At 74.3% G+C, this 54,542-nt stretch carries 58 protein-coding genes (2 of these 58 running past the window's edge); 19 read left to right on the forward strand and 39 right to left on the reverse strand.

Annotation, left to right across the window (positions count from 1 at the left end; all coding sequences use genetic code 11):
• Nucleotides 1-87 carry the start of a TetR/AcrR family transcriptional regulator gene (locus ACIBK9_RS25065; protein ID WP_352326247.1) on the reverse strand. It extends 462 nt beyond the left edge of the window, so only the first 87 of its 549 coding nucleotides appear in the window; it begins with the start codon at nt 85-87; the stop codon falls past the left edge of the window.
• 97 nt (nt 88-184) lie between these two features.
• Here ACIBK9_RS25065 and ACIBK9_RS25070 point away from each other — a divergent pair, with 97 nt between their 5' ends.
• Nucleotides 185-976, forward strand: coding sequence for a maleylpyruvate isomerase N-terminal domain-containing protein (locus ACIBK9_RS25070; protein WP_397161463.1), 792 nt, complete (start codon nt 185-187; stop codon nt 974-976).
• A 13-nt stretch (nt 977-989) separates the two neighbouring features.
• Here ACIBK9_RS25070 and ACIBK9_RS25075 read toward each other — a convergent pair whose 3' ends face one another.
• Nucleotides 990-1,445 (reverse strand): pyridoxamine 5'-phosphate oxidase family protein, encoded by a 456-nt coding sequence (locus ACIBK9_RS25075; RefSeq protein ID WP_397161465.1) that lies wholly within the window; start codon nt 1,443-1,445, stop codon nt 990-992.
• Nucleotides 1,446-1,449: 4 nt separating this feature from the next.
• Entirely contained in the window at nt 1,450-1,833 is a 384-nt protein-coding gene (locus ACIBK9_RS25080) for a MerR family transcriptional regulator (RefSeq protein ID WP_397161467.1), read from the reverse strand.
• Nucleotides 1,834-1,922: 89 nt separating this feature from the next.
• Here ACIBK9_RS25080 and ACIBK9_RS25085 point away from each other — a divergent pair, with 89 nt between their 5' ends.
• Nucleotides 1,923-2,564, forward strand: coding sequence for an SDR family NAD(P)-dependent oxidoreductase (locus ACIBK9_RS25085; protein WP_397161469.1), 642 nt, complete (start codon nt 1,923-1,925; stop codon nt 2,562-2,564).
• Between the two features lie 4 nt (nt 2,565-2,568).
• Here the strand turns inward: ACIBK9_RS25085 and ACIBK9_RS25090 are convergent, their stop codons facing one another.
• The 18 genes from ACIBK9_RS25090 to ACIBK9_RS25175 form a co-directional block, all read right to left on the reverse strand.
• On the reverse strand, nt 2,569-3,738 hold the full coding sequence (locus ACIBK9_RS25090; protein WP_397161471.1) for a hypothetical protein: 1,170 nt from the start codon (nt 3,736-3,738) through the stop codon (nt 2,569-2,571).
• Nucleotides 3,739-3,763: 25 nt separating this feature from the next.
• Nucleotides 3,764-4,192, reverse strand: coding sequence for a carboxymuconolactone decarboxylase family protein (locus tag ACIBK9_RS25095; protein WP_397161473.1), 429 nt, complete (start codon nt 4,190-4,192; stop codon nt 3,764-3,766).
• Nucleotides 4,192-4,989 carry a class I SAM-dependent methyltransferase gene (locus ACIBK9_RS25100; RefSeq protein ID WP_397161475.1) on the reverse strand — a complete coding sequence of 266 codons (798 nt, stop codon included), beginning with the start codon at nt 4,987-4,989 and terminating at the stop codon, nt 4,192-4,194. Before ACIBK9_RS25100 ends, ACIBK9_RS25095 begins: the two co-directional genes overlap by 1 nt.
• Nucleotides 4,986-6,647 carry a class I adenylate-forming enzyme family protein gene (locus ACIBK9_RS25105; protein ID WP_397161477.1) on the reverse strand — a complete coding sequence of 554 codons (1,662 nt, stop codon included), beginning with the start codon at nt 6,645-6,647 and terminating at the stop codon, nt 4,986-4,988. The genes ACIBK9_RS25100 and ACIBK9_RS25105 overlap by 4 nt, the downstream gene beginning before the upstream one ends.
• Nucleotides 6,648-8,402 (reverse strand): CoA transferase, encoded by a 1,755-nt coding sequence (locus ACIBK9_RS25110; protein WP_397161479.1) that lies wholly within the window; start codon nt 8,400-8,402, stop codon nt 6,648-6,650.
• On the reverse strand, nt 8,393-10,000 hold the full coding sequence (locus ACIBK9_RS25115) for a class I adenylate-forming enzyme family protein (protein WP_397161481.1): 1,608 nt from the start codon (nt 9,998-10,000) through the stop codon (nt 8,393-8,395). Before ACIBK9_RS25115 ends, ACIBK9_RS25110 begins: the two co-directional genes overlap by 10 nt.
• Before the next feature lie 42 nt (nt 10,001-10,042).
• Nucleotides 10,043-11,320 (reverse strand): protoporphyrinogen/coproporphyrinogen oxidase, encoded by a 1,278-nt coding sequence (locus ACIBK9_RS25120; RefSeq protein WP_397161483.1) that lies wholly within the window; start codon nt 11,318-11,320, stop codon nt 10,043-10,045.
• Nucleotides 11,317-12,243 carry a UbiA family prenyltransferase gene (locus ACIBK9_RS25125; protein WP_397161485.1) on the reverse strand — a complete coding sequence of 309 codons (927 nt, stop codon included), beginning with the start codon at nt 12,241-12,243 and terminating at the stop codon, nt 11,317-11,319. Before ACIBK9_RS25125 ends, ACIBK9_RS25120 begins: the two co-directional genes overlap by 4 nt.
• Nucleotides 12,240-13,379 carry a DegT/DnrJ/EryC1/StrS family aminotransferase gene (locus ACIBK9_RS25130; RefSeq protein WP_397161487.1) on the reverse strand — a complete coding sequence of 380 codons (1,140 nt, stop codon included), beginning with the start codon at nt 13,377-13,379 and terminating at the stop codon, nt 12,240-12,242. Before ACIBK9_RS25130 ends, ACIBK9_RS25125 begins: the two co-directional genes overlap by 4 nt.
• Nucleotides 13,376-14,581: a DegT/DnrJ/EryC1/StrS family aminotransferase gene (locus ACIBK9_RS25135; protein WP_397161489.1), complete on the reverse strand. Its 1,206-nt coding sequence runs from the start codon at nt 14,579-14,581 to the stop codon at nt 13,376-13,378. Before ACIBK9_RS25135 ends, ACIBK9_RS25130 begins: the two co-directional genes overlap by 4 nt.
• 169 nt (nt 14,582-14,750) lie before the next feature.
• Nucleotides 14,751-15,278: an EF-hand domain-containing protein gene (locus tag ACIBK9_RS25140; protein WP_397161491.1), complete on the reverse strand. Its 528-nt coding sequence runs from the start codon at nt 15,276-15,278 to the stop codon at nt 14,751-14,753.
• Between the two features lie 182 nt (nt 15,279-15,460).
• Entirely contained in the window at nt 15,461-15,919 is a 459-nt protein-coding gene (locus ACIBK9_RS25145; RefSeq protein ID WP_387676792.1) for a DUF6917 domain-containing protein, read from the reverse strand.
• Nucleotides 15,916-16,836 carry a Gfo/Idh/MocA family protein gene (locus tag ACIBK9_RS25150; RefSeq protein ID WP_397161493.1) on the reverse strand — a complete coding sequence of 307 codons (921 nt, stop codon included), beginning with the start codon at nt 16,834-16,836 and terminating at the stop codon, nt 15,916-15,918. Before ACIBK9_RS25150 ends, ACIBK9_RS25145 begins: the two co-directional genes overlap by 4 nt.
• Entirely contained in the window at nt 16,833-18,008 is a 1,176-nt protein-coding gene (locus tag ACIBK9_RS25155; protein WP_397161495.1) for an Ldh family oxidoreductase, read from the reverse strand. Before ACIBK9_RS25155 ends, ACIBK9_RS25150 begins: the two co-directional genes overlap by 4 nt.
• Nucleotides 18,005-19,291, reverse strand: a complete 1,287-nt coding sequence (locus ACIBK9_RS25160; protein ID WP_397161497.1) for a M20/M25/M40 family metallo-hydrolase — start codon at nt 19,289-19,291, stop codon at nt 18,005-18,007. Before ACIBK9_RS25160 ends, ACIBK9_RS25155 begins: the two co-directional genes overlap by 4 nt.
• A complete protein-coding gene (locus ACIBK9_RS25165) occupies nt 19,281-20,129 on the reverse strand; it encodes a sugar phosphate isomerase/epimerase family protein (protein ID WP_397161499.1) in 849 nt (282 codons plus the stop codon). Before ACIBK9_RS25165 ends, ACIBK9_RS25160 begins: the two co-directional genes overlap by 11 nt.
• Nucleotides 20,110-21,132 (reverse strand): oxidoreductase, encoded by a 1,023-nt coding sequence (locus ACIBK9_RS25170; protein WP_397161501.1) that lies wholly within the window; start codon nt 21,130-21,132, stop codon nt 20,110-20,112. The genes ACIBK9_RS25165 and ACIBK9_RS25170 overlap by 20 nt, the downstream gene beginning before the upstream one ends.
• 156 nt (nt 21,133-21,288) lie before the next feature.
• Nucleotides 21,289-22,164, reverse strand: coding sequence for an alpha/beta fold hydrolase (locus tag ACIBK9_RS25175; protein WP_397161503.1), 876 nt, complete (start codon nt 22,162-22,164; stop codon nt 21,289-21,291).
• A 79-nt stretch (nt 22,165-22,243) separates the two neighbouring features.
• Here ACIBK9_RS25175 and ACIBK9_RS25180 point away from each other — a divergent pair, with 79 nt between their 5' ends.
• Nucleotides 22,244-24,187: a BTAD domain-containing putative transcriptional regulator gene (locus ACIBK9_RS25180; RefSeq protein ID WP_397161505.1), complete on the forward strand. Its 1,944-nt coding sequence runs from the start codon at nt 22,244-22,246 to the stop codon at nt 24,185-24,187.
• 57 nt (nt 24,188-24,244) lie between these two features.
• Complete coding sequence (locus ACIBK9_RS25185) at nt 24,245-24,688, forward strand: PaaI family thioesterase (RefSeq protein ID WP_387676771.1); 444 nt, start codon at nt 24,245-24,247, stop codon at nt 24,686-24,688.
• Between the two features lie 58 nt (nt 24,689-24,746).
• Here the strand turns inward: ACIBK9_RS25185 and ACIBK9_RS25190 are convergent, their stop codons facing one another.
• The 7 genes from ACIBK9_RS25190 to ACIBK9_RS25220 all read right to left on the reverse strand — a co-directional run bounded on the left by ACIBK9_RS25190 (nt 24,747) and on the right by ACIBK9_RS25220 (nt 29,847).
• A complete protein-coding gene (locus ACIBK9_RS25190) occupies nt 24,747-24,878 on the reverse strand; it encodes a bacteriocin (RefSeq protein WP_352353089.1) in 132 nt (43 codons plus the stop codon).
• A gap of 111 nt (nt 24,879-24,989) precedes the next feature.
• Entirely contained in the window at nt 24,990-25,484 is a 495-nt protein-coding gene (locus tag ACIBK9_RS25195) for a hypothetical protein (RefSeq protein ID WP_397161508.1), read from the reverse strand.
• 52 nt (nt 25,485-25,536) lie between these two features.
• Nucleotides 25,537-26,742 (reverse strand): SMI1/KNR4 family protein, encoded by a 1,206-nt coding sequence (locus ACIBK9_RS25200; RefSeq protein ID WP_397161510.1) that lies wholly within the window; start codon nt 26,740-26,742, stop codon nt 25,537-25,539.
• Nucleotides 26,743-26,830: 88 nt separating this feature from the next.
• Nucleotides 26,831-27,799, reverse strand: a complete 969-nt coding sequence (locus ACIBK9_RS25205) for a TIGR04500 family putative peptide maturation system protein (RefSeq protein ID WP_397161512.1) — start codon at nt 27,797-27,799, stop codon at nt 26,831-26,833.
• A complete protein-coding gene (locus tag ACIBK9_RS25210; protein ID WP_397161513.1) occupies nt 27,796-28,773 on the reverse strand; it encodes an MvdC/MvdD family ATP grasp protein in 978 nt (325 codons plus the stop codon). The genes ACIBK9_RS25205 and ACIBK9_RS25210 overlap by 4 nt, the downstream gene beginning before the upstream one ends.
• A gap of 64 nt (nt 28,774-28,837) precedes the next feature.
• Nucleotides 28,838-28,990 carry a hypothetical protein gene (locus tag ACIBK9_RS25215; protein WP_358300966.1) on the reverse strand — a complete coding sequence of 51 codons (153 nt, stop codon included), beginning with the start codon at nt 28,988-28,990 and terminating at the stop codon, nt 28,838-28,840.
• A gap of 146 nt (nt 28,991-29,136) precedes the next feature.
• The gene (locus ACIBK9_RS25220) at nt 29,137-29,847 is read right to left on the reverse strand and encodes an aspartate/glutamate racemase family protein (protein WP_397161514.1); all 711 of its coding nucleotides are present in this window, start codon (nt 29,845-29,847) and stop codon (nt 29,137-29,139) included.
• 111 nt (nt 29,848-29,958) lie between these two features.
• Between ACIBK9_RS25220 and ACIBK9_RS25225 the strand changes: the two genes are divergently transcribed.
• Nucleotides 29,959-30,999 (forward strand): Lrp/AsnC family transcriptional regulator, encoded by a 1,041-nt coding sequence (locus ACIBK9_RS25225; RefSeq protein ID WP_397161515.1) that lies wholly within the window; start codon nt 29,959-29,961, stop codon nt 30,997-30,999.
• Between the two features lie 18 nt (nt 31,000-31,017).
• Here the strand turns inward: ACIBK9_RS25225 and ACIBK9_RS25230 are convergent, their stop codons facing one another.
• Nucleotides 31,018-32,193: an amidase gene (locus tag ACIBK9_RS25230; protein ID WP_397161516.1), complete on the reverse strand. Its 1,176-nt coding sequence runs from the start codon at nt 32,191-32,193 to the stop codon at nt 31,018-31,020.
• A 112-nt stretch (nt 32,194-32,305) separates the two neighbouring features.
• Nucleotides 32,306-33,181 carry a LysR family transcriptional regulator gene (locus ACIBK9_RS25235; RefSeq protein ID WP_352322122.1) on the reverse strand — a complete coding sequence of 292 codons (876 nt, stop codon included), beginning with the start codon at nt 33,179-33,181 and terminating at the stop codon, nt 32,306-32,308.
• Between the two features lie 117 nt (nt 33,182-33,298).
• On the opposite strand from ACIBK9_RS25235, the gene ACIBK9_RS25240 reads away from it, so the two are divergent.
• Genes ACIBK9_RS25240 through ACIBK9_RS25255 form a run of 4 tightly spaced genes read left to right on the forward strand, consistent with a single transcriptional unit; the run spans nt 33,299 to nt 37,522 of the window.
• Nucleotides 33,299-34,861: an amidohydrolase gene (locus ACIBK9_RS25240; protein ID WP_397161517.1), complete on the forward strand. Its 1,563-nt coding sequence runs from the start codon at nt 33,299-33,301 to the stop codon at nt 34,859-34,861.
• A gap of 14 nt (nt 34,862-34,875) precedes the next feature.
• Nucleotides 34,876-35,838: an ABC transporter substrate-binding protein gene (locus tag ACIBK9_RS25245; RefSeq protein ID WP_397161518.1), complete on the forward strand. Its 963-nt coding sequence runs from the start codon at nt 34,876-34,878 to the stop codon at nt 35,836-35,838.
• Nucleotides 35,839-35,840: 2 nt separating this feature from the next.
• A complete protein-coding gene (locus tag ACIBK9_RS25250) occupies nt 35,841-36,749 on the forward strand; it encodes an amino acid ABC transporter permease (RefSeq protein ID WP_352322116.1) in 909 nt (302 codons plus the stop codon).
• A gap of 29 nt (nt 36,750-36,778) precedes the next feature.
• Nucleotides 36,779-37,522 carry an amino acid ABC transporter ATP-binding protein gene (locus tag ACIBK9_RS25255; protein ID WP_358301108.1) on the forward strand — a complete coding sequence of 248 codons (744 nt, stop codon included), beginning with the start codon at nt 36,779-36,781 and terminating at the stop codon, nt 37,520-37,522.
• Between the two features lie 60 nt (nt 37,523-37,582).
• On the opposite strand, the gene ACIBK9_RS25260 is transcribed toward ACIBK9_RS25255, so the two are convergent.
• The 3 genes from ACIBK9_RS25260 to ACIBK9_RS25270 all read right to left on the reverse strand — a co-directional run bounded on the left by ACIBK9_RS25260 (nt 37,583) and on the right by ACIBK9_RS25270 (nt 40,368).
• The gene (locus tag ACIBK9_RS25260; RefSeq protein ID WP_397161519.1) at nt 37,583-38,854 is read right to left on the reverse strand and encodes a hypothetical protein; all 1,272 of its coding nucleotides are present in this window, start codon (nt 38,852-38,854) and stop codon (nt 37,583-37,585) included.
• Between the two features lie 79 nt (nt 38,855-38,933).
• Nucleotides 38,934-39,557 carry a hypothetical protein gene (locus ACIBK9_RS25265; RefSeq protein ID WP_397161520.1) on the reverse strand — a complete coding sequence of 208 codons (624 nt, stop codon included), beginning with the start codon at nt 39,555-39,557 and terminating at the stop codon, nt 38,934-38,936.
• A gap of 25 nt (nt 39,558-39,582) precedes the next feature.
• On the reverse strand, nt 39,583-40,368 hold the full coding sequence (locus ACIBK9_RS25270) for a hypothetical protein (protein WP_397161521.1): 786 nt from the start codon (nt 40,366-40,368) through the stop codon (nt 39,583-39,585).
• 296 nt (nt 40,369-40,664) lie between these two features.
• Here ACIBK9_RS25270 and ACIBK9_RS25275 point away from each other — a divergent pair, with 296 nt between their 5' ends.
• Genes ACIBK9_RS25275 through ACIBK9_RS25285 form a run of 3 tightly spaced genes read left to right on the forward strand, consistent with a single transcriptional unit; the run spans nt 40,665 to nt 43,740 of the window.
• The gene (locus tag ACIBK9_RS25275) at nt 40,665-42,275 is read left to right on the forward strand and encodes a PP2C family protein-serine/threonine phosphatase (protein WP_397161522.1); all 1,611 of its coding nucleotides are present in this window, start codon (nt 40,665-40,667) and stop codon (nt 42,273-42,275) included.
• Nucleotides 42,272-43,375, forward strand: a complete 1,104-nt coding sequence (locus tag ACIBK9_RS25280) for a B12-binding domain-containing protein (protein WP_397161523.1) — start codon at nt 42,272-42,274, stop codon at nt 43,373-43,375. Before ACIBK9_RS25275 ends, ACIBK9_RS25280 begins: the two co-directional genes overlap by 4 nt.
• Nucleotides 43,372-43,740 (forward strand): STAS domain-containing protein, encoded by a 369-nt coding sequence (locus ACIBK9_RS25285; RefSeq protein ID WP_387652140.1) that lies wholly within the window; start codon nt 43,372-43,374, stop codon nt 43,738-43,740. Before ACIBK9_RS25280 ends, ACIBK9_RS25285 begins: the two co-directional genes overlap by 4 nt.
• A 38-nt stretch (nt 43,741-43,778) precedes the next feature.
• Here the strand turns inward: ACIBK9_RS25285 and ACIBK9_RS25290 are convergent, their stop codons facing one another.
• Complete coding sequence (locus ACIBK9_RS25290) at nt 43,779-44,249, reverse strand: STAS domain-containing protein (protein WP_397161524.1); 471 nt, start codon at nt 44,247-44,249, stop codon at nt 43,779-43,781.
• A gap of 152 nt (nt 44,250-44,401) precedes the next feature.
• Between ACIBK9_RS25290 and ACIBK9_RS25295 the strand changes: the two genes are divergently transcribed.
• On the forward strand, nt 44,402-45,403 hold the full coding sequence (locus ACIBK9_RS25295) for a lytic murein transglycosylase (protein ID WP_397161525.1): 1,002 nt from the start codon (nt 44,402-44,404) through the stop codon (nt 45,401-45,403).
• 21 nt (nt 45,404-45,424) lie between these two features.
• On the opposite strand, the gene ACIBK9_RS25300 is transcribed toward ACIBK9_RS25295, so the two are convergent.
• On the reverse strand, nt 45,425-46,594 hold the full coding sequence (locus ACIBK9_RS25300; protein ID WP_397161526.1) for an FAD-dependent monooxygenase: 1,170 nt from the start codon (nt 46,592-46,594) through the stop codon (nt 45,425-45,427).
• A 67-nt stretch (nt 46,595-46,661) separates the two neighbouring features.
• Between ACIBK9_RS25300 and ACIBK9_RS25305 the strand changes: the two genes are divergently transcribed.
• Nucleotides 46,662-47,231 carry a TetR/AcrR family transcriptional regulator gene (locus ACIBK9_RS25305; protein ID WP_397161527.1) on the forward strand — a complete coding sequence of 190 codons (570 nt, stop codon included), beginning with the start codon at nt 46,662-46,664 and terminating at the stop codon, nt 47,229-47,231.
• Nucleotides 47,232-47,255: 24 nt separating this feature from the next.
• Here the strand turns inward: ACIBK9_RS25305 and ACIBK9_RS25310 are convergent, their stop codons facing one another.
• Nucleotides 47,256-47,678, reverse strand: a complete 423-nt coding sequence (locus ACIBK9_RS25310; RefSeq protein ID WP_397161528.1) for a hypothetical protein — start codon at nt 47,676-47,678, stop codon at nt 47,256-47,258.
• Nucleotides 47,679-47,921: 243 nt separating this feature from the next.
• On the opposite strand from ACIBK9_RS25310, the gene ACIBK9_RS25315 reads away from it, so the two are divergent.
• The 3 genes from ACIBK9_RS25315 (at nt 47,922) to ACIBK9_RS25325 (ending at nt 50,702) form a co-directional block, all read left to right on the forward strand.
• Nucleotides 47,922-48,494, forward strand: coding sequence for an RICIN domain-containing protein (locus ACIBK9_RS25315; protein WP_397161529.1), 573 nt, complete (start codon nt 47,922-47,924; stop codon nt 48,492-48,494).
• 111 nt (nt 48,495-48,605) lie between these two features.
• Nucleotides 48,606-49,478, forward strand: coding sequence for an RNA polymerase sigma factor SigJ (gene sigJ, locus ACIBK9_RS25320; protein WP_397161530.1), 873 nt, complete (start codon nt 48,606-48,608; stop codon nt 49,476-49,478).
• 66 nt (nt 49,479-49,544) lie between these two features.
• A complete protein-coding gene (locus ACIBK9_RS25325; RefSeq protein ID WP_397161531.1) occupies nt 49,545-50,702 on the forward strand; it encodes an NAD(P)/FAD-dependent oxidoreductase in 1,158 nt (385 codons plus the stop codon).
• Between the two features lie 51 nt (nt 50,703-50,753).
• On the opposite strand, the gene ACIBK9_RS25330 is transcribed toward ACIBK9_RS25325, so the two are convergent.
• Complete coding sequence (locus ACIBK9_RS25330; protein ID WP_397161532.1) at nt 50,754-51,452, reverse strand: TetR/AcrR family transcriptional regulator; 699 nt, start codon at nt 51,450-51,452, stop codon at nt 50,754-50,756.
• Between the two features lie 59 nt (nt 51,453-51,511).
• Here ACIBK9_RS25330 and ACIBK9_RS25335 point away from each other — a divergent pair, with 59 nt between their 5' ends.
• Entirely contained in the window at nt 51,512-52,480 is a 969-nt protein-coding gene (locus tag ACIBK9_RS25335) for an NAD(P)-dependent alcohol dehydrogenase (RefSeq protein WP_397161533.1), read from the forward strand.
• Here the strand turns inward: ACIBK9_RS25335 and ACIBK9_RS25340 are convergent.
• Nucleotides 52,473-52,994, reverse strand: coding sequence for an NUDIX hydrolase (locus tag ACIBK9_RS25340; RefSeq protein ID WP_397161534.1), 522 nt, complete (start codon nt 52,992-52,994; stop codon nt 52,473-52,475). The genes ACIBK9_RS25335 and ACIBK9_RS25340 overlap by 8 nt on opposite strands.
• 195 nt (nt 52,995-53,189) lie before the next feature.
• Here ACIBK9_RS25340 and ACIBK9_RS25345 point away from each other — a divergent pair, with 195 nt between their 5' ends.
• Nucleotides 53,190-53,954 (forward strand): SDR family oxidoreductase, encoded by a 765-nt coding sequence (locus ACIBK9_RS25345; protein ID WP_397161535.1) that lies wholly within the window; start codon nt 53,190-53,192, stop codon nt 53,952-53,954.
• 41 nt (nt 53,955-53,995) lie between these two features.
• On the opposite strand, the gene ACIBK9_RS25350 is transcribed toward ACIBK9_RS25345, so the two are convergent.
• Nucleotides 53,996-54,542 carry the final stretch of an MFS transporter gene (locus ACIBK9_RS25350; protein ID WP_397161536.1) on the reverse strand. The gene runs 617 nt beyond the window's last position, so the window shows 547 of its 1,164 coding nt (coding positions 618-1,164); its start codon lies off the right edge, out of view; its stop codon occupies nt 53,996-53,998.

Here is a 54,542-nt window from a genome sequence, read left to right on the forward strand (position 1 = left end):
CTCCAGCGTCAGCGACTCCGCGCCTTCCGTCAGCAGCACGTCGGCGGCGGCGTCGAGCAGCCGGTCCTTGGAACTGGGTCGTGGCATGGCCATTACTGTACCGGCTGACCGGTATAGTTTCGAGCCGTTCCGTCCCGCGCATAACGTCATCCGACATCCGCACCCCTCTGATCGGAGCGAGCCCATGGATCATGTCGCGCACTTCCACCGCGAGGTGCGGGCGTTCGAGGCGGCCGCGCGGCGGGCGACCGCGGCGGGCGACGCGCCCCTCGTGCCGTCCTGCCCCGGATGGTCGGTCGCCGACCTGGTCATCCACCTCGGCGCGGTGCACCGGCACGTGCACGCCGTCATCGACGAGCGCCTTCCCGGGCTGCCCGACCCCGCCGACGTCGCCGTCCTCGGCCTGCCGGCGGACTTCGGCGACTGGCCCCATCCCGACCGCGCGCCCAACACCGGGCCGGTGCCCCCGGCCGTCCTCGACTGGTTCGCCGAGGGCGCCGCGCGGCTCGGAGCGCGCTTCTCCGCCGCCTCCCCCGACGACCCCGTCTGGACGTGGTCCGCCGAGCAGACCGTCGGCTTCTGGCAGCGCATGCAGGCCATCGAGGCGGCCGTCCACCGCTGGGACGCCGAGAACGCGCTCGGCACGGCCGCCCCGATCGACGCCGCGTTCGCCGCCGACGCCGTCACCCAGGTCTTCGAGGTGATGGCCCCGGCCCGCAGGTCCTGGACGCAGGCCCCGCCCGGCGCGGGCGAGCGCTACCTGTTCCGCCAGAGCGACGGGCCGGGGGTGTGGGCGGTGTGCTTCGACGGCGACGACGTCCGGCTCACCGGCGACTCGAAGGGCGCGGTAGAGCTTGCCGGAACGGCCTCCGACCTGCTGCTGCACCTGTGGCACCGGCTGCCCGCCGACCGGCTCGACGTCCGCGGCGACCGGGCCCTGCTCGACCGCTACTTCACGCTCGTCCCGCCGGTGTGAGCCTGCCGCGACCTCACGCCTCCCCGTCGAGGCGCTCGACCACCACCCCGCCCGGATGCAGCGGCAGGCGACGCCCCGACACGCGGTGCAACGGCAGCCGGACGAGCACCGGATCGGCCAGCTCCGGCCAGGGCGCGCCGGTCAGCCGCTCCAGCCGCTCGGCCTCCTCCTGATCCCGGACGACCTCCGCGACGCCGGTCACCAGCACGCTCCACCCGGTGCGCATGGCCGGCTCCATGTCGTCGATCTCGAACGCCATCGGCACACGGTGCTCGATCGCCTCCAGGATGCGGCCGGGCGGGATCCGGAACACGACGGTGTCGGCGTCGAGCGTGAAGTTCACCGGCAGCACGATGATCGTGCCGCCCGGCCGCGCCCACGCCACCCGGCCCACGGGAACCGTGGACAGCAGCGTCAGGCACTCCTCGCGACTCATCGTCCGGATGGCCCCCAGATCCATGCCGTTCATCCTCTCACCTGGGCGGACGCTTCCCTTCGGCAGGCTCGCGGGCGGTGGCGAGCATGGAGTCGAGCGCCTTCCGCGAGGCCGCCAGGCGGCTGATCTCGCCGCTGATGCGGGCGCGCTCGCGGTTGAGGTTGTCCATCATCTCGGGGCAGGAGGAGGGCACCATGTCGGCGCCGTCGTCGTGGACGCAGTGCAGCACCCTGGTGATGACCGACGTGGGCAGCCCGGCTTCGAGCAGCGCGCGGATGTGGCGCACCTCCGCGACGTCGGTCTCGGCGTACTCGCGGTAGCCGTTCGGCCGGCGCAGCGGTTTGAGCAGGCCCTGGTCCTCGTAGTAGCGCAGCAGCCTGCGGCTCACTCCGGTCTGCCGGGCGAGATCGCCGATTCGCATGGAACCTCCGGGTTGACCTTCACATGGATGTGACCCTTTATCGTCCCCATTGTCGCCACTACAGATGGGAGATGAAGGTGTCCGGAGCAGTGATCATCGCAGCGGGACCGGGGATCGGGCAGGCGGTGGCGCGCCGGTTCGCCGCCGAGGGACTGCCGGTCGGCCTGATCGCGCGCAGCGCGCGGACGGTGGAGTCGGCCGCGGCGTCCCTGTCCTCCTACGGGGTGCCGGTCGCCACGGCGGTCGCCGACAGCACCGACGAGGACGCGTTGCGCGCCGCGCTCGACAAGACGGCCGCCGAGCTGGGCCCGCCCGACGTCGTGGTGTACAACGCCGCGATCGTCCAGGCCGACCGGCCCGGGGAGCTGCCGGCGCGGGCCCAGCTCGACGCGTACGCGGTCAACGTCGTCGGGGCGCTCACCGCCGCCACCCACGTGGCGCCGGGGATGGCCGGGCGCGGCGGCGGCACGTTCATCGTCACCGGCGGCATGCCGCATCCCAAGCCGGACTACGTGAGCCTGTCACTGGGCAAGGCCGGCGTACGGACCCTGGTGACCCTGCTCGACCAGGAGTACGGCGCGGACGGCGTGCACGTGGCCAGCGTCACGGTGGCCGGCGTGGTCGCCCCCGGCACCGCCTTCGACCCCGACGACATCGCCGAGCACTACTGGCGCCTGCACACCCAGCCCCGCGACCAGTGGGAACACGAGGCCCAGCACCTCGGCACCTGACCCCTCACCAGGCGGCGACCGGCGACTCGCCCTCGCCCGAGCGCTCGCCCGCGTCGATCGGGACCGACGTGGCGGACCCGTCGGCGAGGTCGACCCGGTGCGCCCGCCATCCGTCCGTGTACAGCAGTTGCCTGCCGGTCCCGTCGATGCTGAAGCGAAGGCCCAGCGAGGCTCCCCGCGGCAGGGTCAGCCGCGCCACCACCTGGGGCCGGCCGCCCCCGATCGGCACCCGCTCGACGTCGTGACCGGCGGAGTAGAGCAGGGCGCCCCCGTCGGGTGTGAAGGCCACCGACTGGGGGATCCACACCGCCCTGTCCGGCCTGACCGGCCGCGACGCGGCGATCAGATCGGTGCCCGCGTTCCCCAGGTCGAGCACGCTGAGGCCCCCTCGGCCCAGCACCGTGGCCACCCGCCGCCCGTCGGGGGCCCAGGCCAGGCCCATGACGGCGGTGCTCTCCCGGGTGACCCAGTCCCGCCGCCGCCCGGTGGCCAGATCGAGGACCGCCACCTTGGTCCCGCCGCCGATGAGCGTGACGGTGTAGGCGAGCCTGGTGCCGTCCTGGCTGAGCGCCATCGCGGTCACCTGGTCTGGCTCGGGTTCCAGGTCGGGCACGAGCTCCGGCTCGCCGGGCCGTCCCTTCTCGTCGAGACGGATGCGGAAGAGCCGGAGGGGCGTGTCCAGCCCCGTCCATCCGGCCAGCACGAACGTGCGGTTGTCGGGGGCGGCGGCGACGAGCTGCCAGGACGAGCGCACCCCGGGCGGCAGCGGCACGGCCGCCACGAAGGCGCCCGTCACGGCGTCGTTCACGGCGGGCGGCACCGGCGTGGCGGTTGCCGTCTTGGACGAGTCCGCGAAGGAGAAGATCGGCGTCCGGGCGGTGACGAAGAAGCGCGGCGGCCCGGACGCCGTCAGGGGCTTGCCCGTCGCCATGGGCTCGGCCAGGGAGGTCGCCGGAACCAACGGCGGCGGCCGGAAGTACGACGGCGACGGAGTCCCGCCCGGCATCGCCGGGGAGTCCGTGGCGACGCGCGGCATGGCCGGCGCCAGGCTGGACGACGGCGGCGCGGACGGGTCGTTCATCAGGGACACCCGCTGGGTCGCCGGGTCGGCGCAACCGTCGGTCAGCGTGAGCACGATCAGGCCCGCTAAGGCCACCTCCGTACGGGATCGCATGCCTCGATCGTGCCACAGCCGCCGCCTATCCGGCGGGCGGGCCGGCGGCGATCGCCACCCGGTTCCAGACGTTGATGGCGGCGATCGTCCACAGCAGGTGGGCCAGCGCGGTCTCGTCGAAGTGCTCGCGGGCCGCGTCGAACACCTCCTCCGGCACCCCGGCCTCGGCGATCCTGGTCATCGACTCGGTGAGCGCCAGCGCCGCGCGTTCGGGCCCGGTGAACAGGGTGCTGTCGCGCCAGAGGGCGAGGCTGTGCAGGCGTTCGGCGTCCTCGCCCGCCTCCAGGGCGGCGCGGGTGTGCATGCCGAGGCAGACCGCGCAGCCGTTGAGCTGCGAGGCCCGCACCCGGACCAGCTCGGCGAGCGCGGGATCGAGCTCCCGGCTCGCGGCGGCGTCGAAGCGAGCCATCGCGGAGTGCACGCCGGGCGCGGCGCCGTGCAGGTCGATGCGCATCACGCCACCTCCAGGGGACGGCGGCCCTGCACGGAGTAGGTCACGCACGAGGTGGCGCGGAAGTCCGGATGGGCCAGCAGCGCGCGCACGTCGGCGAGCTGCCGGTCGGTCAGGCCCTCCTCGGCGAACCGGTCGCGCAGGTGCCTGGTGTGGTGGGCGACCAGCCGCGCCCCGGGCGAGCGCGCGTCCCACAACTCCACCCAGGGCCTGGGGTCGACGCCGGTCAGCCCGGCCCGCCGCATCGCCGCCGCCGCGTGACGTCCCCAGGCCACGTCCACCCCGGCGCGCGTCATCACGCGGATCTTGGCCTGCATGAACGTCTCGTAGAGCTCGGCCGAGGCCGGGTCGGGCATCAGCAGCCCGGGGCCGTAGGTGATGTCGAACTCGTCGAGCTGCAGCACGCCACCCGGCTTGAGCGCCCGGACGAGCCGGTCCAGCACGGCCAGCCGCTCCGGCAGGAGCAGCAGCACCAGCCGGGCGTGCACCACGTCGAACGCGGCCTCCGGCAGCGGGTCGCGGATGATGTCGTGCCTGACCACCTCCAGCCGGGGGGCCACGGGCTCGAAGGCGGGCTCGATGTCGGTGGCCAGCACGCTCCCGGCCGATCCGACGCGGCGGGCCAGCCACTCCGCCACGCTGCCGCCGCCCGCGCCCACCTCCAGGCACCGCATGCCGGGCCCGACGCCCGCCTCGGCCAGGCGTTCGATGGTCATCGGGTCGTAGGCCAGCTCCAGGCAGCGGTGCTGCTCGGCGACGTGGTCGCGGCGCTCGCCGAACACGTAGGCGGTCCGGCTCATCGGCCGCTCCTCATCGGGCTGCGCGGGACGGGCACCGCCGACTGCGCGGCCAGGCGGGTGAGGGTGGCGGCGCAGACCTTGCCGGTCGGGCCGAGCGGCAGTTCGGGCAGCCAGAGGAACCGTTCGGGAAGTTTGCGCCGGTCCAGGCCGCGTTCCTCGCGCAGGTAGACGATCAGCTCGGCCGGGGACGGCGGTCTCGCGCCGGGCCGCGGCGACACGCAGGCGCACATGCGCTCCCCCAGGTCGTCGTCCGGCACCGGGACGCAGAAGGCGTCGGCGACGTCGGGATGGGCGCTGAGCTCGCGCTCGACCTCGGCCGGGGAGATGCTGAGGCCGCCGCGCATCACGACGCGCTTGATCCGGTCGAGGACCCACAGCGTGCCGTCGGGGTCGAGGCGGCCCAGGTCGCCGGTGCGGACCCAGCCGCCGGGGGCGCGGTAGCGGTCGTCCAGGTCGGGGGCGGCGACGTAGCACAGGGGGGTCATCGGGCCGAGGGCCCAGATCTCGCCCGGCTCGCCCGGCGGCACCGGCTCGCCCTCGGCGTCCCGGATCGTGATCTCGGCGACGGCGGGGTCCGGGGTTCCGGCCAGGCCGGGGGCCCACCGGTCCGGGGCGCGGCCGGTGTGGCAGTTGACGCCGTCGGTGGAGCCGTACACGTTGACGAGCGGCACGCCGAAGCGGCGGGCGCACGCCTGCCTGGCCTCGCCGTGCAGGGGCTGGGCGCTGCTGACGACGCGGCGCAGCGACGACAGGTCGGCCTCGGCCGCCGAGTCGGCCATGCGGCGCAACATCGTCGGGACGCCGTACAGGTGGGTGGGACGGTGCCGCTCGACGGCGCGCAACGCGTCGGCGGCGTCGAATCGGGCGCGCAGGATCAGCGTGCCGCCGTGCCGGGCCAGCAGGACGGAGGTGCCGCAGGAGCCGTACGAGGAGGCCAGCGAGACCAGCAGCAGGTTGCGCGTGGGCCCGTCCTCGCCCAGCACGGCCCGCAGGTAGGCGCCCCGGCCGCCGGCCATGGCGTTGTGGGAGTAGGCGACCATCTTCGGCTCGGACTCGGTGCCGGAGGAGAGCAGGATCCGGGCGGGCCGCTCGGCGTCCGGGCACGCGGGCCGCCACGCGCGGACGTCCGGCTCGGCCACCTCGTCGAGCGATCGGGCGCCGGGCGTGGGCGGGCCGAACGTCCACGTCTGCTCCAGGTACGGCAGCCCGGCCCGCAGCCCCAGGGCCAGCTCGGGCACGGTGATCAGCGCGGCCGCCCGGGACCGGTTCAGCAGGCCCGCGATGTCGCGCCGTCCCCGCGTGTGCGGGATGGGCAGGGCCACCGCGCCGACGGCGGCCACCGCCAGCTCGGCCACCACCGCGTCGCGCCCGTTGGGCAGCAGGACGGCGATGATGTCGGCCGTTCCCCGCCCGGCGGCGGCCAGTGCGGCCGCGGCCCGGCGCACGCGGGCGTCCAGCGCGGCGAAGTCGAGCGAGCCGGTCTCGTCGGCGACCGCCTCACGCTCCGGCGTGCGGCGCACGTGCCGGCTGAACAGGCTGTACAGGTCCAGGCCGGGGCACAGGCCGCGGGCGGTCCACGCCGCGCGCACGTCCGCGGGCACGCGGTCGGCCAGGACGATCCCGTTGGCCGACGTCCAGGGCAGGGGGTCGGTACGCATTCAGAGGGCCTCCTCGTGGTGGGGGGCTGGCACGAACGTCCAAGGGGCACGGCTGTAGGCGGCTTGCGGGGTACGGTCGAGCACCCGGTGGAACGCCGGGTCGTCGGCCATGGCGGCCAGATCCGTCACGGGCGCGGCCTCCCGGCTCCCCGGCGGCGTCCCGGGCGGCGTGGCGCGCAGCAGGCGGGCCGCGTCGATGAGCGCCGTCCCGGCACGGACGCCGACGCCGGTGCGGGCGCGCGCCACCAGCGCCGCGACGACGGCTTCCGCGCTGATCAGCGCGCCCAGCACGTCGGTCAGCGTCATCAGGGACGGCGCGGGCTGCTCGCCGGGCCCGGCCAGCCGCGCCGCCACCCCGCTGTAGGCCTGCACCAGGTAGTCGGTGCCCATGGGCTGCGGCGGGGGCAGCGCCTCGGCCCACCCCCCGGCCTGCGCGTACACCAGGGACGGCCGGACGGGCGCGAGATCGTCGTGGTCCAGCCCGTACGAGCAGGCCCGTCCGGGCGGCCAGTTGTGCAGGAACACGTGGGCGCAGGCGATCAGGCGCAGGGCGGCCCGGCGTCCGGCGGCGGACTTGAGGTCGGCTTCGAGGGCGCGTTTGCCGCGGTTGAGCGCGAGGAACCGGGCCGAGGTCGGCCCCGCCATCGGCGGCACGCCGCGCAGCGGGTCCCCGCCGGGCGGCTCAAGGCGCACGACGTCCGCGCCGAGCAGGCCGAGCACGTGTCCGGCCAGCGGCCCCTGCACCCGGTTGGTGGACTCCACGACGAGCAGCCCGGCCAGCGGGCCCCGGGCGTCCCGGGCGAGCGGCGGCAGGCCGGCCGGCTCCCCGGCGGCGGCCTCGGCGGCGTGCTCGGTCAGCGCCCGCAGCCGCCACGGCGAGGCGGGCGGGGGCGCCAGCGGCGCGTCCGCGTCCCGTACGGGCAGCACGCTGACGCCGGCGTCCGCGGCGGCCGCCACGACGTCCCGGTATCCGGCGGCGGCGGCCGTCCGGCCCAGCCCGGCCGGCAGCGTGCAGGTCGCCGTCGCGAACCGCTGCTGGAACGGCGGCCAGCCCGCCGCCGCGGCCCTCGGCTCGGCGCCGAGCAGGTCCCAGAACCGCCGCCAGCGCTCCGCGTCGAACGTCTCGATCTCGAACCGCACCCCGTCCGCCGACCGGAACGGCGGCACCCGCCCCGCTCCCGGGGACGGCACGCGTCCGGCGGAGAGGGGCGGGTCGAAGCGTTCACAGGTGGCGACGGCGATGTACTGGGTGAGCGCGAGCAGCGCCGCCTGCGCCACGGACGTGCGCGCCGCCAGCGCGGGCCCGCCCCGCAGCAGGGCGAGCAGGACCGCCGTGAGCGCCTGGGCGGTGAGCACCCCCGCGCACACCGACGCGTAGTCCAGGCGCAGCGCCCTCGGCCCGCCGGCGGCCCGCCCGTGCACGTGGGCGATCCCGCAGGCCGCCTGCACGTCGCGCTCGCCCTCCATCGGCACCCCGACCGGCCCCGACCAGCCGATCCCGCACTCCGGCAGCGCCTCCCCCGGCCTGCCGAACGGCGCGGAGGCGACCCCCAGCCACCCGGCGGGCGACCCGTCCGGCGGCGGCGCGCCGTCGAACCGGACCTCGCAGCCCAGCGCGCACAACCGCTGGACGGCCACCCGCAACGCCACCGACTCGCCGCGCGCCCGCACGACCACGCCCGCCAGCGGCCAGGCGACCGCCTCCCGCTCGGCGACGGACCGGCCGGCGGCCCGCGTCCCCGGCGTCACGTCCACCGCCCGGTGCCGTACGTGTCGGGGGTCTCGCCCAGCAGCTCGCGCAGCGCCGTTCTGCGGACCTTGCCCGTGCCGGTGCGGGGGACCTGGTCCCAGGTGATCACCACGGGGTCGGCCAGCTCGGGCAGGTCGGCGACGGCCCGCCGCCACGCGTCGCGGTCGAGGCCGCCGTCCTCGGTGACCACGACCGGCAGGGACGGCCGTCCGGGAACGCCCAGGATCACGCACTCCAGCACTTCGGGCAGCCGGTCGTCGATCACGTCCTCCAGCTCCACGCAGCTCGCGCCGGGGATCGTGTCGGTCTCCCGGTCCACGAACCGCACCCGGCCGGTACGGCTGAGCGACCCGACGTCCCCGGTGTGCCACCACCCTCCGAGCCGTTTGCCCTGCCACCGTTCCTGCTCGCCGACGTACCCGAGGCACAGGGCCTTGGTGCGGCAGACCACGAGCCCGCTCGCGCCGCGCGGCAGCGGACGCAACGTCTCGCGGTCCACCACCCGCAGCCGGGTCCGCGTGGGCACCGGACGTCCGAGGTCGCGCGTGGTGGGGTGGCGGCTGTCGCCGTCCGCCATGGACCGGCGGGTGAGCAGGCGGAAGGTCAGCGGCCCGGTCTCGCTCTGCCCCCAGCCCTGCATCCACACCGGCCGCCGGCGCCGGGTGGCGTTCAGGAAGGCGCGCACGGTGGGCGGGTGCACGGCGTCGAACGTGCTGATGTACAGGCGCACCCGCGTGAACGGGCCGGCCTCGCCGAGCGCGCGCCGCTGCCACCGCACGTACGTGGCCGGCAGCGCCTCCAGCGTCGTGGGCCGGTGCCGGGCCAGGAACGGGCCGGCCTCCTCCCAGCCGGGCGCGGAGACGGCCAGCACCTTGGCGGGGCCGAGCCACAACACGCTCGCGGTCCAGGCCAGGGCCCGCCCGTGGGCGAAGGAGATGGCGCTCGCCACGACGTCGTCGGGACGGCTGCCCAGCACCGGCCACCGGTGGGCCTCGAACCCGGCCAGGCGGCGCAGCAGCGTACGGGTGGAGTGCACGACGAGTTTGGGCACCCCGGTCGTCCCCGAGGTGTGCATGACGGCCAGCGGGTCGTCGAGGGCGGGCCGGTGCACCGGCGGCACGGCCCAGCCGCGGACGTCGTCCAGCGACAGCAGCCCCTTCGCCGTGCCGTCGAGGACCAGGGTGCGCGGCGCCTGGAAGGCCACGCCGGGCCGGGCGGCGAGGGCGGCGTCGGTGACGAGGAGCGCGGGCTCCAGCCGTTTGAGCAGGATCTCCAGCACGTCGGGCGGCAGGTCGGCGGACAGTGTGGCGGGCACCGCCCCGATGCGCGCGGCGGCGCAGGACAGCAGCACGTAGTCCCAGTGGTTGCGCTTGACGACGGCGACCCGGTCACCCCGGCGCGCGCCGGCGGCGGCCAGCCAGCCGGCCGCCTCCCTGACCAGCTCGGCCAGGTCCGGCAGGTCGAGGTCGGTGCCCAGGTGGGGGGCGATGTCCAGGGGACGGCTCACGTGCACGCCGGTCCCGCGTCCGCGATCGGCGAGGTCGTCGAAAAGGGTGCCCAACTCGATGGGCCGGGTGAAGAAGGCCATCTGATTTCTCTCCATGCGCGTACGTCGTTGAAAAACGGGCGGACGGCGGGCGGGCGGCTACGACAGGCGGGCGAGCACCCGCGCGGCGGCCTGTTCCCCCGCCGCGACCGCGCCCTCGCTGCACGGCCGCAGGGCGACCCAGTCGCCGGCGTAGTCGACCGCCGCCCCGGGACGTCCCTCGAATGCCGCCCGCAGCGCCAGCGCCCGCGGCGTCGCCTCCGGCAGCCCGTGCGGGAAGCGGTGCACGTGGAAGCGGGCCACCCGGCCGGCCAGGCCGGGCACGAACCGCTCGGCGCGCCCGACGAGCTGGTCGGCGACCTTCTCGTCGCTCTCCCCCATGAGCGCGGCCGTGCCCTGCGGCGAGGTGATGAGCGAGATGAGCCCGGTGCCGGCGGGGGCCCGGCCCGGGTGCTTGTGGTGGTCGACGGTGATCACGTTGAGCACGGGGTCCTCGGCCGCGGGCACGAGCGTGGCGAACCCGCGCCAGCCGGGCGCCGCCGGCCGGGACAGGACGAGGCTGAGCCGCAGCATGGGCGCGTACGTGCACGCCTCCAGGTACGCCCGCTCCTCCGGCGGGGCGCCGGGATGCAGCCGGGCCGCCACGGGCGCGGGAACGGCCAGGACCGCCGCCCGCGCGCTCACGCTCCCCCGCGGCGACTCCAGCCGCACCCCTCCCGGGCACGGGACCACCCCTGTCACTTCGTGCCCGGTGACCACGTCGAGCCCGGCGGCGAGCACCCTGGCCAGGGTGTCCATACCGTCTCGGTAGGTGTGCCAGGTGTTCGTGCTCCCGGTGCTCGTCAGGTGCTCGGCGAACACCGCGGCGGACGAACGCCCGGCGTCCCAGCCGAAGAACCCCGCGACCAGCGGCTCGACGAGAAACGCGCGCAGGTCGGGATGGTACTTCCCGACCAGGTCGGCGACGGTGGCCTCCGGGCCCGGACGGCCGCGGGCCAGGCGGAGGCGCAGGCGTACCAGGTCGAGGCGGGCGCGCGGCGGCAGGCCCGCGCCGGTGAGCAGCCCGAGCGGGCGGCCGACGTGCGGGTGGACGCGCCCGTCGCGCCACACGCCGACGGCGTCGCGCACCCTCGGCACGGCCGCCGGGTCGAGGCCGACCGCCCTGATCAGCCGCCAGGTGGCCGGATAGCCGTCCGCGGACGGCAACATCTCGGCGCCGGTGTCGATCAGGCAGCCCCGCGCCCGCAGCGTGCGCATCCGCCCGCCCACCGCCTCGGCCGCCTCCAGGACGCGGACCGCGAGCCCGGCCCGGTCCAGCGCGTACGCCGCCGCCAGGCCGGCCGGCCCGGCGCCCACCACCGCGACGTCCACGTTCATGCCAGGACCAGGTTGGCCAGGATCAGCACGCCGACGGTGACGCGGTGGGTGCGGATCGCCACCCGCCGGGCCCGCAGCACGTCTCCGCGGACGAACCCGATCACCAGCTGGGCGACGCGGAGGGAGACCAGCGGCACGAGCACGCCCAGGAACCACCAGGGCGCGACCCCGGCGGCCACGGCCCACCCGACGACCAGACTCTCGGCCGCGCTCACCGCGGTGACGAAGGCGGCGTTGACCCGCGGGGACGTCCGCGCAGCGACGGTGAACCGCCCGGCCTCCCGGTCACCGCGGGCGTCGTTGGTGTTGGAGTACAGGCCGAAGATCATCGGCCCGAGCCCGAAGAGCACCGCCTGCACCGCCACGAACCCGCTCGCCTGCCCGGTCAGCAGCCCGTACGGCACCAGCACCCACCCCACGCCGAGCCCGACGAGGAACAGCTCCTGGAACCCCCGGTAGCTGAGCTTGAGCCCCCACGAGTACTGCACGGCCGCGACCACGCACGCCGCCGCCGTCACGACCACCCACGCGGGCCGGTGGGGTGCGGCGGCCACGACCGCGGCCCAGAGCACGGCGCTGATCGCGGTGGCCGTCCAGGCGAAGCGCAGCGCCTGCCGCTCGGTGAGCGTGCCGGCGACCAGCGGTTTGCGGGCCAGTCTGCGCCGGGCGGCGTCGGAGGAGTAGTTGGCCGCGTCGCTGCCGTCGCGGTGGCCGGTGATGTCGTCGAACCCGACCATCGCGGCCACCACGGCCGCCTCGGCGATCAGCACGGACAGCAGCAGGCCGACCACGTACGGCTGCCATCGCCCGGCCGGCGGCAGCAGCGACCACACCAGCGGCAGGCCCAGGTAGTAGTCGTAGATGTCGAGCTTGGCCAGCCGCGCGTAGGGGCCGAGGCCGCGGGTGACCACCTGGTCGGTCATGGGTTCTCCTGCGGGGAGCCGTGGGCGAACGCGCAGACCGCGTCGGCGATCCGTTCGACCTCGGCGTCGGCGAGCCGCGGGTGCAGCGGCAGCGACAGGGTGCGCCGGGCGGCGGACTCGGCCACCGGCCAGGACGCGCCGGGCGGCGCGAAGCGGGCGAAGGCCGGCTGGGCGGGCAGCGTGCGCGGGTAGTAGACGTGGGTGGCGATGTCGTGGGCGGCCAGGTGGGCCGCCAGCGCGTCCCGGTGCTCGGTGAGCACGGTGTAGACGTAGTGGAACCGCCCGTCCCCTCCGACGGGCGGTGCCACGATCCCGCGTTCCGCCAGGGGCTCGAAACGCCGGGAGTAGTAGGAGGCGATCTCGGCCCGGCGCGACAGGCGGTCGTCCAGGCCGGCGAGCCGGTGGAGCTGGAAGGCCGCCATCACCTCGTCGAAGCGGCTGTTGTGGCCGACGCGGCGGTGGTGGAAGCGCCGCGCGCCGTCCTGGCCGTGGTTGCGCAGCATCCGTACGTGCGCGGCCAGGGCCGGGTCGTCGGTGATCACCACTCCGCCCTCCCCCGGCATGCCGAACGTCTTGACCTGCACGAACGAGTAGACGCCCGCGTCCCCCCACCGACCGGCGGGCCGCCCGCCCTGCGTGCCGCCCTGGGCCAGCGCGGAGTCCTCGACCAGCCGCAGGCCGTGCCGGTCGGCCAGCTCGCGGAAGCGCGGCATGTCGGCCATCACGGAGAACATGTGGGCCGGCATCACCGCCTTGGTCCGCCCGGTGACCAGCGACTCGGCGGCGGCGGGGTCGGCGGTGAGCGTCACGGGGTCGACGTCGGCGAACACCGGCCGCGCTCCCGCGCCGACGACGGTGGCGGCCAGCGGGGCGCAGCCGAAGGCGGGCACCACGACCTCGTCGCCGGGGCCCACGTCCATGGCGGCCAGCACCAGGGTGAGCGCGGACGTGCCGCTGGAGCAGGCCACGGCGTCGGCCGCGCCGAGCCGGTGGCGCAGCTCGCGTTCGAACCGGGCGGTGTGCTCGCCCAGGATGAACTTCTGGGCCTCGCCGGTGCCGACGGCGTAGACCGTGCGCAGCAGCGTCGCCCGGTCGGCCTCGAACAGGTCGGCGGCGAAGAACGGCACCCGGCTCATCCGCGCCGCCCTCGGTAGAAGCCCTCGATCTCGTCGCACACGCGGTCGGCCGCGGCGTCGGACAGGTCGGGGTAGAGCGGCAGGGCGAGCGCCCGCTCGCAGGCCGCCTCCGCCCTCGGGAAGTCGCCCCGGACGTGGCCGAGGTGGGCGAAGCAGGGCTGGAGGTGCAGCGGGACCGGGTAGTAGACCTCGGTGCCGATGCCCGCCGCGGCCAGGTGCGCCGCCAGGGCGTCGCGGGACTCGGCCTCGACGAGGTAGACGTAGCAGACCCGGTTGCCGCCCGGGTGCGGCGGCGCCGCGCCCGGCACGGCCAGCACGCCGGGCACGTCGCGCAGCCGCGCGTCGTAACGGGTGGCCAGCTCGGACCTGCGGGCGATGTCGGCGTCGAGCCTGGCGAGCTTGGCCAGCAGGACGGCGGCCTGGAGGTCGTCCATCTTGCTGTTGCAGCCGGGCAGGATCGTGGGGTTGGCGATGCCGGGGAAGTGGTCGAGGGTGCGGCCGCCGCGGCCGTGGTGGCGCAGCGCCCGCGCGGTCTCGGCGATGCCGTCGTCGTCGGTGAGCAGCGCTCCGGCGTCGCCGATGGCCCCGAGGGTCTTGGACGGGAAGAACGACAGCACGCCGCCCGCGCCGACGAGCCCGGCGTGCGTGCCGTCGAGGCGCATGCCGATGGCCTCGGCGCTGTCCTCCAGCACGGTCAGGTCGCGCCGCCGGGCGACCTCGCACACGCCCCGCAGGTCGGCCAGGCGGTCGAACAGGTGCGCCGGCATGACCATCGTGGTGCGCGGCCCGGCCACGGCGTCGACGGAGGCCGGGTCGATGCCGTGGCCGTGCTCCTCGATGTCGGCGAAGACCGGCACGCCGCCGGCCAGCACGACGGAGCTGGCCGTCGCGATGAAGCTGTAGGCGGGCACCACGACCTGGTCGCCGGGCCGCAGACCGGCCGCGCGCAGCAGCAGCACCAGCGCGTCGGTGCCGGAGTTGACGCCGACGACGTGCGCCGCGCCGGTCCACAGGGCGAGCCGGCGTTCGAGCTCGGCGACCTTCGCGCCGTGGGAGAACTTGCCGCGGTCCAGCACGTCGACGCACCCGGCGCGGATCTCCTTCCACAGCCGGTCGAACGTCGCCGCCTGGGAGAAGAAGGGGATGGGAGCGGCGGCGGCGCGGGGCGGCGATCCCCCGGGCGGAGAGAGTGTTTTCTCCAAGGTTCCCGTCCTGATGCGATGGTGGCGGCGGGGCCGCCCGGGGATGCGGCCCGGACGGCCCCTTCTTCGGGCGGAGCCGCCCGGGGACAAGGCCCCCGGACGGCTCCCTCGGCGGAGCCGCCCCGGAGACAGCGGCTCTGGGCGACCCTTCGGCCTGCTCGGGCCTAGGTCACCTGCCGAGCAGAGGGATGTCGTTCTTGCCGAGGTGGTAGTCGCGGACGGCGGCGACCAGCTCGGTGACGGAGAGTCTGCCGGTGCCGTCGGTGTCCATCTGCCGGAAGGCCTCGGCGGCGACCGCGCCGTCGAGCCCGATGGCCGCGAACCACTTGGCCATCTCGGAGGAGTCGACCTCGCCGTCGCCGTCACGGTCGAGGACGTTGACGATGGCCTGGATGGTCGGGCCCACGACCTGGGCGAACCCGTCGTCGCCCCTGCTGATGATCTCGCGCTCGGCGGCCTGGAGGAACTGCGCTTGGTCGAGGCGCGACGCGCCCACCGCCCCCGCGAGGTGGTCGAACATCGCCAGGTACGCCTGCTTCAGCTGATGTGCCTGCGGCGTCCCCTGCACGCCCAGGCCCTCGATGATGCCGTCGGCCTCGTTCTCGAAGTCGGAGCGCTCGATCGCGCCGGAGCCGTCGTTGTCCCAGAGGCGGAAGCGCTCTTCCAGCCGGCTGGTCGTCTTGGTGCCCGCAGCCATTGTCTGTCCTTTCGTGACACGCGCCCGCCCGCCGTGGTGGGGATCATCGGGGGGAAGGACGCGACCTCTAGTGGGCTCGAAAACGAGTGGTTCCCACTACTGTGCGCAATCATCAGATTACCCTGAGTGACTGAAGGTAAACCAGAGGTCACGGAAAGTAATCGGAATCCCCAAGAACGGCTCTACAGCAGGGGCCAGCGGAAGACGCGGGCGCCGCCCTCCTCGGGTTCGTCCGGGAGGGCCTGGCTGAAGACCAGCGGCTCGCCCGGCATGAGTCCCAGCTCCCGTCCGGTGACCGCGGGATCGCTGTGGATCAGCACGTTGTAGTGGTTGGGCAGGTGGCAGCCGTCGAAGCCGAGCAGCACCCCGACCCGGCGCCCGCCGATCCACACCTCGTCGCCCCGGTCCAGCACGCCGGCCGCGACGATCTCGGCGAAGCCCAGGAAGGCGACCCGGTCGATCCTGGCGCCCGCGTCGGTCTCGGTGTGGTCGGTGGCGACCAGCTCGTGCACCTCGCCGGCGCGCACGCACCGGCTGGCGTACGGTTCGAGCCGCATGCCGCGGTCCTGCCTGCGGTGCACCAGCACCTTCAGCAGGGTCCCGGTGACCGCGGTCTTGGGGCCGTCCTCGTCGGGGTTCACGCGGCACCCCGTCCCGCGCCGGCCTTCTCCAGGCGGTAGACGTCCTCGACGAAGCGCAGGGCGGGCAGGCCGCCCTCGCCGTCGGGGGTGCCGTAGCGCACCGAGCGTTCGAAGGCGGCCAGCACGCCCTCGTACTCGTGCCACAGGGAGTTCTTGAAGCCGGAGTGGCCGGCCAGCATGTCGGCGTACAGGCTGCGGCCGTCGGCCAGGCGCACCTCCAGGTCCTTGCGCTCGCCCGGGTAGGACCAGTCGAGCAGGACGCGCGCGCGGGCCGCGCCGGCGCGCAGCTCGACGTCCGCCTGCCGGTCGGCCCCCGCGGCGTCCCGGTCGACGTGCGCGGAGACGACGTGCGCCGGGCCGAGCAGCAGGTCCACCAGGTCGTAGGCGTTGGGCCCGTTGTCGGCGACGCAGCCGCCGCCGCAGCGCCGTACGTCCAGGTACCAGGAGTCGTCGCCCGCGTGCTCCTCGATGCGTTCCAGGTAGCGCACGGTCAGCTCCTCGACGCGGGCGCCCGCGCACGCCGCGCGCAGCCGTCCGACGGCGGAGTTGTAGCGCCGGTGGAAGGCGGTGAACAGCGGCACGCCCGAGCTCGCGGCCAGGTCCGTGAGCCGCCTGCCCTGCGCGGCGTCGAGGGCGAGCGGCTTCTCCACGCAGACCGGGATGCGCCGCTCCAGCGCGTCGGCGCAGACCCGGGCGTGCAGGTCGTTGGGGACGGTGACCACGACGGCGTCGGGCCGCTCCTCCTCCAGCAGCCGGACGTGGTCGCGGTAGCCGGGGACGCGGTGCCCCTCCAGGACGCGCGGATCGGTGTCGCACACCGCGGCCAGCCGCAGCCCGGACGAGCTGTGCAGGCCCGCCAGGTAGAACCGCGAGATCACGCCGAGCCCGATGACCGCGACGCGCAGCCGGGCGCTCACCGCGCCACCACCAGGGCGGGGGCGTCGAGTCCGGTGGCGGCGGCGAGGGCGGCCAGCTCGTCGTACAGGTCCGTGCCGAGCGGGACGCCCGAGCGCCGGTGTTCCTCGGCCCGGCGATGCTCGTGCCAGCCGGGATAGCTCACCGGCGAGACGGGGTCGGCGGGCGGGCAGCCGAGCAGCGCGCCGAACATCGTGGCCGCGTCGCCCTCCAGGCCCTCGCGCAACGCCCCGGGCGCGACGGCCAGGGCGAGGAAGCCGATGTCGTCGTCGCGTCCGCTCGGGCCGCCGTCGCCGTCGTGGGCGTCGGGGTGGGCGCCGAGACCCGCGCCGGACACCAGCGCGGCCAGCACCTCGACCGCCACCCCCAGCCCGAAGCCCTTGTGCTGCCCGGCCTGGCCGCCCAGCCAGAGCAGGTGCGCCCGCCCCTCGTCGAACGCCGCCGCGTCGGTCACGGGAGCGCCGTCGTCGGCGGCCAGCACCCCTTCGGGCAGTTCCTCGCCGTGCCGCGCGGCCTGCCTGACCCGCCCGGTGGGCATGGCGGTGGTGCTCATGTCCAGCACGAAGGGCGGATGCCCGCCCGCGGGGGCCGCGACGCTGATCGGGTTGGTGCCCAGCATCGCCACCGCGCCGCCGGGCGGCCTGGCGATGCGCTGGCGGCCGCAGTTGCTCGCGATGAGGCCGATCATGCCGTACTCGACCGCGCGCAGCGCGTGGTGCCCGGCGCAGCCGAGATGGGTGCCCCCGCGTACGGAGACCAGGCCGACGCCGTACGTCGAGGCGCGGCCCGCGGCGATCTCCATGGCCAGGCCGGCGGCCCACAACCCCAGGGCGCGATCGGCGTCGAGCAGCACGGCCGCGCCCCGGTCGGCCAGCACGGACGGCTCGGCCAGCGGATCGACCCGCCCCTCGTCGAACAGCGGCAGGTAGAGCCGGGTCAGGTTGGCCAGGCCGTGCGAGGTCATGCCGACCAGGTCGCCGTAGCACAGCGCGGCGGCGGCCTCGCGGGCGCGCTCCGGGGCCAGGCCGCGGGTGGTGAACACGGCGGCGACGAAGTCCAGCAGGTCGTCGTGGCGCACCCGGACGGCGGCCCGCGCCGGCCGGGCGACTGCCGGGACCGGCGGGTAAGGCTGCGCGGGCGGTGCGTCCGTCGCGGGTGAGGCGGTGGGGTTCATGCTCCTCGTCCAATCCTGTCGTCGGTGAAGGCGATCATCAGCCGGGCCACGGCGGCGGCGAACCCGGCGAGTTCGGCGGCCCGCGCGAACTCCCCTTCGGCATGGGCGTTGTTGCCGGCCAGGTCGCCCGGCCCCAGGACGACCGTGCAGGCGCCCCCGACGCCCGCCATCCAGATGGCGTCGCAGGTGAAGGCCGGTTCTCCGGCGGGCCAGGGCGGGATCCCGGCCCGGTCGCGCAGGAGCGCGTGGCCCCACGCGTCGCGGTCGTCGAGCACCGGCAGGCCGCGCTTGCGCCACTCCAGCCGGGTGACCGCCCTGGCGTCGCGGGCGGTCCTGGCGAACAGGGCGGTGCCGCCGAAGGCCGCCGCGAAGGCCGCGAGCCCGTCGTCCAGGGCGCGCGCGAGGTCCCGTTCCAGGCGGCGTCCGGTGGCGGGCGTGGCGTAGGGCAGGTTGAGCAGGAGGGAGCCGCGGCCGTACACCTGGTTGTGGCGGGTGCCGGTGTGCAGGCCCGCCACGCACACGGTGTCCGGGTCGAGCGCCCTGGCCAGGTGCTGGGCCAGGAAGCCGAGCAGGACCGTGGCGTTGTGCCCGGCGGCCGGGCGGTCGTCCACGGCGTGGTCGCCGTCCACCACGATCCGCGCGGTCGCGGCGGCCGTGCTGCGCGGCAGGAACCGTACGCCGGTGGGCTCGCAGAAGACGTTGAGCCGCCCGACGTAGCCGCGTTCGACGAGCGGGCGGGTGCCGAGCACGCCCATGGCCCCGCCCTCCTCGCCCGCCACGGCCTGGATCAGCACCCCGACCTCGCGCCCGATGGCCGGACGGCACGCGCGGGCCGCCCGCAGCCCGGCCAGCAGCGCGACGGCCGGGCCCTTGGCGTCGATCGCGCCGCGGCCGTGGAAGCGCTCGCCGTCGAAGACGACCGGTCCGCCGCCGGCGACCGTGTCGAGATGCACGTTGAACATCACCGTGCGGGACGCCGGGAGGCCGGGGCCCAGCCGCAGCACCAGACTGGGCTGGCCGTCCAGGAAGCCGGGCAGGCCGAGGGCCTCGCGCACGGGCGCGGGGACGTCGGCGCGGTCCAGCTCGGCCGGGCGCACCGAGGTGTGCCGCACGGTGCGGAAGCCGAGCGCCGCTGCGGCCCGCGCGTACTGCTCCTGGGCCTCGCGCAGCCGCGGCGGCGGCCCGGCCGGTCCGGTCTCCAGCGGGCCCGCCGTGGGCAGCCGCAGCAGCCTCAGCAGCAGGTCGCGCTCCGCCGCGTCGAGAGGCACGGCGTCAACGTCCATCGACCTGCCCCACCAGCCGTTCCAGCGCCCGCCCGTACCGGACGAACGCGGCCCGGTCACCCGCGCCCGGGTCGTCGAGGTGGGGGCGCAGCCGCAGGTGCGGCTCGATGGACAGGGCGCCGGCGTAGCCGTGGGCGGACAGCAGGCGCAGGCACTCGGCGACGCCCGCCCGCCCCTCGCCGGGCAGCACGTAGACGACCTCGCCGCAGGGACCGGTGACGGCGTCCTTGACGTGGACGTGCGCGACGTACGGGACGACCTCGCGCAGCATCGGGGCCGCCGGGTAGCCGTGGGCGACGCCGTTGCCGATGTCGAACAGCAGCCGCAGCGCCGGGCTGCCGATCCCGGTGACCAGGTCCAGCATGCGGTCGGCGCGGTCGCCCGCCCAGCCGGCGCAGTTCTCGTGGACCAGCAGAAGCCCGGCGTCCTCGGCCCGGCGGGCCAGCTCGCGCAGCCGGTGGCGGACCCTCCGCCCCCACTCGGGCTCGGGCAGGCCGCCCGAGGGGAAGGACATGATCCGCACCAGCCGCGTCCCCAGCACCGGGCAGCGGCGGGCCAGCACGTCGAGCTCGGCCAGGTCGAGCGCGAAGTCGCCGGTCACCGGCCGCGACCAGTCGCCGATCTTCGAGGCGACCGCGACGACCTCGGCCCGCGCCTCGCGCAACCGCCGCGCCGCGCGCCGGAACGCCTGCTCGCCGAGCGCGGCGACCGGCACGCCGTCGACCGTGCGCAGCTCCAGCCGGTTCCAGCCCAGCTCCCCCACGGCGGCGAGCTGGCCGTCGAGGTCGGGGGCGGCCTCGTCGCCGATGCCGGCCAGCTCAGGAGGTGGTGCCTGCACGCGGCGCCTCCTCACGCCCCGGCTCGTGCGCCGCGCACAGGTGCTTGGCCTCGGTGAGCAGTCGCACGGCGTCGACCTGGACGGGCAGCGCGCCGGGCGAGCGGCGGGCGCGGGCGTAGCGGCGGTAGGCGGCCAGCAGGAAGGCGGGCAGGGCGTCGTCGGTGAACACCGTACGCCGTTCGCCCTCGGCCGTGGCCACCCTGAGCTGGGCGGTGTGGTCGGCGTCGCTGCACGGGTAGTGGCCGGTGAGCGTGCCGCGGTCGAAGTGCAGGGTGATGCGGCGCTCCCGGACGGGCGAGGTCAGGTCGGAGTCGATCTCCGTGCGCACGCCCGAGTAGTGGTCGAGCCGCAGGCTGGCCCGTCCGAGCCGGGGCAGCCGCAGGCGTTCGGTGACCATGTCCTCCCAGGACGCCGCCGAGATCCGCGCGCCGCCGGCCAGGCTGAGCACCACGGCGAGCGCGTGCGGCATCTCGATGTCGAAGGCGGTGGTGGCGTCGGGACGCGCCGCGCTGCGGGTGAACCTGGGCTTGTTCTGCACCACCCGGATCTGCCGCAGGGGGCCGAACTCCTCGGCGCGCATCGCCGCCCGCAGCCGGCCGGTGAGCGTGCTGTCGAGCCAGTGGGTGGCGACCGTGAGGTCGAGGCCCCAGCGCCGGCGCACCCGGGCCACGGCGGCCAGCCCGACCAGGTCGAGCGCGAGCGGCTTCTCCACGATGAACTTGCGGTAGCCGAGCGGCGCCAGCCGGGCCAGCATCCCGGCCCTGACGTGCGGCGGGGTGCACAGGTGCACGACGGTCCGGTCGGGCGGCGCGAGCGCGGCGGCCTCCTCGGGCGACCCGGCCGTCACCGTTCCCCGCACGCCGCCGGGCGGCAGCAGGGGGTCGAGGACGACGACCGGGTCGGGCGCCAGCAGCCCGGGGGCCGCCTCGCGCACCTTGGCCAGGGACGGCAGATGCAGCCCTGCGCCGGATCTGCCCATCCCGACGATGAATGCGTGCAACATGCTGGCGAGCGCCTCTACTCCGTCGCGTACTCGGCTTTCCGGCCCGTACTTTTCCCGCCGGAAGGACGACCTCATTGGCGCTGCCATTGTCGAATAACTTACCGTGACATGTCAATTACTTTAAGTTACGAGACGGCCCCCGACCAGGAGGGGCGGCTACCGGGCCATGAGCTCGCGGAGCGCGCGGGCGATCTCGACGGGAGACTCCTCGGCCATGAAATGTCCGGACGTGACCGTGTCGTGCCGCAGGTCGGGCGCCCAGGCCCGCCACAGCGCCGCGGCGTCGTAACCGAGGGCAGCGCCCCAGTCCTGCTGGAGCACGGTCACCGGCATGCGCAGCCGGTTGCCCGCGGCCAGGTCGGCGCGGTCGTGTTCGACGTCGATCCCGGCCGAGGCGCGGCAGTCCGCCACGATCGACGGCACGGCGGCCCGGCAGGCGTCCAGGTACGCGGCCCGGACCTCGGCCGGGATGGCCGCCGGGTCGTTGATCCACAGGTCGAGGAAGTGGCCGAAGAAGGCGTCCGGGCTGGCGCCGATGAGCTGCTCGGGCAGGCCGGGCGGCTGGGCCATGAGGTAGAGGTGGAAGCCGACGGCGGCGGTGACGCCGCGCATGACGTCCCACATGTCGAGGGTCGGCAGCACGTCGAGGCAGGCCAGGTGGGTGATCGCGGCCGGGTGGTCGAGGCCGGCGCGGAAGGCGACCAGCGCGCCGCGGTCGTGCCCGGCCAGGGCGAAGCGCTCGTGGCCGAGAGCCGCGGCCAGGGCCACCACGTCGGCGGCCATGGTCCGCTTGGAGTAGACGTCCGGGCCGGTCTCGGCCGGCTTGTCGCTGGCGCCGTAACCGCGCAGGTCGGGGCAGATGACGGTGTGGTCCGCGGCCAGGTCGGCGGCGACGTGCCGCCACATCAGATGGGTCTGCGGGAAGCCGTGCAGCAGCACGATCGGGCTGCCCGAGCCCCCGACGGCCGCGTGCAGCGTGACGCCGTCGGCGACGGGGACGCGGCGGTGCTCGAAACCGGGGATGGTGGTCATGAGGTGCCCTCCTTCGATGGGTGACCGGGTCGATTACCAGCGTGCCGGGGGCGGATGAGCATCCGGTGAGCAAGGGAGGATGGGGAGCGTGTTCGGGGTGCTGGGGCCGGTGGCGGCCTGGGACGACGAGGGTGAGCCGATCCCGCTGAAGGGGCCGCGGCACCGCGCCGTGCTGGCCCGTCTGATCGTCGCCCGGCGCCGGGTCGTCCCGGTGACGCGGCTGGTGGCGGACCTGTGGGACGATCCGCCGCCGGACGCGGTGGGCGCGGTGCGCACGTTCGTGGCCGCCCTGCGCCGGGCGCTGGAGCCCGCGCGCCCGCCGCGCGCCCCCGCCCGGCTGCTGGTCACCGAGGGGCCGGGGTACGCCCTGCGCGCCGCGCCCGACGCCGTCGACGCCTGGCGCTTCGAACAGGCCGTGACCGCCGGCCCGCCGGAACCGGCCCGGCTGACGGAGGCGCTCGGCTGGTGGCGCGGCCCGGCCTACGCCGAGTTCGCCGACGAGCACTGGGCGCGCGCCGAACGTGCCCGCCTGACCGAGCTGCGGCTGCACGCCGTCGAACGCCGGGCCGAGGCGCAACTGGCGCTCGGCCGGGCCGCCGAAGCCGTCGCCGACCTGGACTCGCACGTCGCCGAGCACCCCTGGCGGGAGGACGCCTGGCGGCTGCTCGCCCTCGCCCTCTACCGCACCGGACGTCAGGGGGACGCGCTGGCGGTGCTGCGCCGGGCGCGCACGCTGCTGGCCGAGCACCTCGGCGTGGACCCCGGGCCCCGGCTGCGCCGCCTGGAGTCGGACATCCTGCACCAGGACCGCGGCCTGGCCGCCCCCGCCGACGCCACGGCCCGGGTGTGGGCGCAGGCGGCCGAGGCGTACGACCGCACGGTGGGGGCCGGGGCCCGGGCGCGGCTGGAGTCGACGGTCGGCCTGCTGCGCAACCTCGCGGTGACCGGGGGCGGCGGCCTGGAGGCGGCGCGCGGCCACCGTACGGCGGCCATCGCGGCGGCCGAGGAGCTGGGCGACCCGGAGCTGACCGCCCGGGTGATCGGCGCCTACGACGTCCCGGCGGTCTGGACCCGGTCGGACGACCCCGGGCAGGCGGCCCAGGTCGTCGCCGCGGCGGAACGGGCCCTGGGCGGCCTGCCGCCCGGCGCGTCCGCGGCGGCGCGGGCGCGGCTGCTGGCCACGATCGCCGTCGAGTCGCGCGGCGTCCGGTCGGCCCGCGGCCCGCTGGCCGCCGCCGAGGCCGAGCGCATCGCCCGCCACCTCGACGACCCGGCGCTGCTGGCGTTCGCCCTCAACGGGGTGTTCATGCAGGCGTTCCAGCGGGCGGGGCTGGCCTCCTACCGGGACGGGATCGGGGCCGAGCTGGTCGCGTTGTCGTCGCGGCACGGGCTGGTCACGTACGAGGTGCTGGGGCATCTCGTGCGCGTGCAGGCGCTGGGGGCGCTCGGCGACTTCGGCGCCGCCGACCGGCACGCGGCCGCCGCCGACCTGCTGGCGGAACGGAACGAGCTACCGCTGGTCAGCGTGTTCACCGACTGGTACCGGGTGTTGCGGAAGGCAGCCGGCGGGCGGGTGCCGGCGGCCGAGGAGGAGGCGGCCTACCGGGCGGCCGCGGCCCGGCTGGACGACGTCGGCATGCCGGGGTTGGCGCGGGGGCTGCTGCCGCTCGCGCTGCTGTCCGTACGGGTGCGGCACGGCCTGCCGGTCCTGGGCGAGGCCGATCGGGGCGACGTGGAGTGGGGGCCGTACGAGCCGTGGGTGCGGCCGCTCGTCCTGCTGGCGGAGGGGCGGGGCGCGCAGGCCGCCGAGGCGGTCGGCCGGATCCCGGAGCCGCCCCCTGACCTGCTGCTGGAGGCCATGTGGTGCCTGGTCGCGAGGGCCGCCGTCGCAGTTGGCGACCGGCGGGCGGCGGACCGCGCCCGCCGGGCGCTCGCCCCCGCCGCGGCGGAGCTGGCCGGAGCGGGCAGCGGCCTGATCACGCTGGGCCCGGTCGCCGGGTTCCTCGCCGAGCTGGGGGCCTAGCCCTAGGCCTAGCCCATGGCCGCCGGACTGTCGGTGGCGGGCTGTTGAATGGCGGGCATGACCACGCACGCGGACAGACGCGGGATGTTCTGGGACATGGTCGCCGGCAGGGTTCCGCCGCCGCCGGCGGCGGCGCTGCTCGGCTGGGAGCTCGTCGAGGTCGATCCGGAGGCGGGCACGATCGAGGTGGCGTTCCGGGCGGGCGAGCAGTTCGCCAACCCGGTCGGCGTGGTCCAGGGCGGCTTCCTGGCCGCGATGCTCGACGACACGCTGGGTCCCGCGCTGGTGGCCACGCTGCCGGAGGACCAGTTCGCGCCGACCCTCGACCTCCATGTGCAGTTCCTGCGTCCGGCGCGGCCCGGGCGGCTCGTCGGGCGGGGGCGCGTGGTCAGGCGCGGCAGAGACGTCTGCTTCCTCGCCGGCGAGCTCCTCGGCCCGGGCGGCGAGGTCGTGGCCACGGCGACCGCGACCGTCGTGGTCCGCACGATGGGCCGGCCCTGATCCGGCGCGAGGCCGGGGCCACCCCTGCGTGAGGCGGCCCCGGCGGTGTGCCGCGCGGTTACGGCAGGGCGTCGATGACGGCGTCGCGCCAGTCGTAGTTCATCCAGTCGTAGTTGGCCCACATGCCGCCGGTGACGGCCGCGAGCTCGTTGTCGTCGAGCTCGCGGGCGCCGGTCTCGAAGTCGTTCATCTGGGAACGTCCTCCCTCTTGTCGTGGTGAATGTCGCGCACTCACGGTCGCAGGAGGCGCTTGGGGACGTCTTGGCGATCACTAGGAGCGGGCGGCGTGCCCGCTTGCGCGTCACTGAACGAGCGGCCAGGTGACGACGCAGACCGCGAGAGCGATGCCGGCGGTGACGAACCGGACGGCGCGCGGCAGGTGCGGCATGGTCGTCCAGGCCGCGGCGGGGAAGGCGATCACGCCGCTGAGGAGGATGAGGTAGAACCCGATGACGAAGTCGGCCGGCATGAGCAGCAGCGCCACCTGCCAGATGGCCACCAGGTACAGCGCGGCCATCAGGGTGGCCTGCCACGCCGGGCGTACGCGGAGCAGGTGCAGCAACGGCCAGGCGGCGACCAGCGCGACCCACCGGCCGTACTCCCAGGTCAGGAAGAGGTAGCCGACGCAGCCGGTGTACTCGCCGCAGTAGCGCGCCCCCAACGAGGGGATGAGGTCCGGCGTCAGGGCGGCCCATGCGAGGAGGGCGACGGTGAGGACGATCCCCGCCGCGCCGGCCAGGACCAGCCTTCTGGCCACGTTCTGCGCGGAGGGTGCGATGACCTGGGGGGCGATCATCCTTGCATCGTGACACCCGGGCGCGGCGCTGTCGACGGGTGCGGCGGGTGGGTCAGGGGAGGTTCCACTCCAGTTGGCCGTCGGCCGCCTCGGGCTTCCAGTGGCCGACGGTTCCGCCGGTCTCCAGGGCGTCGGCGGTCGCCTTCAGCAGGGCGTGGTAGGAGCGGATGCGGATCCCGCCGGGGGTGAAGCTCATGTTGCCCGCGTGCTCGGTCTTGCCGACGTCACGGCGTACGGAGTCGACCACCAGGCTGTTGCCCGTGCCGTCGGAGCCGACGGGGATCATGCGTCCGTCCCACCATTCGGTGCGGGGGTCGTCCGAGTCGTCGGTGGCGTCGATCTCGCACAGGGTGCGCCAGTGGTCGCGGATCTGGCGGATGGTCATGTTCACGTTGTCCAGGAAGCCGAAGGGCCAGGTGCCCTCGATGACGGCGGAGCCGTTGTGGCGCAGCAGCGAGGCCCGCAGGTCGTCGGGGAAGGACAGGCCTGCCTGGGCCTCGGCGACCGCGATGGTCCTCGCCCTTCCCGGCCGGCCGAGCGTGCGGTAGCTCTTGGGGGCGTTGGCCTTGAGCCAGGTCTCGATCCGCCGCCACTGCCGGTTGACCGCGCGGGTGACCTTGGGGTTGATCGCGCGTACGTGCGGCTTGGCCGTCCGCGGACGGCAGTCGGCGTCGACGGCCTCCTGGGCGAGCGGCGGTTCCTGGGACTCGGCGCGCTGCTGGTCGGCCGGTTCGAGAGCCGGGGACCACTCGCGGTCCGGCTCCGCGCCGGAATCCACCTGCCACCGCGGTTCCGTGGCGCAGGCGACGCCGGCGTCCGCGTACACCTGGGCGCAGGGCGGGTACTCGGCCTCGGTCGCGGTGTCTCCTCCCTTGGAGAACACCGCCGACTCCAGGACCTGCGCGCCCCCGGCCAGCAGGACGACCGCCAATGCCACCGCGGCCCAGCGGTTCAGCCGCCGCCGGGTGGGGCCGTCGAGGGGCTGCCGGTCCGCGAGGAAGGCGGCGACGGCGGGGTGGTCGAAGAGGCCGCCCGATCTGGTGGCGTAGCGCTCGATGTCCGCCTTCGTCGGCGTGCCGAGGATCGGGACGGGCGGCCACGGCGGCGGCGCGTCCCGCTCGGGAGGCCGTGCTTCCGGAGCCGGACGCTCGCCGGGCAGGGCGGGGTACGGCGTTCGCGAGCGGCGGACGAACACGACCGCCGCCACCGCCACGGCCGCCGCCGCGAGCGCCCACCACAAGCCCCGAGAGGTGATCATCCGCCGCACCTGCGGCACAGTACCGGAAGGCACCGACATGCCCGGAGAAATCACTCCAAATGGTTCGGCGCTGAGGACGCCGGACGCGTCAGAGCCAGTGCCAGGTGACCCCGGCCTCCCGGGCGGCGCCGGTCAGCCACTCCTCGAAGGCGGCCGCGCCGGCGGCCTTCAGCGTGGCCGCGTCCGCCACGGCCTCCTGCCGTTCGACGACCTGGCCGGTCAGGAAGCCCTCTTCGTAGGGGACCGGACCGGCGGCGCCACCGGCCGGCACCTCCCGCAGCGGTACGGGCAGCTCGCCCGCCCACGTCCGGGCCCTGGTCAGCCGCAGGTCCCAGCGGCCGGCGAGCGGCCCGTCGAGCTCGGCCACCTCGACCGGGTCGTCCGACAGCACCCAGGCCGCCCGTACCTGGGCGAACCGGTCACGATGGCGGTCGAGGTACGCCGGAGCCAGCTCGGCCCGCTTCCGGGCACGGAACCGCTGGTCCTTGGCGGTCATGGTCATGTGGTCGTGGAACGCCTCGGCGCTCATGCCCATCCGGTCCAGCCACTCCATCATGGTGTCGTGGCCGAGCAGGCCGCGCCGCCTGCGGAACCCGTCCGCGGCGGCCTGGACGTCGGCCAGGCCGACCTCCTCCTGCTGGGCGGCGTTGCGCAGCACGCAGAACCGGACCAGCTCCTCCTGCGGCGACATCCCGGGACGCGCCAGCGAACGCAGCATGAGCATGGCCTCGGACACCGACACGTGCGTCCCGTCCACGGTCAGCACGTAGCCGGCGGCCCAGTGGGTCGAGTGGTCGACCAGCCAGGACGTGCCGTCCTCGGCCTGCACGCCGAGCATGATGGTGCCGCCCGACGGGTGGTCGAGCAGCAGGTCGTAGTCGACGACCGGCGAGCCGGGACGCGGGCTGGTCACCAGCTGGGCGCCGAGCCGCGGGTGCGCCTGGGCCCAGGCGGCGGCGGTGCGGCGGGCCTCCTCCACGGCCGAACGCCGGCGGGTCAGCCCGTGCAGCAGGTTCACGCCGCTTTCGAGGGCCGGCCCGAGGGAGAGCTGAGTCATTGCGCGTCCGTTTCTCCGGCGGTCAGCCAGTCGGCGACGGCGTCGCTGATGGGCAGGCCGGTCAGGTCTTCGATCCAGGCCCACTGGCCGTTGGGGTTGATCTCCAGGAAGACGTACTCCCCGTCGGGGGTGAGGATGAGGTCGATCGCGCCGAAGGACAGGCCGAGCGCCGCGACCAGGTCGACGCAGCGGCGGGCGACGTCGTCCGGCAGGCGGTGCACGCTGTGGCGGGCGCGGGCGAAGTCGTAGTGACGCCAGTCGTCGCGGGTGCGCGGCGAGTCCTGGGAGGCGATCTCGGCGGTGAACACCTGCCGTCCGACCACGGTGACCCGCAGCTCCACCGCCTTGGGCACGTACGGCTGGAGGATGACCGGCTCGTGGACGATCCGCCCCCGGCCGCCGAGCGACCGCCGGGTGACCACGGTCGTGTAGACGGCGTGCGCGCCGCCGTCGATCTCGAACAGGGTGTGCTCCATCGCCTTGGCGATCAGCCGCCCGTCCGCGTGTTCGTAGGCGGGCACCAGCTCGGACGGGTCGTTGGTGATCACCGTCCGGGGCACGGCGAAGCCCAGCCGCCGGGCCAGGGCCAGATGGACCAGTTTGTTGTGCGCCCTGCGCAGCACCGGTTGGCGGGCCGGCAGCCAGCGCGCGTCCAGCAGGTCCCAGAAGCCGTCGGTGAACCACTCCGACAGCTCGCCCACCCGCGCCCGGAGGTCGTCCGCGGTGACGTCGTCCGCGGCGTGCGGGCGTCCGGGGCGCCGGGTCCAGACGGCCGTCGTGCCGGAGAGGTCGAAGACCTGCCCGTCCCTGGTCAGGGCCAGTTCCTCACCGTCCGCGCCGAAGCGCGCGGTCAGCCGGGCGGCGGATGGGTACTCGCCCGGATCCCACCACAGGACGTCCGCGCCCCGGGCCTTCAGCTTGGGCAGCACCAGGTCGACGGTCGCGTCGCCGGGCTCGCTCAGAATCAGTAGCACGTGTCCCCCCAGCCGCGCGGGAGGAGAGCGGGCCCCCCTCCCACGCGACCGCGAATCGTCTCTATCAGTAGTCGGAGACCCAGTCGGTGGGCGGGTTCCCGTTGGTGCCGTAGCAGCGCTGCATCCGCATGCCGCCCGCGACGAGGCCGAGATCGGCCTCCTCGATCACCGCCAGTTCGTCACCCAGATCGTCCAGACTCACGATCTTCTTGCTCATGGTCGTAACCTCCCTTCACATCGAGCTGCGAGCCCCCCGGCTCGCGGACGTGCGGGCACGTCCTCAGCTCATGCGCCAAGCCCACCATCCGGAGATTGGAAGTGGCTTGGATGTGACTTGAGAGGCGGAAGTGAAAGAAGTCCGGTTCAGCCGCGCGCGGCCAGCGCCACCCGGACGACCTCGCGGGCCAGCAGGCGGGCGGGGTCCACGACGGGGACCGGGACCGTGGCCGGGTCCAGGGCGAGCAGCACCTCCGTGCACGCGGCCACCACGCGCCGCGCGCCGCGCGCGGCCATCGAGCGGGCCTGCGCGGCCAGCGCGTCGGCGTGCTCCCGGCCGGCGCGGCCGCCCTTGACGGCGGCGATGGCGGCCATGACCTCGCGCTGGCCGGGCTCGTCCGGCTCGATCGGGGTCACGCCGTGCCGGCGCAGCGCGGGGCCGTACAGGTCGGCGCGGAGCGTGCCGGTGGTGGCCAGCAGCCCGGCGGCGCGCACGCCGTCGGCGGCGAGGGCGGCGGCGGTGACCTCGACGATGCTGACCAGCTCCAGCCCGGCCTCCTCGGCCAGGCGCGGCACGAACGCGTGCGCGGTGTTGCACGGCACCGCCAGCAGCTCACACCCGGCCCCTCTGAGCGCCCCGATGCCGCGCCGCAACTGCGGGGTCGGGTCCTCGCCCTGCCCGAGCAGGCTCGTCGACCGGTCGGGGACGCGGGGGTCGCCCCAGATGACGACCGGCACGTGCTCCTGGTCGCTGGTGGCGGCGGTCTCCTCCACGAGCTTGCCGTAGAAGTCGACGGTGGCGGCCGGGCCCATGCCGCCCAGCACGCCGACCATCCTGGCCCGGCCGAGCGAGGTCATCCGCGGGTCTCCCTTTCCGGTGGCTGCGCCTGACGGCGGTCGGGGCCCAGGATCCCGGTATAGGGTGTCCCGACCGCTGGAACGCAGCAATCAGACATCAAGGGAGGATCAGTGCAGGATTCCGGCGTGCAGCCGCCGTCGTTGCTGGCCGAGTCCGACCTTGAGCTCATCGACGCCCTGCAGATCAGTCCGCGGGCGAGCTGGGTGGAGGTGGGGGCGGCCGTCGGGGCCGACCCGGTGACGGCGGCGCGGCGCTGGCAGCGGCTCACGAGCACCGGCGAGGCGTGGACCACGGTCGCCCTCGGCCCCCGCCAGATGCACGCGCTGAGCATGGCGTTCCTGGAGATCGACTGCGCGGCCGGCGCGGCGGCCGAGGTGGCGGCGGCGTTGGCGCGGGAGCGCCATCTGATCACCGTCCAGCACGTCGCCGCCGGGCACGACCTGTTCGTGATCGCCGTGGCCCCGTCGATGCCGGCCCTGGCCGACCACGTGCTCACCGCGCTGCCCCGGGTGCCGGGCGTGGCCAAGGTCCGCACGCACGTCGCCACGCGGGTGTTCGAGGCGTCGTGCCGGTGGCGGCTGCGGGTGCTGCCGCCGCGCACCGCGGCCGCCCTGGCCAGGCGGCCTGCCGCGCCGGAGTCGACCAGGGAGATGGACGAGATCGACCGGCTGCTGTTCACCGCCCTGCTGCCCGACGGCCGCGCGCCCTACGCCGAGCTGGCCAGGGCGGTGGGCACGTCCGAGCGCACGGTGCAGCGCCGGCTGACCAGGCTGGTGGCCACCGGCGACCTCGACTTCCGCTGCGACCTGGCACGTTCGCACGCGGGCTGGCACTCGGCCGCGCTGCTGTGGCTGCGCATGCCCGACGCGCTGCTGGAGGAGACCGGCCGGGCGCTGCTCGGCTGGCCGGAGACGCGTACCTGCGCGGCGCTCGCCGGGCCGCGGAACATGCTGCTGACGGTGGGCCTGCACGGCGTGGCCGACCTGCATCCGCTGGTGGTGCGGCTGGAGGAGCGCTTCCCGCACGTGACCGTGGCCGACCGGCAGATCGTGCTGCGCCAGACGAAGCTGTACGGGCGGCTGCTCGACCCGTACGGCCGGTGCGCCGAGGTGGTGCCGGTGGATCCGTGGAGCCTGCCCCGGGCGGCCTGACCAGCCGATCCCCGGGGGTCAGCGCGGCTCGGGGATCGTCCCGCCGCGGGCCTCCCTGCACATCCCCGCCCGCAGCACGGCGGCCTCGCTCGCGGCGACGAGCTGCAGGTCGCCGACGGCCAGGGCGGGCAGGCCGAGCGCCGACACCGTCGCGGTGATCCGGCCGACCTCGCCGCGCACCCGGGCCTCGTCGCAGCCGACCCGGGGCGCGGGGGCGCCGAGCGTCGGCATGACCAGCAGGTCGATGCCCTCGACGGCGGCCGCGAACGCGGTCCGCAGCGCTGCCAGCCGCTCGACGGCCCGCCGGTACTCCTCGTGGCCGACGCCGCCCGCGGCGGCCAGCTTGGCCCGTACCCCGGGGCTGTAGCGGGCGGCGCACTCGGGGAAGGTGCCCTCGTGCGTCCGGCGCGCCTGCGCGCCCACGATCGTCCAGTACGGTTCCAGCACCTCGGCGGGCAGGGCCACCTCGCGCAGCCGCGCGCCCAGCTCGGCGAAGTCCCCGGCCTGGTCGCAGCCCTCCGCGACGCCCACGACCAGCCCGGCCAGCGAGTCGGGCGGCTCGACGGCCTCGCCGGTCAGCGCCTGCCAGACGCGGGCGCAGTCGGCGACCGAGGCGGCCATCGGGCCGACCACGTCGAAGGACGGCGCGAGCGGCGCCACCCCGGCGGCGGGCACGGCCCCCGAGCGCGGACGCAGGCCCACCACGCCGCAGCAGGCCGCGGGCATGCGCACCGAGCCGCCGGTGTCGGTGCCGAGCCCGAACCGGGCGATCCCGGCGGCGAGCGCCGCGGCGGTGCCGCCGCTCGAACCGCCGGGGGTCAGGTGCGGGTGGCGCGGGTTGCCCACGTCGCCCCAGTGCGGGTTCTCGCTGGTCACGCCCCAGGCGAACTCGTGCTGGTTCGCCTTGCCGACCAGCAGCGCGCCGGCCGCGTCCAGCAGCTCGACGCAGCGAGCGTCGGCCAGGGCCGGTTCGGCGCCGTACAGGGCGGAGCCGCGGGTGGTGGGCAGGCCGGCCACGTCGATCATGTCCTTGACGACGTACGTCCAGTTCCGCAGGGGGCCGTCCGGCGTGCGGCGGTCGTCGCGCCCGAGGCGGTCGAGGACGGGCTCGGGGCCGGCCTCGATGAGGATGTGGTGCCCGCTGTGGAGGCGGATGGCCTCGGCGGACTGGGCGATCGCCGCCTCGCGTTCCACGGTGGAAGATCTCCTTAGCCTTGCGCGGGCACGGCGACGCCAGGTGGCCGCGGCCCGGGGGGATGATCCGGCACATGCTGGCAGATGGGCCCCGGCCGCGTCGAGAGGCGGTTCAGACGGTCAGCTCGTCCAGCAGCCACTGCAGGCGGGCGGTCTCGCGATCGGGGTGGACCAGCGTGAAGATGCTGCGGCTGATGTTGAGCCACGGCACGTCGACCACCACGACGTCCTCGCCGTGGCCGCGCAGTGCGAGGTCGGGGATGAGGGCGGCGCCGACGCCGGCGCCGATCAGCGACAGGGTGATCTTGAAGTCGTCGGAGTGGCAGACCACCCGCGGGTGCAGGCTCCAGTGGGCGAACAGGGCCTCGAACAGGGTGGCGTCGCTGCTGGCCGGATGGTGCATGATCCACGGCAGGTCCACGAGCTGCTCGGCCCGGTACGGCGACAGGTCCGGCCAGAGCCTGGGCAGGACGAGCCGGTACCGGTCCTCGGCGATCCACCGCCTGGTCAGCACCGACGGCCACGACAGCCCGGTGTTGCCGACCTGGTAGACCACCGCGGCGTCCATCTCGCCGCCGCTGCCCAGACGGGCGATGAGCTGCGACGACTCGGCGACCGACAGCCGGATCCCGGCCCGGTCCTCCGGCTCCATCCGCCGCATGACGTCGGCCAGCACGCCGGTGAAGCTGGGGAACAGCCCGAGCCGGATCTGCGGCTCGCTGTTGCGGTGCACCGCCTGGACGGTGGCCACCATGCGCTCGATGTCGGCCAGCACGGTCTCGGCCTGCCTGGCCAGCACCTCCGCCGCGCTGGTCGGCAGCACGCTGTGGGCGAAGCGGTCGAACAGCCGCACGCCGGTCTCCCGTTCCAGCGCGGCCATCTGCTGGGAGACGGCCGAGGAGGTGTAACCGAGCCGGTTCGCCGCCGCCGCGAACGACCCCAGCCGCACGACCTCACGCAGTGTGCGCAGATGTTCTGGCTTGAGCATAAGCGTTCCTTGCCCTCAGCGCTGCTAAATGTCGTGTTTATATCGCTTCCTACTTCTTTCCACCACTTCTACAGTGAGCCGCACCACCCCACCCGAAACCCCTGAGAGATCCATGACATGCGCGTATACCGCAACGCCACCATTCGCACCGGCACCAACGGCGCCCCCGCCGCCCAGGCCATGGCCGTGGACGGCGAGCTGATCGTCGCCGTCGGAACCGAGGCCGACGTGCGCGCGGCGGCGGGCCCGGGAGCCGAGCTGGTGGACCTCGACGGCGCCGCCGTGCTGCCCGGCCTGTACGACGCCCACATCCACACGGCCCAGTACGCCCAGAGCCTCGGCGCGGTCGACCTGCGCGACGTGCGCTCCCTGGACGAGGCCCTGGCCAAGGTGGCCGCGCACGCGGCGACCCTGCGACCGGGCGCCTGGCTGTTCGGCGGCCGGTGGAACAGCAACATCTGGAACCCGCCGGTCCAGCCCGACCGCAAGGCCCTCGACTCGGTCTGCCCCGACCTGCCGGTGGCGCTGCCCAACGTCGACGGCCACACCGTCTGGGCCAACTCCGCCGCCCTGCGGATGGCCGGGATCGACGCCTCCACCCCCGACCCGGTCGGCGGCGAGATCGTCAGGGACGCGTACGGGGAGCCCACCGGCATCCTGCGCGAGTCCGCCTCCTACCCGCTGCGCGCCCTCATGGTCTCCGGCGACCTGCGCGACCTGCTGCGCGCCGGCCAGGAGGAGCTGCTGTCGTTCGGGCTGACCAGCGTGCACGACATCGACGGCGAGGACTGCCGGGCCGCCTACCTGGAGCTGCGCGACGCCGGCGAGCTGAAGATCCGCGTGCACAAGGCGATCCCCACGGTCGCCCTGGAGGCCGCCATCGCCGAGGGCCGCCGTACCGGCCAGGGCGACGACTGGGTCCGCACCGGGCCGGTCAAGGTGTTCAGCGACGGCGCGCTCGGCTCGCACACCTGCCACATGCACCAGGCGTTCGCCGGTGAGCACGACAACACCGGCATCGCGGTCACCCCGTACGAAGACCTCGTACGGATCTTCAGCAAGGCGGCGGCGGCCGGCATCGCGGTCGCCACGCACGCCATCGGCGACCGCGCCAACCGGCTGGTCCTCGACGCCTACGAGGCGATCGGGACCACCGCCGGCCTGCGGCACCGCATCGAGCACGCCCAGCACCTGCGCCCCCAGGACCTGACCAGGATGGCCAGGCTGGGCGTCGTCGCCTCGATGCAGCCGGTGCACTGCACCACCGACATCGCCCTGGTGGACTCGCTGCTCGCCGGCCACGACCTGGCCTCCTACGCCTGGCGAGGCATGCTCAACGCCGGGGTCGCGCTGGCCTTCGGCTCCGACGCGCCGGTGGAGAGCCCCGACCCGTGGGCCGCGCTGTACGCCGCGGTCACCCGTACCCGGCAGGACGGCACGCCCGTCGGCGGCTGGCAGCCCGAGCAGCGGCTGAGCATGGCCGAGGCGATCACCGCGCACACCCTCGGCGCCGCGTACGCGGCCGGCGAGCAGGACCGCAAGGGCGTGCTCGCGCCCGGCATGCTCGCCGACTTCATCGCCGTGGACACCGACCCGTACCTGGAGCCGCCGGAGGCGGTGCTGCGCACCCAGGTCCTCACCACCGTCGTCGGCGGCGAAGTCCGCTGGCAGCGATCCTGAAGGAGCACCCCCTCGTGAACATCCGCACTCTCTCCGCCCTCGCCGCCGGCGCGCTGCTGGCCGCCACCACCGCCTGCGGCGCCCAGTCCCTGGACGGCGGCGGCGACGCCGCGGCCCCCGCGGACGGCGGCGCGGCGGCGGTCACGCTCGACCAGGCCCCCACCGAGGAGAAGGCGGCCGACGTGATCAACGCCATCACCCCGGACCAGGCTCTCGCCGCCAAGGCGCCCGCCCGCCTGAAGACGCAGGGCCTGAAGGTCGTCACGTCCGTCGGCTACCCGCCCATGGAGCTGTACGCGAGCGACGGCAAGACGGCGATCGGCTTCGACCCGGCGCTGGCCAGGGCCATCGCCAGGAAGCTCGGCGCCAAGGTGACCATCTCCGACGAGGAGTTCAACTCCCAGATCCCCGGCGTGCTCACCGGCCGTTACGACTTCGTCATCTCCTCGATGAGCGACACGCCGGACCGGCAGAAGCAGGTCACGTTCGTGGACTACGTGCAGGCCGGCGCCGGTCTGCTGGTCAAGAAGGGCAACCCGGCCAAGATCGGCGGCCCGGCCGACCTGTGCGGCAAGACGGTGTCCGTCGTCGACAACGGCTCGTCCATGGAGCTGGCCGAGGGGTACGACGCCGACTGCAAGAAGGCCGGCAAGACGGCCGTGAACATCCTGAAGTTCCCCGGCGACCAGGAGGCCCTGATCCAGGTCACCGGCGGGCGGGCGCAGGCCACCATCACCGACTACGTGGTGGCCGCCAGCAAGGCCGCCGACTCCAAACTGGAGGTCGAGGCGATGGCCCTGGAGGGCACCGAGAGCCCGTGGGGCATCGGCATGAAGCCCGACGACAAGGAGCTCGTCGACGCGGTGAAGGGCGCGCTCGACTCCCTCATCACCGGCGGCGAGTACGCCAAGCTGCTGAAGGCGTGGAACCTGGACAAGCTGGCCGTCCAGTCCGCTGTCGTCAACGGCGGTAAGTGACCATGCGCACGGAACCCTTCACCGGGCCGTCCGGGGAGCACGTCCCGGTCGCCAGGACGCGCCACTGGGGCCGCCTGCTGGCCGCGGCCGTCGTGACCGCGATCGCCGGCTGGCTGGTCTACCTGGTCGTGGTGAACCCGCGCCTCGACTGGGGCAAGGTCGCCGAATACCTGTTCAACGACCGCATCCTGGCCGGGGTCTGGGTCACCATCGAGATCTCGGTGCTGGCGACCGTGCTGGGGCTGGTGCTCGGCGTCGCCGTGGCGATCATGCGGCTGTCGCACAACCCGGTGCTCAGCGGGCTGGCCACGCTCTACATCTGGTTCTTCCGCGGCACGCCGGTGCTGGTGCAGCTCATCTTCTGGTACAACCTGGCGTTCCTGTTCCCCGAGCTGGTGCTCAAGGTGCCGTTCACCATGATCGGCGTCAAGTGGGACACCAACGAGGTGATGACCGGGTTCACCTCGGCCATGCTGGGGCTCGGGCTGAACCTGGCGGCGTACTTCGCCGAGACCGTGCGGGCCGGGATCCAGGCCGTCGACCACGGCCAGACCGAGGCCGCGTACGCGCTGGGCATGACCCCGGCCAAGCGCATGCGCGTGATCGTGCTGCCGCAGGCGCTGCGGATCATCATCCCGCCCACCGGCAACGAGTTCATCTCCATGCTGAAGACCACCTCGCTGGTCTACGTGGTGGCCGGGCACGACCTGATGACCAACGCCAGCCAGATCTACAAGGCCAACAACCTGATCATGGAGCTGCTCATCGTGGCGAGCCTGTGGTACATGCTGATGACCGCCGTCGCGACCTTCCTCCAGGGCCGCCTGGAACGCCGGTTCGGCTCCGAGGCCGTACGGCTGGTCCGCGGCGGCGGCCTGGCGGCCCGGATCCTGCCGAAGGCGGCGGCGTGAGCCCCGTCGTGCACGCCACGGGCGTGCGCATGGGCTTCGGCGACACGCAGGTGCTCAACGGCGTCGACTTCACCGTCGCGCCGGGCGAGGTGAGCTGCGTGATCGGGCCGTCCGGATCGGGCAAGTCGACCTTCCTGCGCTGCGTCAACGGGCTGGAGCCGGTGCTCGGCGGCAGCCTGCGGGTGCTCGGCGAGGAGGTCGGGCACAGCCTGCGCGAGGGCCGCTACCGGCCGTGGACGCCCAAGGAGTTCGCCGTCTTCCGCCGCCGGATCGGCATGGTGTTCCAGCGGTTCAACCTGTTCGCCCACCAGAGCGCCCTGGAGAACGTGGCCTGCGCCCCCGTCCACGTCCTCGGGGTCTCGGCGGAGCGGGCCAGGGCGACCGCGATGGAGCACCTGGAGCGCGTCGGCCTGGCCGCGCACGCGCACAAGCGGCCCCACCAGCTCTCCGGCGGCCAGCAGCAGCGGGTCGCCATCGCCAGGGCGCTGGCGATGAGCCCGGAGCTGATGCTGTTCGACGAGCCCACCTCCGCGCTCGACCCCGAGCTGGTGGACGAGGTGCTGGAGGTCATGCGCGGCCTGGCCGCCGACGGCATGACGATGGTCGTGGTCACCCACGAGATCGCCTTCGCCAGGGAGGTCGGCGACCGGCTGGCCTTCTTCGCCGACGGGGTCGTGGTCGAGAGCGGCCCCCCGGCCGAGCTGCTGGCCAACCCGGGACACGAGCGGACCAGGGCGTTCCTGTCCAGCGTCCTGACCCAGGACCGCACCTGACGCGAGGGGGCTCCGCCCGCCGGAGCCCCCTCCCCCCTTCTGGCACGCGCTGAACCCCTTCTAGCGCGGGCTGAAGCGCAGGAAACCGGCCGTCTGCGTCACGAGGACGAGCAGCGAACCGGCGATCAACGCCAGCCACAGGCCCCGCAGCCCCCACGCCCCCGCCGCCGGACCCGCCACGGACGCCAGCAGGCCATTCCCCAGGACCGCCGACCCCAGCGTCCAGGACGACCGCCTGAGCGCCGTCAGCCCGGCCGACATCACGATCGCGCAGTGGTCGGCCAGGGCGTGCACCACCGACAACGGCACCAGGCCGACGGCGACGGCGAGCACGGCGGCGTCCGAGGTGAACAGCCCGAGCACCGCCTCCCCCAGCAGGACCAGCACCAGCCCGCCGGCCAGCACTCCGGCGGCGGCGATCGTCAGGGCCGCCCGGTTCAGCCGGCGGGCCTCGCCCGGCAGGGCCGCCCTGGCGATCTCCGGCGTCGCGGCCTGCGCGACCGCGACGGCGGCCAGCCCGAGGAATCCGTGCAGCGACAGCAGGATGGCGTGCGCGGCCGCCCCCTGTGCCCCGGTCCGCGCGGCGGCGTACGTCACCCCGCCCATGACCGCGAACTTCACGACGAGCGTGGCCGACATCGGGACGCCCACCCGCGCCATCCGCAGGATCTCCCGCCACCGCGGGCGGCCCGGCCACGACGACCGCCCGGCCAGCTCGGGCAGGCGCAGCAGCAGCGTGTTGGACACGGCGACGGCCACGGCGGTGGACGCCACCAGCGCCACCCCGCTGCCCTGAACGCCCATCCGCGGCACCAGGACGAGATGCAGCACCACCCCGGTGGCCGTGCTCGACAGGCCGGCCCAGAGCACCAGGCGGCCGCGCCCGAGCGCGACCAGCACGCCGCCGGCGCCGCTGCCCGCCGAGTACAGCAGCACCTGGAGCGCCAGCAGCGGCGGCAACGCCCCGAACTCGGCCACCACCTCGCCGGGCGCCCCGCCGATCCGCGCGATCACCGGGACGCCGAGCATGACCCCCGCGCCGGCCGTGCCGAGACCGGCGGTGAGCCACCGGGCGTCCTTCAGGACGAGCAGCGCCTCCGTCGGACGATCCCGGCAGGCGGCGACGAATGGCGCCATCCCCCGCAGGCCACCCGACACCGCGGCCGTCACGGGGGTGAGCACGGCGTTGACCAGCGCGAAGGCCGCCAGTTGGGCCGTGGCCTGGCGGCCGAGGAGGGAGGTGGTGACGAGCTGGGCGACGATCCCGGCGCTCATGGACAGGAAGAGCGGGACGGCCGCGGCGAACAGCGTGCGATGAGGTGTGGAGGGCATGAAAAGCAAGATCCCGGGGGCGCCTGCCCGCCGGGATGCATGATCATTATACCGGTGCGCCACCCGTCGTGTCCGCCCCTCAGCCGCCCCCGGGGCGGCCGGGCTTGAGTGGACGTCCGGAACGGGGGTCCAGGACGACCGTCTGCCGGCCCCGCCTCCCCCGGTCGTCCAGGCGTACATGTGCGGGGTCGAGCCAGGTCACCCGGGGCAGGCCGTCGTCGTGCTCGGTGGTGAACCGATCCGTCAAGGGCCATTCGCGCGTCAGCAGGCCGTCGTTCCTGCGGACCACGAGCCTCCAGTCCGGGACGATCCAGTCGTCGGACAGCACCCGCACCTCCAGCCCGCTGCCGTCAGGGCCGGGGATCCTGGCATGCACCCGCATGCCGGTCACGAGACCGACCAGCCCGGCCGTCGCCCAGATCATCACGAGCGCGACGACGGGCGCGCGCGGCCCGCCGCCGAAGGCGAGCGCCCCGGAGACGACGACCAGGCTCGCCGCCAGCGTCCCCAGCAGGACCGGCCGGTCGAGCAGCACGTAGTGCCCGAGGCCGCCGACCAGCGCGCCGGCCACCGCGACCGCCGCCAGGACCAGCAGGCCCGCGGCCACCCGCGCGCGGGACCGCGAAGTCGCGGCGGCACCCGGCTCCGGATCGTCGTCCATGTCCATCGAGGTTCTCCGCTGCTCGGCCGGTTCAGCGTTCATCGAGGTTCTCCGCTGCTCGGCCGGTTCAGCCGAACCTGACCTCCAGCCTGATCCGCTGGTTGGTCCCGCTCTGCTCGAAGTCGGCGGTGACCTGCGGGGCGAAGGCGGCGGAGCCGGTCAGCTTGACCTGGAGCGGGTAGACCTTGCCGCCGGTGGCCGAGCGGTAGGTCGCGGTGATGCGGTACCGGCCCAGGGGCACGTCGACCACCGCCCAGCCGCTGTCCGTGTAGACCGGCGTGCGGCCGGAGACGACCTTGCCGTCGCTGCCGTCGATCAGCGGGCCGACCGGGGTCATCGTCAGCCGGACGTTCTGCTGGTCGACGTCCTCCGGAAGGTTGTCGAACCAGAGGTTCGTGGCGACCAGGCCGCCGTAGTAGCGGCCGTCGGCGCCGGGCCGCCTGCCGGTGACGCGCCAGGTGAAGTTCCGCACCCCGCCGGCGCTCGCCCGGACGGAACCGGTCGAGGACGGCTCCAGGTCGAAGGTGTACTGCCGGCCGTGGAACTGCCGCGTCACCGAGGCGCTGACCAGCCAGGACGACGGCTCGCGCGGCAGTTGCGCGCGGTAGAGGCCGTTGCCGTCGCTGTGCAGCACGATGTCGCTGTTGTAGTAACGCCGGTCCTTCACCACGACCTTGGCGCCCTCCACCGGCCGCCCGGCCGAGTTCACCACCTTGCCGCGCACCACGTACGCCGCCGCGCCGACGGTCGCGTCCGCCGCGTCGGCGGGGCCCGGCGCGCACCCGAGCACCGCCGCCAGGACGAGCGTCGCCCCCGTCCTGCCCAGAACCGACCGGGTCCTCGTCTCGCCCATCTTCTCCCCGTCCGCCGAGTGCGTTCTGCTGACCGGTCAGACCCTGGCCGCGGCTCCTTGGAAACGACTGGAAACCGCTGGAGACGGCCGGTCGGGGGCGCTCGGCCGGGCCGTCCGCGGCTGGGGCGGTGGGCGAGCCTCGGCTACAGTGGAGAGAAGAAGGTGCACAAGCAACCATGATTCAGGGAGGCAGGGCCCGTCGCGGCGGGCTCGTTGTTTTGAGAGGTCTGACGAGCAGTCTGGGGCAGGACGAGACCGGGGCCGTGTGGCGTGGCGCCCCCTACCCGGTTCTGGTGGTGGACATCGCAGGTGTCATCGCCCAGGCCAACGACGCGGCGCTGCGGCTGCTGCCCGGGGCGGTCCCCGGCGCGGCGCTGGCGGACAGCGCTCCCGCCTGGCTCTCCCACGCCCACGCCGCCGCAACCCCTCTCCCTGACGTCACTCCCTCCGACACCGTTCTTCCTGACACTGTTCTTCCCGACGCCGTTCTTCCCGAGGGTGTGCGCGGTTCCATCGGGGCGGCCACGTTCGAGGCGCGTCCGGTCCGCGACGGCGACGCGATCGCCTGGTGGCTGGCCGACACCACCGACCTCGACCGCGCCACCGAGGCCCTGCGCCTCGAACGCGAGCGGACGTCGTTCCTCGACAAGGCCTCCAGCGAGCTGCTGTCCTCGCTCAACCTCGACCGCTGCCTGGAGGTGACCGCCCGGCTGGCCGCCCGCCACCTGGCCGACGCCGCGCTGGTCATCCTGCCGCCCTACCGGCGCCGGCACCCCATCGCGTACTGCGGGCCGGACGGCGTGGTCGTCCGCGAGGAGCTGGCCGTCGATCCCGAGGCCGTGCCGGGTCTCGCCGAGGCGCTGCAGGGCTACCCGCCGCTGCCCTCCCGCTGGATCGACCCCGCCGCCGCCCCCGGCTGGCTGGCCCGCGACGGGCTCGACGAGATCGGCTCGATGGTGGTGACCGCGCTGCCCGGTCACGGCGTCCCGGCCGGGGCGCTCGTGCTGCTGCGCGGCAGCGGCCAGGCCGGCTTCTCCGACGGCGAGGAGGTCTTCGCGCGGCTGTTCGCGGCCCGCGCGGGGGCCGCGATGTCCGCCGCCCGTCTGTACGCCGAGCAGGCCGACATCACCGAGACCCTCATGCGCGAGCTCCTGCCGCCCCGCGCGCGGAGCCTGCACGGCGTCGAGGTCGCCGCCCGCTACCGTCCCTCGGAGCACACCGCCCGCGTCGGCGGCGACTTCTACGACCTCCACCCGCCCGCCGAGGCCGGCCAGGAGTCGCTGGTGGTGCTCGGCGACGTGGCCGGCAAGGGCCTGGAGGCCGCCGTGCTCACCGGCAAGATCCGGCACACCCTGCAGGCCCTGCTGCCGATGGCCGGCGACCACCAGCGCGTGCTCGAACTGCTCAACGGCGTGCTCATCAAGGGCGGCGACCGCTCCCGCTTCGTCACGCTCGTCCTGGCCTCGATCCAGCGGGCCGGCAACCGCGTCCTGCTCCGGGTCACCAGCGCCGGGCACGCGCCGCCGCTCGTCGTGCGCGGTGACGGGCGCGTCGACGTGGCCAGCACCAAGGGCACCCTCATCGGCATGCTCGAACGCGTCACGAGCGTCACCGACACCGTGGTCCTCGAACCCGGCGAGACCTGCCTGCTCTACACCGACGGCATCACCGAGGCCATGGGCGGCCCGCTCGGCGACGAGATGTTCGGCGACGAGCGACTGCAGGAGGAGTTGCGGCAGTGCGGCGGCATGCCGCCCGAGGCGATCACGGAACGTGTGGAGATGTTGTCGTCCCAGTGGGTAGGAGGTGGCGATCACGATGACATGGCCGTCATCGCCATCACCGCGCCGCGCGGGGCACATCTGAGCGCGGTGGGAGGACACGGACGGGGAAGGTTCACCGCATGACGCACGCAGACGGACTCTCCGCCTGGCGCGAAAAACTCTGGGACGCCGCTGTCGCGGGCGACGAGTACGCCGCCACGGACGCCGCGCTCGCCGCGCTCGACCAGGACATCTCGCTGGAAACCCTGCTGCTGGACGTGGTCGCCCCCGTACAGGCCCGCGTCGGCCAGGAGTGGGAGAGCAACCAGATCACCGTGGCGCAGGAGCACACCGCCACCGCCGTCAACGAGCGGGTGCTGGCCGCGCTCGCCCACCACCCCGCCGCCCGCGCCGCCGCCGCGAACGGCCCGGCACTCGGGCGCATCGCCGTCGCCTGCATCGACGGCGAGTGGCACGCCATGCCCGCCCGCATCCTGACCGAGGTGCTGCGGCTGCGCGGCTGGCGGGTCGACTACCTCGGCGCGCAGGTGCCGACGCCCCACCTCATCACCCACCTGCACCGCACGGCCTGCGACGTGGTCGCGCTGTCCAGCTCCATCCCCACCCGGCTGCCCGGCGCCCACGCCGCCATCACCGCCTGCCAGGCGACCGGCACGCCGGTGATGGCCGGCGGCGCCGCGTTCGGACCGGACGGCCTCTACGCCCGCCTCCTCGGCGCCGACGCCTGGGCCGCCGACGGCGCCGCCGCCGCAGACCGGCTCGCCGCCGGCCCGCTGCCCCGCCCCGTCGCCCCCCGCCAGGCCGTGGACGACCTGCCGCACCTGGACGACCAGGAGTACACCATGGTCAGCCGGTCGGCCCGGAGCCTGGTCAGGGACGTCATGGGCGGCCTGGAGGAACGCGTCCCGGCGATGGCGGACTACACGCCGCAGCAACGCAGGCACACCGCCGAGGACATCCTGCACATCGTCGACTTCCTGGCCACCGCGCTCTACGTGGACGACCCCGGGCTGTTCACCCGGTTCCTCACCTGGACGGCCGGCGTCCTGACCGCTCGGGGCGTCCCGGCGGGTACGCTGATGCCGGCGCTCGACCTGCTGGGCAGGCGGCTGGAGGACTTCCCGCGCGCCTCGGCCCTGATCACCCACGGGCGCGACGCCGTGCGCGCCGCGGCCTCCCCGCCCGACGTAACCCCGCTCCCCGGCCACGGAAAGATCGCATGACCGCCTTCGCCCCCGACCCGCTGACCCTCGTCCAGGCCACGCCCCGCCCGGGTGTGCTGCGCGTCGCCGTCACCGGCGACCTGGACTACAACACGGCGCGAGAGCTCCTGACCACAGCCCTCGCCGCGCTCGCCGACGGCGGTCTGACCGACCTGCACCTCGACTTCGACGGCCTGCACTTCTGCGACTCCAGCGGCCTGTCGGCGCTGCTGATGATCCACCAGCACGCCGTGACGGCCGGCACCCGGCTGCACCTGGAGCAGCGCCCGCGGGTGCTGGAACGGCTGCTGGACGTCAGCGGCACGTACGAGCACCTCACCGGCGCCCCGGCCGGCGTCACCCAGCACTCCTCCACCCAGGACTGACACCCGCCGCCCACGCGCTGAGATCCGGCCCGGCCGGTTCAGCCGGCCTCGGCCTGGTCGGCCGTGTCGCGCCTCGTGCGGCGCAGGATCGCCGCCCCGGCCACCGCGGCGGCCACCGTGTCGCCCATGGCGATGTGGTCGGCCAGCCCCGTGCGCCGCATCATGTTGGCGCAGATCGGCGGCGGCGCGGCCACCGCCAGATCGCCGCCGGCCTCACGCGCCTGCTGCCACAGCGCGATGACGACGGACAGCCCGGTGGAGTCGAAGAACTCGATGCCCCTGAGGTCGAGCACGACCATCGGCGCCGCGCTGTCGCCGTTCCCGCTGTTCCCGTCGTCGTGACCGCCGGCCACGACGCCGAGCGCCCATTGCCGGAACTCGGGTTTCTGCATGAAGTCGAGCTCCCCGCTCAACCCCATGACCAGGCACCCGTCCGCCTGTCTCGTCTCCGCCCGCAACCGGGGCCCTCGCCAGCTCTTCTCGTCTTCTCCGCCGTCGATGCCGCTCACCTCCCGGTGGTTCCTCTTCTACCCGGCCGATCCCCGGCCACGCCGCCGCCTTGGAAGAAGCGTACGCATCCCAGGTGCCGAGTGCCGCCCACCGGAGCGATACGGGACGAGATGTCCGGTATAAAGCCGTGAGGCAGGTAGGTTGGCCGACCATGGACGACCTCCGACGCCCGTTCCGCGCCCGCCCGCCGCAGCCCCGCACCGGCCGGGGCCGTACCCTCGCCTGTCTCCTGCTGGTGAGCGCGGCAGTCGCCGGGACGGGCGGATGCGGCGCCACTGCCACGACCGCCGCCCCCTCTTCCACCCCCTCCTCGGCCTCCGTCCCTTCCTCGGCCTCCGCGAAGGCGACGGACGCCGTCCCGTCGGCGACGGCGAGCGCCGGCGCCTCCTCCGGCCAGGCGCTCCCCGCCCCCGGCGCGCCGCTCCCGACCGACCCCGCCCGCCTGGCGACGGCCCTCCGCGACACGACCACGGCCCTGAACGCGGCCATCGACCGCTGGTGCCCCTCGACGGGCGCCCCGCCGCGGGACGTCGAACTTCTGGCCCTCTACCAGCAGCGCCTCTACCGGCACGCCGCCCGTCACCGCGCCCTGGCCGACCGCGCCTTCGCCCGCCTGCCCGCCGCACTCGCCGCCCAGGCCAAGGACAACGTCAGCGCCCTGCGCGAACTGCTCGCCCTGACCCGGCCCATCAAGCCGTCCGCCGTGTTCAAGGTCCAGGCGGCCCGCCCGGCCGCGGAACTGCTCGGCCACTTCAAGCGGGCCGAGCGCCGCTTCGGGGTGGAATGGGAGGTGCTGGCGTCGGTGATGTTCGTCGAGACCAAGTTCGGACGGGTCCGCGCCGACAGCCACGCCGGAGCCCAGGGCCCCATGCAGTTCATGCCGGCGACCTGGCGCGCGTACGGGCTGGGCGGCGACGTCCAGAACCCCCGCGACGCCGTCATGGGCGCGGCCAACTACCTCCACGCCAGCGGCGCGCCCCGCGACTACCGGCGGGCCCTGCACGCCTACAACCCGTCCCAGGCGTACGTGGACGCCGTCCTCCTGCACGCCCGGCAGATGCGCCGCGACCCGCGCGCGTACTACGCGTACTACAACTGGCAGGTCTTCGTCCTCACCACAGCAGGCGAACGCCGCCTGACCGGCCCGAAGTGACCCCGCCCCCGACCGCCTGCGCTACCGGACCGGGCTGTAGTCCGGCAAGGGGCGGGCGGTCCTGGCCTGGAGGCGGCGTTCCACCGCTCCCATGGCCTTCAGCAGCGGGAGGCGGACCAAGGTGTCCCGGACGCATCGGCCGCCCTCGGTTCTCGGCACCATGAGCCGGACGTTCGGGCCGATCTGCTGCTTCCTGGCCACCAGCGGACGATGGACGGCCTCGTACCGCGCGAAGGCGACCCGGTGATCGCCACCGGCGGCGGCGAGCTCCCCCGCCAGCCGGTACGCCCCCACCAGGGCCAGCTCCGCGCCCGCCCCGGAAGCCGGAGAGGCGCACCAGGCGGCGTCGCCGACGAGCACGACGCGGCCCTTCGACCACGAGTCCATGTGCACCTGGCCCAGCGCGTCGAAGTAGAAGTCGGGGTCGGCCAGGGCCGAGTCGAGCAGCTCCCGGGTACGCCAGGACGTCTCGTCCCCGAACGTCCGGCTCACCAGCCGCTTGTGCTCGGCGACGTCCCGGTGGTCGTAGTCCAGCGGCGCCGAACGGAAGATGAAGTACGCCTTGGCCTGCGCGTGGTTGCCCGACCGGTAGACGCCGGCCATGCGGCCGGGCGTGTTGAACATCGTGACCCAGCGGTCCTCCCCGAGCGCGGCGTCGGCGTCGGCGAAGGCGAAGTAGTGGTCCTTGTGCCGGACGAACTCCGCCTCCGGCCCGAAGGCCAGCCGCCGCACGTGGGAGTGCATGCCGTCGGCGCCGACGACCAGGTCGAAGGTGCGGGCGGGCGCGTGTTCGAAGGCGACCCGCACCCCCTGTTCGTCCTGGTCCAGGCCGCTGATCGCGTCGCCGAACATGATCTCCACGTCGGTCGCCTCGCGCAGCAGGGCCACCAGGTCGCCGCGCATGATCTCCACCGAGCCGGGGTCGCGGGTGTCGACGCGCGCGACGGGCCGATCGCCGGCGTCCACGAACTTCATGCCGTGCACGTCCGTGGTCAGCGCGCGCGCCTGCGGCATGATGCCCATCCGCTCGGCCACCTCGACGGCGTGGTCGCGCAGGTCCACACCGTTGCCGCCGGCGCGCAGGCGCGGGGCGCGCTCGACGACGGTGGGCCGGAAGCCCAGCCGGGCCAGCCAGTGAGCCAGGGCCAGCCCGGCGATGCCGGCGCCGGAGATCAGGATGCGCTCGTTCACTGAGGCTCCTCGGGGTACAGTAACTGAAATAAGCGTTCCAGTTAACTATGTGGAATGAGCATTTCAGTTGTCAACACCCACCGAGCCCAAGCGCCGTGCCGACGCCGTGCGCAACCGCCGACTCGCCCTCGACGCCGCCATGACACTGCTGGCCGAACCCGGCGCGACGCTCACCGTCGAGGCCATCGCCAAGCAGGCGGGGCTGGGGGCCGCGACCGTCGTACGCGCCTTCGGCGGCAAGGACGCCCTGCTGGACGCCGCCGTCTCCCGCCTGCTCGAACCGGTCGTCCAGCGCGCCCGCGCCCTGCTCGCCGAGACCACGGCCCACCAGGCCCTGCAGACCTTCCTCCGTGAGCTGATCGCGTTCCAGACCGCCCACCACGCCGTCAACGACCAGCTGGACGGCCTGGACCTGCCGGCCACCACCGCCCTGCGCGCCGGGCTGGCCGCCGCCGTCGAGGAGATGATCGAGGGGGCGCGGCGCGAGGGCGCGATCCGCACCGACATCGAACCCGCCGTCGTCACGACGCTTCTCGGCCGGACCGCCCTGGCCGTCGCCCGCGCCCAGCCCCCTTCACAGGCCCTCGCCGACGCCTACCTCACCGTGCTGCTGGACGGCCTGCGCCCCACCAGGTGACCGCTCGGCCCGCCTGCCGCATCACTACTTGACGCAGTATTCGATCTTCGCGGCGGCCATCGTGATATTGACGACCCGCTTGCCCAGCCACTTGTCCTGGAAATCGCAGAAGTAATCCCAGGTGCCATCGCTGTAGTCGATGTAACCGGACCAGCCGCCGGGCTCCAGCTTGTAACCCTTGGAATTGAGCGAGTGGTCACCGCTGCAGTTGTTGCTCCAGCGGCCGATGGTGCCGTCCGACTTCCAGTACTTGTAGACCAGGTAGCTCGACTGGCACCAGGCCGACGCCGACGCGGCGGCCGGGCCGGGAGTGGCCACGATCGTCAGAGCCGCGCAGGTGGCGGCCGCCGCGGCGAGCAGTTTCCTCGTCCGCTGTCCCGTTCCGAACAATTCTCGTCCTCTCCGGCCGTGCGGAACCACGGCGACACGAATGTTCAGCGATTTCACCGGGCCCTGTTCGCCCCGATGACGGAGAGCCTGCCCCACTGGAAACCCGGCCCACAATGCCTTTTAGCCCAGGCTAAAAGGGCCGCCGCCTGCCCCCGGAGCCCCACTTGACTGGCGATTCATTGAATACGCCTTGACCCGGACCGAGATAAGCTTGAGCACCACCTCTGCGGACAAGAGCAGTGAGGGGGAATCGAAATGCCGAATCCCAGGACATTCCTCAACGCGATCGCCGCGGCATTCTTGGCATTCGCCGTTCAACCGCCCGCTCCCGCCGACGCGGACAGCAGTCGCGACCGAGGCCCCGACACCTGGATCACCAACCCGATCACCGGCGGACAGCTCTTCGTCGACATCCCCAACACCTGTCGCTACAACTTCGAGAACCCTGATTGTGTCCTCGGCTCACGCGTTCGGCTGGGCGCCCGGGTCGGCGGAAACTACCACTCCTTCTTCTTCGAGAGCCCGCCCGGCGGCGGCAGCGGTGACCTGATCAAATGGACCAACCTGAACGGCACGAAATGCCTCGACGTCGCCAACGACGGCAGGGGCAACGGCACACCCGTGGTCCTGTGGGGCTGCCACGGAGGCCCCAACCAGCAGTGGGTGACGCAGGCGTTCTACAAGGGCCCGCACAAGGGCTTCAAGATTCTGGTGAACGTCAGCAGCGGCAAGTGCCTCGACGTCGAGAACGGGGCCTACCCCGACTGGCCGCGCCCCGACGCCCCGCTCCAGATATGGGACTGCTTCCATCCCACCGACCTGCGAAAGGCGGCCAACCGCGTCAACCAGGTCTGGGAGTACCGGCGGAGGTGACACCAAGCCGCGGCCGGCCCCCCGCCGCCTGCCCCTGGTCGCGGCCCAGGTCGCAGCAGGACCCTAGAATCGGCGGTCGAACACTGATCCGGGAAGGGCTGGGGGCGGAGGGTGGAGCCGAGCGGTGCGCCGGCCGAGGCCGACTGGCGGTCGCATCGCTCCGCCGTGTTCGGGGCGGCCTACCGGATCCTCGGCAGCGTGGCCGAGGCCGAGGACGTGACGCAGGAGGTCTGGTTGCGTGCCGCCGCGGCCGACCTGTCCGGCGTGCGTGACCTGCGGGCCTGGCTGGTGACCGTGGCCGCCCGCGCGTCCTACAGCGTGCTCGGGTCGGCGCGGGTCCGGCGGGAGTCCTACGTCGGTCCCTGGCTCCCCGAACCGCTGCTGACCGTGCCCGACGCCGCCGCTCAGGTGCTCGTGGACGAGTCGGTGAGCACCGCGATGCTGGTGGTCATGGAGACGCTCACCCCGGCCGAGCGCGTCGCGCTGGTGCTGCACGACGTCTTCGACTTCCCGTTCGCCCGGATCGCCGAGGTGCTCGGCGGCACGCCCGCCGCGGGCCGCAAGCTCGCCTCCCGGGCGCGGGCGCGGGTCGCCGCGGTCAAGGAGCGGCCCAGGGCGTCAAGGGCCGAGACCGAACGCCTGCTCAGGGCGTTCAAGGCGGCCGCCGACGCGGGGAACATCGCTGAGCTGGTCGAGCTGCTGCACCCCGAGGCCGTCTACGTCGCCGACGGCGGCGGCAAGGTGACCGCCGCGCGCAGGCCGGTCCACGGCGCCGGGACGATCGCCCTGCTGGCGGTCCGGCAGATCGAGATCAGGCGTCCCGACGCGTTCCGGATCGTCGAGGTCAACGGGCAGCCGGCCCTGGCGACCTACCGCGGCGGCGAACTGGTCTGGCTCGACACCGTGGAGATCGCCGACGGACGGATCACGACGTTGCGCAGACTGGCCAATCCCGAGAAGTTTCCCCACATCGGTCACATCTGAGCCCGCTGTCCTGTCTCCCTGCCGCCCCCGGAATCACCAGGGGCGAGGCTGAGAGAGGACGACACAATGGCACACGTTGTGATCATCGGTGGCGGTTTCGCGGGCGTGTGGAGCGCGGCGGGCGCGGCCCTGGCACGCGAGCGGGCGGGCGGCGCCGCGGGCCTGCGCATCACGCTCATCGCCCCGAACGAGCACCTGGTGCTGCGGCCACGCCTGTACGAGCCGGAGCCGGACCTGGCCAAGGTGGAGCTGCGCAGGATCCTCGGGCCGATCGGCGTCAGGCACCTGCGCGCCTCGGTGAGCACGATCGACACCGGCCGCCGCACGGTGGTGGCCGACGGCAGGGAGATCGGCTACGACCGCCTGGTGCTGGCGGCCGGCAGCCGGCTGGTACGGCCCCGCGACCTGCCCGGCGCGGAACGGCTCTTCGACATCGACACCCTCGACGGGGCCCGGCGGCTCACCGGCTTCCTGCGTGACCGGGAGGACTTCACGGCCGTGGTCGTCGGCGCCGGGTTCACCGGTCTGGAGGCCGCGACCGCGCTGGCCGTCCGCGGCCGGGTGCTGGTGGTGGACCGGTCGCCGGTGGTCGCGCACCAGCTCGGCCCCGGCCCGCGTCCGGAGATCGAGGCGGCACTGGACGAGCTGGGCGTCGAACGCCGTCTCGGGACGACGGTGACCGAGGTCGGCGCAGGGTACGCCGTCCTGTCCGACGGCACCGAGGTCGAGGCGGACGCGGTGGTCTGGTCGGTCGGCATGCGGGCCAGCGAACTCACCCGGCAGATCTCCGACGAGCTCGACCACCTCGGCCGGATCCCGGTGGACCGGTGGCTGCGCGCGCTCCCCGGGGTGTTCGCCGCCGGGGACACCGCGGCGGCGGCCTTCGACGCCGAGCACCCGGTCATGCAGGCGTGCCAGCACGCCACCCCGCTCGGCAAGGTCGCCGGGCACAACGCGGCGGCCGACCTGCTCGGCGTGCCGCCGCGCGACTTCACCCCCGGCCCGTACGTCACCTGCCTGGACCTGGGCGACGCCGGCGGGATCTTCACCCGCGGCTGGGACCGCAGGGTGATGGCCTCGGGCGCCGCCGGCAAGGACATCAAGGTACGGATCAACCAGGCGATCCACCCGCCGGTCGACGACGCGGAGAAGATCCTCGCCGCCGCCGACCGCGTGCGCATCGAGCTGCCCTTCTTCCCGCGCGACGAGGAGATCGCCGGCTGACCCCCTGCCCTCCACCACGAGCGGCCGGGGTCGTCCTGCCGGGTGTCGGCGTCAACGGCCGCTCCGCGCGTTCGCCGGCCTCGCCGCCGAGTGGGCCGTACCGGACGACGTCGGGGCCATGTGGCCGAGCGTGAGGGGCGGCGGGGGCGGCAGGGGCTCGGCGTGGTCGGCGCGGAAGGACTGCAGCAGATACGCCACCAGCCGCCGCGACGCCGCCGCCGCCCCCTCCCCGGCGCCGGCGACGATGCCGCAGTTGGCCCTCAACAGCAGCGCCAGGTCCGCGGAGGCGAAATCGGCCCGCAGCCGCCCGGCGGCCTTGGCCCGCCGTACCACCTCCGCGAAGCCTCGCTCGGCCCGCTCCCGGGTGCGCTCGTAGTCGACCGCGTCGGGGAACGCGGTGAGGAAGGCGTCGGTGAACCCGCGGTCGGCGACCTGCATCGCGCACACCTTCTCGATCGCCCCGCAGAACCCGTGCCAGGGATCCGGGTCGGCCAGCGCCTCGTCCACGACCGACGCGCACGCCGCCAGGTCGTCCGCGAACACCTCGGTGATCAGGGACTCGCGTGACGGGAAACGCCGGTAGAGGGTGGCCACGCCGACCCCGGCGCGCCGCGCGATCGCCACCATCGGCACGTCCAGGCCGCGCCTGGCGAACGTCTCCCGCGCGGCCTCCAGGATGCGCGCCCGATTGTGCCGCGCGTCGGCCCGCATTTCCCTGGCGGGCGCCAACTGAGAGCGAGGAATGGGCATCTTTCTCACATTAGCCTAAATGGAGAGCCCCGTCCGTTTAGCGGGCTAGCGTCGTCCACATGGAGACGAACGAGATGCGCGCGGCCCTGTTCGACCGGTACGGACCGCCGGAGGTCCTGTACGTGGGCACGGTGCCGAAGCCGGTCCCCGCCCCCGGAGAGGTGCTGGTGCGGGTGCGCGCCGTCAGCGTGAACGGCGGCGAGGTGCACGGCCGGACGGGGCGGCTGCGCCTGGTGACCGGGCTGATGCAGCGGGGCTTCCCGAAACGGGTCGGGATCGACCTCACCGGCGAGATCGTCGCCCTGGGGGCCGGGGTGACCGGCCCCCGGGTCGGCGACCGGGTGTGGGGCACGCTGGGCCGCACGTTCGGAAGCGCCGCCGAGTACGTGGCGATCCACCCCCGCCGCCTGTCCCCGGCCCCGGCGTCCGTCGACCTGGTGGCGGCCGCGGCGCTTCCGGCGGGCACGACGGCCATCACGGCGCTGCGCGACCAGGCCCGGCTCAGGCCGGGCGACCGGCTGCTCGTCCGCGGCGGCAGCGGTGGGGTGGGCGCTGTCGCGGTGCAGCTCGGCAGGGTGCTCGGCGCCCACGTCACCGCCCTCGCCGGGGCACGCAACCTCGACCTCGTCCGCGACCTCGGCGCGCACGAGGCGTATGACTACGCCACCGTCGGCCCGGCGGATCTGGGCAGGTTCGACGTGATCCTGGACACTGCCGGCACCGAGCACGCCGCTTTTCGCCGCCTGCTGACACCGTCCGGCCGCATGGTGGCGATCGCCTTCGATCCGCGCAGGATCGCGGGGTCCGTGGCGTACATCGCCGCCTCGGCCGTCCACGGCCGGCGGCGCGTGCGCTTCTTCAGCGGCAACCCCACCACCCGGCTCCTCACCGACCTCGCCCGGTACGTGGACGGCGGCGCCATCCGCCCGGTCGTGGACACGGTCTTCCCGCTCGACGACATCGCCGCGGCGCACCGGACGTTGGAGGCGGGCGGCGTACGCGGCAAGGTCGTCGTGCGCATCACCTGAGAGCCGTACCGGCCCCTGCCTCTTCCAGAGCGCGGAAGGAGATCCGGGTCGCGGCCAGGTCGGGATCGCGGACGTGCTTCTTCGCCTCGGACTCCGGAACCACCCGCCGGTGCCGCACCTCGAACTCCGGCGCCCACTCCCCGAGCCGGACCTCCGCACGCCAGTAGGAGCGGACGAGGACCAGGCCGAGCTCGCGCCCGCGCACGCATTCGCTGCGGGCATACCCGAGCAGCCGGCTGCCGATGACCGTGACGCACGCTTCTTCGAGCATCTCCCGGCGCAGGGTCTCCTCGATCGTCTCCGTTCCTTCGGGCCGCCCGGCGGGGAAACCCCAGTGCTCACCATCATGGCTGATGAGGACCAGCTCATCGGCGGCCGTCACGCAGATGCCGGCGGCTCCGTGAGACCTGCCTTCCGGCGGGTCGTCGGCCGGGTGCCAGGACACCTGCCAGTCCTGGCCGTTCGAACGCACGGGCATCCGCTCCCCGTCACGGGCAGGGACGACAGCTGCCATAGGACTCTCCCCGGACACGTCTGATCGCTCCAGACATTCAAGACGACATGCGGGTCACTCGGCAGCCCGTTTTCCAGCGGCCTCCCGCCCGGTGACGCACACCACACGGGCACAGCGTCACAGGATCCCGGGGAGCGGAGTCTCCATGGACAACGCGGACACATCACCCGCCCAGCACGAAAGGAAACCCCACCCATGAACGAGCACACGTCACAGCCGAAGGTGGCCCTGATCACCGGCGCGAACAAGGGGATCGGCCGCGCGGTCGCCGAACTGCTGGCCGCGCAGAAGGTGACCGTCCTGGTCGGCGCCCGTGACGCGCGCCGCGGCGAGGAGACCGCGGCGGCGATCCGCGCCACGGGAGGCGACGCGCACGCGCTCGAACTGGACGTCACCGCTCCCTCCACCGCCCAGGCCGCCGCCTCCTGGATCGACGACCGCTTCGGCCGTCTGGACGTGCTGGTCAACAACGCCGGTATCACCGGATCGGGCCAGGCCGCGCCCCAGGACGCCCTCGACCGCGTCCCCAGCGCCGTGGACGTGGAGCTGGTCCGCGAGGTGTTCGAGACCAACGTCCTCGGAGTGATCAACGTGACCAACGCGGTGCTCCCGCTGCTGCGGCGATCCCCCGCCGCCCGGATCGTCAACCTCTCCAGCCACGCCGCTTCGCTGGCGCTGACCGCCGAGGTCGACGGGCCCTTGTCGGGGCTGCCGTCAGCGGCCTACTCGCCGTCCAAGGCCGCGCTGAACGCGCTGACCCTGCAGTACGCGAACGAGCTGCGCAAGGAGAACATCCTGGTCAACGCCGCCGCCCCTGGTTACGTCGACACCGACATCAACGGCCACAGCGGCTTCCTCACCCCGGCGCAGGGCGCGGCCGTGGTGGTGCGCCTGGCCACCCTCGGCCAGGACGGCCCGACCGGCGGATTCTTCAGCGAGGACGGCCCACTGCCCTGGTGACGATCCGGCAAGAGGATACGGCCGACGACCGTCCGAACTGGTCACAGCCGGGCGGTCGTCGCCATGGTGACAGCGGTCAGCGCGGCGAGCAGGGCCCAGGCGGGCGCGAAGCTGCCGGTCAGGTCCGTGAGCAGGCCGAGCGCGGGCGGCGCCAGGACGACCGCCACCTGGTTGACGGCCATGGCCAGGCCGAGGGCGAATCCGGTGTGGTCCGGCGGCGCCGATTCGGCGGCGTAGGCGACCCAGGGGCCGTACCAGCCGATTCCGAAGAAACCGAGCCAGACGAACAGCAGGCAGGCCGCGACAGGGGATCGGCCGACGGGGGTGGCCAGCAGCGTCATCCCGATGATCACGGCGGCCAGGCAGGTCAGGACGCAGGCGTAGCGGCCGGACCTGTGCCGGTCGCTCCACGCCGCCAGGCAGACGCGGCCCAGCGCGCCCGCGCACTGGACCGCGACGTAGACCAGGGCCGCCGAGGCGGCGTCCATGGTCGTCACCTCGTGCAGGTACAGCACGGTGAGAACGCCCACGCCGCTGTGCACCGACACCATGCTGGTGCCGGACAGGACGATCTTCTTCAGGTACGGC

Source organism: Nonomuraea sp. NPDC050227 (assembly GCF_044459705.1).
GTDB lineage: Bacteria > Actinomycetota > Actinomycetes > Streptosporangiales > Streptosporangiaceae > Nonomuraea.

Bases quoted from the DNA above. Each gene is read 5' to 3' on its own strand.
- ACIBK9_RS25140 (WP_397161491.1), bottom strand. From the start codon at position 15,278: ATGGCTGCGGGCACCAAGACGACCAGCCGGCTGGAAGAGCGCTTCCGC.
- ACIBK9_RS25155 (WP_397161495.1), bottom strand. From the start codon at position 18,008: ATGAACCCCACCGCCTCACCCGCGACGGACGCACCGCCCGCGCAGCCT.
- ACIBK9_RS25200 (WP_397161510.1), bottom strand. From the start codon at position 26,742: ATGATCACCTCTCGGGGCTTGTGGTGGGCGCTCGCGGCGGCGGCCGTG.
- ACIBK9_RS25080 (WP_397161467.1), bottom strand. From the start codon at position 1,833: ATGCGAATCGGCGATCTCGCCCGGCAGACCGGAGTGAGCCGCAGGCTG.
- ACIBK9_RS25100 (WP_397161475.1), bottom strand. From the start codon at position 4,989: ATGAGCCGGACCGCCTACGTGTTCGGCGAGCGCCGCGACCACGTCGCC.
- ACIBK9_RS25180 (WP_397161505.1), top strand. From the start codon at position 22,244: ATGGGGAGCGTGTTCGGGGTGCTGGGGCCGGTGGCGGCCTGGGACGAC.
- ACIBK9_RS25095 (WP_397161473.1), bottom strand. From the start codon at position 4,192: ATGCGCATCGACCTGCACGGCGCCGCGCCCGGCGTGCACTCCGCGATG.
- ACIBK9_RS25265 (WP_397161520.1), bottom strand. From the start codon at position 39,557: ATGAACGCTGAACCGGCCGAGCAGCGGAGAACCTCGATGGACATGGAC.
- ACIBK9_RS25285 (WP_387652140.1), top strand. From the start codon at position 43,372: ATGACCGCCTTCGCCCCCGACCCGCTGACCCTCGTCCAGGCCACGCCC.
- ACIBK9_RS25125 (WP_397161485.1), bottom strand. From the start codon at position 12,243: ATGACCGACCAGGTGGTCACCCGCGGCCTCGGCCCCTACGCGCGGCTG.
- ACIBK9_RS25205 (WP_397161512.1), bottom strand. From the start codon at position 27,799: ATGACTCAGCTCTCCCTCGGGCCGGCCCTCGAAAGCGGCGTGAACCTG.
- ACIBK9_RS25070 (WP_397161463.1), top strand. From the start codon at position 185: ATGGATCATGTCGCGCACTTCCACCGCGAGGTGCGGGCGTTCGAGGCG.
- ACIBK9_RS25280 (WP_397161523.1), top strand. From the start codon at position 42,272: ATGACGCACGCAGACGGACTCTCCGCCTGGCGCGAAAAACTCTGGGAC.
- ACIBK9_RS25345 (WP_397161535.1), top strand. From the start codon at position 53,190: ATGAACGAGCACACGTCACAGCCGAAGGTGGCCCTGATCACCGGCGCG.
- ACIBK9_RS25240 (WP_397161517.1), top strand. From the start codon at position 33,299: ATGCGCGTATACCGCAACGCCACCATTCGCACCGGCACCAACGGCGCC.
- ACIBK9_RS25115 (WP_397161481.1), bottom strand. From the start codon at position 10,000: ATGGAGAGAAATCAGATGGCCTTCTTCACCCGGCCCATCGAGTTGGGC.
- ACIBK9_RS25185 (WP_387676771.1), top strand. From the start codon at position 24,245: ATGACCACGCACGCGGACAGACGCGGGATGTTCTGGGACATGGTCGCC.
- ACIBK9_RS25255 (WP_358301108.1), top strand. From the start codon at position 36,779: ATGGGCTTCGGCGACACGCAGGTGCTCAACGGCGTCGACTTCACCGTC.
- ACIBK9_RS25105 (WP_397161477.1), bottom strand. From the start codon at position 6,647: ATGCGTACCGACCCCCTGCCCTGGACGTCGGCCAACGGGATCGTCCTG.
- ACIBK9_RS25235 (WP_352322122.1), bottom strand. From the start codon at position 33,181: ATGCTCAAGCCAGAACATCTGCGCACACTGCGTGAGGTCGTGCGGCTG.
- ACIBK9_RS25260 (WP_397161519.1), bottom strand. From the start codon at position 38,854: ATGCCCTCCACACCTCATCGCACGCTGTTCGCCGCGGCCGTCCCGCTC.
- ACIBK9_RS25190 (WP_352353089.1), bottom strand. From the start codon at position 24,878: ATGAACGACTTCGAGACCGGCGCCCGCGAGCTCGACGACAACGAGCTC.
- ACIBK9_RS25295 (WP_397161525.1), top strand. From the start codon at position 44,402: ATGGACGACCTCCGACGCCCGTTCCGCGCCCGCCCGCCGCAGCCCCGC.
- ACIBK9_RS25220 (WP_397161514.1), bottom strand. From the start codon at position 29,847: ATGACCTCGCTCGGCCGGGCCAGGATGGTCGGCGTGCTGGGCGGCATG.
- ACIBK9_RS25170 (WP_397161501.1), bottom strand. From the start codon at position 21,132: ATGTTGCACGCATTCATCGTCGGGATGGGCAGATCCGGCGCAGGGCTG.
- ACIBK9_RS25120 (WP_397161483.1), bottom strand. From the start codon at position 11,320: ATGAACGTGGACGTCGCGGTGGTGGGCGCCGGGCCGGCCGGCCTGGCG.
- ACIBK9_RS25215 (WP_358300966.1), bottom strand. From the start codon at position 28,990: ATGAGCAAGAAGATCGTGAGTCTGGACGATCTGGGTGACGAACTGGCG.
- ACIBK9_RS25090 (WP_397161471.1), bottom strand. From the start codon at position 3,738: ATGCGATCCCGTACGGAGGTGGCCTTAGCGGGCCTGATCGTGCTCACG.
- ACIBK9_RS25130 (WP_397161487.1), bottom strand. From the start codon at position 13,379: ATGAGCCGGGTGCCGTTCTTCGCCGCCGACCTGTTCGAGGCCGACCGG.
- ACIBK9_RS25340 (WP_397161534.1), bottom strand. From the start codon at position 52,994: ATGGCAGCTGTCGTCCCTGCCCGTGACGGGGAGCGGATGCCCGTGCGT.
- ACIBK9_RS25195 (WP_397161508.1), bottom strand. From the start codon at position 25,484: ATGATCGCCCCCCAGGTCATCGCACCCTCCGCGCAGAACGTGGCCAGA.
- ACIBK9_RS25250 (WP_352322116.1), top strand. From the start codon at position 35,841: ATGCGCACGGAACCCTTCACCGGGCCGTCCGGGGAGCACGTCCCGGTC.
- ACIBK9_RS25325 (WP_397161531.1), top strand. From the start codon at position 49,545: ATGGCACACGTTGTGATCATCGGTGGCGGTTTCGCGGGCGTGTGGAGC.
- ACIBK9_RS25335 (WP_397161533.1), top strand. From the start codon at position 51,512: ATGGAGACGAACGAGATGCGCGCGGCCCTGTTCGACCGGTACGGACCG.
- ACIBK9_RS25270 (WP_397161521.1), bottom strand. From the start codon at position 40,368: ATGGGCGAGACGAGGACCCGGTCGGTTCTGGGCAGGACGGGGGCGACG.
- ACIBK9_RS25175 (WP_397161503.1), bottom strand. From the start codon at position 22,164: ATGACCACCATCCCCGGTTTCGAGCACCGCCGCGTCCCCGTCGCCGAC.
- ACIBK9_RS25160 (WP_397161497.1), bottom strand. From the start codon at position 19,291: ATGGACGTTGACGCCGTGCCTCTCGACGCGGCGGAGCGCGACCTGCTG.
- ACIBK9_RS25075 (WP_397161465.1), bottom strand. From the start codon at position 1,445: ATGAACGGCATGGATCTGGGGGCCATCCGGACGATGAGTCGCGAGGAG.
- ACIBK9_RS25330 (WP_397161532.1), bottom strand. From the start codon at position 51,452: ATGCCCATTCCTCGCTCTCAGTTGGCGCCCGCCAGGGAAATGCGGGCC.